At 48.0% G+C, this 57671-nt stretch carries 54 protein-coding genes, 2 tRNA genes and 1 other RNA gene (1 of these 57 running past the window's edge); 32 read left to right on the top strand and 25 right to left on the bottom strand.

Annotation, left to right across the window (positions count from 1 at the left end):
• From RIG61_09330 to rnpB, 3 genes are all read left to right on the top strand, one after another.
• Positions 1 to 317, top strand: the 3' end of a protein-coding gene (locus RIG61_09330; protein MEQ9619360.1) for a C4-type zinc ribbon domain-containing protein. The gene continues 412 nt to the left of window position 1, outside the view; 317 of the gene's 729 nt are visible here — the last part of the coding sequence; the start codon falls outside the window, past its left edge; the stop codon is at positions 315 to 317.
• Positions 298 to 741, top strand: a complete 444-nt coding sequence (locus tag RIG61_09325; GenBank protein MEQ9619359.1) for a ribonuclease HI family protein — start codon at positions 298 to 300, stop codon at positions 739 to 741. Before RIG61_09330 ends, RIG61_09325 begins: the two co-directional genes overlap by 20 nt.
• Positions 742 to 750: 9 nt before the next feature.
• Positions 751 to 1133, top strand: an RNA gene (gene rnpB, locus RIG61_09320) — RNase P RNA component class A.
• On the opposite strand, the gene tyrS is transcribed toward rnpB, so the two are convergent.
• Positions 1133 to 2347, bottom strand: coding sequence for a tyrosine--tRNA ligase (gene tyrS / locus RIG61_09315; GenBank protein ID MEQ9619358.1), 1215 nt, complete (start codon positions 2345 to 2347; stop codon positions 1133 to 1135). The two genes, rnpB and tyrS, sit on opposite strands and share 1 nt — an antisense overlap.
• A 225-nt stretch (positions 2348 to 2572) precedes the next feature.
• Between tyrS and hpt the strand changes: the two genes are divergently transcribed.
• From hpt to RIG61_09300, 3 genes are all read left to right on the top strand, one after another.
• Complete coding sequence (hpt, locus tag RIG61_09310; GenBank protein MEQ9619357.1) at positions 2573 to 3103, top strand: hypoxanthine phosphoribosyltransferase; 531 nt, start codon at positions 2573 to 2575, stop codon at positions 3101 to 3103.
• A gap of 63 nt (positions 3104 to 3166) precedes the next feature.
• Positions 3167 to 3625, top strand: coding sequence for a GatB/YqeY domain-containing protein (locus RIG61_09305; GenBank protein ID MEQ9619356.1), 459 nt, complete (start codon positions 3167 to 3169; stop codon positions 3623 to 3625).
• Positions 3626 to 3734: 109 nt separating this feature from the next.
• Positions 3735 to 5558, top strand: a complete 1824-nt coding sequence (locus RIG61_09300) for a M3 family oligoendopeptidase (protein ID MEQ9619355.1) — start codon at positions 3735 to 3737, stop codon at positions 5556 to 5558.
• 18 nt (positions 5559 to 5576) lie between these two features.
• Here RIG61_09300 and RIG61_09295 read toward each other — a convergent pair whose 3' ends face one another.
• Together RIG61_09295 and RIG61_09290 are read right to left on the bottom strand one after the other, a co-directional pair.
• A complete protein-coding gene (locus RIG61_09295) occupies positions 5577 to 7526 on the bottom strand; it encodes a response regulator (protein MEQ9619354.1) in 1950 nt (649 codons plus the stop codon).
• A gap of 287 nt (positions 7527 to 7813) precedes the next feature.
• The gene (locus RIG61_09290) at positions 7814 to 9112 is read right to left on the bottom strand and encodes a diguanylate cyclase (GenBank protein ID MEQ9619353.1); all 1299 of its coding nucleotides are present in this window, start codon (positions 9110 to 9112) and stop codon (positions 7814 to 7816) included.
• Between the two features lie 542 nt (positions 9113 to 9654).
• On the opposite strand from RIG61_09290, the gene RIG61_09285 reads away from it, so the two are divergent.
• The 3 genes from RIG61_09285 (at position 9655) to RIG61_09275 (ending at position 12132) form a co-directional block, all read left to right on the top strand.
• Positions 9655 to 10548 (top strand): mechanosensitive ion channel, encoded by an 894-nt coding sequence (locus tag RIG61_09285; GenBank protein ID MEQ9619352.1) that lies wholly within the window; start codon positions 9655 to 9657, stop codon positions 10546 to 10548.
• A 90-nt stretch (positions 10549 to 10638) separates the two neighbouring features.
• The gene (locus RIG61_09280; protein ID MEQ9619351.1) at positions 10639 to 11616 is read left to right on the top strand and encodes an acyl-CoA thioesterase; all 978 of its coding nucleotides are present in this window, start codon (positions 10639 to 10641) and stop codon (positions 11614 to 11616) included.
• Between the two features lie 87 nt (positions 11617 to 11703).
• On the top strand, positions 11704 to 12132 hold the full coding sequence (locus RIG61_09275) for a hypothetical protein (GenBank protein ID MEQ9619350.1): 429 nt from the start codon (positions 11704 to 11706) through the stop codon (positions 12130 to 12132).
• 19 nt (positions 12133 to 12151) lie between these two features.
• On the opposite strand, the gene RIG61_09270 is transcribed toward RIG61_09275, so the two are convergent.
• Complete coding sequence (locus RIG61_09270) at positions 12152 to 13060, bottom strand: DMT family transporter (protein ID MEQ9619349.1); 909 nt, start codon at positions 13058 to 13060, stop codon at positions 12152 to 12154.
• Positions 13061 to 13178: 118 nt separating this feature from the next.
• Positions 13179 to 14273, bottom strand: a complete 1095-nt coding sequence (locus RIG61_09265; protein MEQ9619348.1) for an LLM class flavin-dependent oxidoreductase — start codon at positions 14271 to 14273, stop codon at positions 13179 to 13181.
• 170 nt (positions 14274 to 14443) lie between these two features.
• Here RIG61_09265 and nhaA point away from each other — a divergent pair, with 170 nt between their 5' ends.
• Positions 14444 to 15646 (top strand): Na+/H+ antiporter NhaA, encoded by a 1203-nt coding sequence (gene nhaA, locus RIG61_09260; protein ID MEQ9619347.1) that lies wholly within the window; start codon positions 14444 to 14446, stop codon positions 15644 to 15646.
• Between the two features lie 80 nt (positions 15647 to 15726).
• The gene (locus RIG61_09255) at positions 15727 to 16317 is read left to right on the top strand and encodes a DUF1461 domain-containing protein (GenBank protein MEQ9619346.1); all 591 of its coding nucleotides are present in this window, start codon (positions 15727 to 15729) and stop codon (positions 16315 to 16317) included.
• Positions 16318 to 16351: 34 nt separating this feature from the next.
• Here the strand turns inward: RIG61_09255 and RIG61_09250 are convergent, their stop codons facing one another.
• On the bottom strand, positions 16352 to 16933 hold the full coding sequence (locus RIG61_09250) for a hypothetical protein (protein MEQ9619345.1): 582 nt from the start codon (positions 16931 to 16933) through the stop codon (positions 16352 to 16354).
• Positions 16934 to 17068: 135 nt separating this feature from the next.
• Between RIG61_09250 and RIG61_09245 the strand changes: the two genes are divergently transcribed.
• Positions 17069 to 17566, top strand: a complete 498-nt coding sequence (locus RIG61_09245) for a hypothetical protein (protein MEQ9619344.1) — start codon at positions 17069 to 17071, stop codon at positions 17564 to 17566.
• Between the two features lie 7 nt (positions 17567 to 17573).
• Here the strand turns inward: RIG61_09245 and RIG61_09240 are convergent, their stop codons facing one another.
• From RIG61_09240 to RIG61_09225, 4 genes are all read right to left on the bottom strand, one after another.
• Positions 17574 to 18887, bottom strand: a complete 1314-nt coding sequence (locus RIG61_09240; GenBank protein ID MEQ9619343.1) for a heterodisulfide reductase-related iron-sulfur binding cluster — start codon at positions 18885 to 18887, stop codon at positions 17574 to 17576.
• Positions 18888 to 18896: 9 nt separating this feature from the next.
• A complete protein-coding gene (locus RIG61_09235; protein MEQ9619342.1) occupies positions 18897 to 19667 on the bottom strand; it encodes a DUF3891 family protein in 771 nt (256 codons plus the stop codon).
• A gap of 96 nt (positions 19668 to 19763) precedes the next feature.
• On the bottom strand, positions 19764 to 21095 hold the full coding sequence (locus tag RIG61_09230) for an FAD-binding oxidoreductase (GenBank protein ID MEQ9619341.1): 1332 nt from the start codon (positions 21093 to 21095) through the stop codon (positions 19764 to 19766).
• 64 nt (positions 21096 to 21159) lie between these two features.
• Entirely contained in the window at positions 21160 to 22677 is a 1518-nt protein-coding gene (locus tag RIG61_09225; protein MEQ9619340.1) for an FAD-linked oxidase C-terminal domain-containing protein, read from the bottom strand.
• A 116-nt stretch (positions 22678 to 22793) separates the two neighbouring features.
• On the opposite strand from RIG61_09225, the gene rplM reads away from it, so the two are divergent.
• Genes rplM through RIG61_09210 form a run of 3 tightly spaced genes read left to right on the top strand, consistent with a single transcriptional unit; the run spans position 22794 to position 24985 of the window.
• Positions 22794 to 23222, top strand: a complete 429-nt coding sequence (gene rplM, locus RIG61_09220; GenBank protein ID MEQ9619339.1) for a 50S ribosomal protein L13 — start codon at positions 22794 to 22796, stop codon at positions 23220 to 23222.
• 9 nt (positions 23223 to 23231) lie between these two features.
• Complete coding sequence (rpsI, locus tag RIG61_09215) at positions 23232 to 23624, top strand: 30S ribosomal protein S9 (GenBank protein MEQ9619338.1); 393 nt, start codon at positions 23232 to 23234, stop codon at positions 23622 to 23624.
• Between the two features lie 56 nt (positions 23625 to 23680).
• A complete protein-coding gene (locus RIG61_09210) occupies positions 23681 to 24985 on the top strand; it encodes an inositol-3-phosphate synthase (GenBank protein ID MEQ9619337.1) in 1305 nt (434 codons plus the stop codon).
• Positions 24986 to 25061: 76 nt separating this feature from the next.
• Here RIG61_09210 and RIG61_09205 read toward each other — a convergent pair whose 3' ends face one another.
• The 4 genes from RIG61_09205 to RIG61_09190 all read right to left on the bottom strand — a co-directional run bounded on the left by RIG61_09205 (position 25062) and on the right by RIG61_09190 (position 29606).
• Positions 25062 to 25940: a class I SAM-dependent methyltransferase gene (locus RIG61_09205; protein ID MEQ9619336.1), complete on the bottom strand. Its 879-nt coding sequence runs from the start codon at positions 25938 to 25940 to the stop codon at positions 25062 to 25064.
• A 94-nt stretch (positions 25941 to 26034) separates the two neighbouring features.
• Positions 26035 to 26676 carry a radical SAM protein gene (locus tag RIG61_09200; GenBank protein ID MEQ9619335.1) on the bottom strand — a complete coding sequence of 214 codons (642 nt, stop codon included), beginning with the start codon at positions 26674 to 26676 and terminating at the stop codon, positions 26035 to 26037.
• Positions 26673 to 27347, bottom strand: coding sequence for a 7-cyano-7-deazaguanine synthase QueC (queC, locus tag RIG61_09195; protein ID MEQ9619334.1), 675 nt, complete (start codon positions 27345 to 27347; stop codon positions 26673 to 26675). Before queC ends, RIG61_09200 begins: the two co-directional genes overlap by 4 nt.
• A gap of 75 nt (positions 27348 to 27422) precedes the next feature.
• The gene (locus tag RIG61_09190; protein MEQ9619333.1) at positions 27423 to 29606 is read right to left on the bottom strand and encodes a cytochrome c/FTR1 family iron permease; all 2184 of its coding nucleotides are present in this window, start codon (positions 29604 to 29606) and stop codon (positions 27423 to 27425) included.
• Between the two features lie 248 nt (positions 29607 to 29854).
• Here RIG61_09190 and RIG61_09185 point away from each other — a divergent pair, with 248 nt between their 5' ends.
• Genes RIG61_09185 through rimI form a run of 4 tightly spaced genes read left to right on the top strand, consistent with a single transcriptional unit; the run spans position 29855 to position 35662 of the window.
• Entirely contained in the window at positions 29855 to 31891 is a 2037-nt protein-coding gene (locus RIG61_09185; GenBank protein MEQ9619332.1) for a methylmalonyl-CoA mutase family protein, read from the top strand.
• A 17-nt stretch (positions 31892 to 31908) separates the two neighbouring features.
• On the top strand, positions 31909 to 34032 hold the full coding sequence (gene scpA / locus RIG61_09180) for a methylmalonyl-CoA mutase (GenBank protein MEQ9619331.1): 2124 nt from the start codon (positions 31909 to 31911) through the stop codon (positions 34030 to 34032).
• 30 nt (positions 34033 to 34062) lie between these two features.
• Positions 34063 to 35151, top strand: a complete 1089-nt coding sequence (meaB, locus tag RIG61_09175) for a methylmalonyl Co-A mutase-associated GTPase MeaB (protein MEQ9619330.1) — start codon at positions 34063 to 34065, stop codon at positions 35149 to 35151.
• 49 nt (positions 35152 to 35200) lie between these two features.
• Positions 35201 to 35662 carry a ribosomal protein S18-alanine N-acetyltransferase gene (rimI, locus tag RIG61_09170; GenBank protein ID MEQ9619329.1) on the top strand — a complete coding sequence of 154 codons (462 nt, stop codon included), beginning with the start codon at positions 35201 to 35203 and terminating at the stop codon, positions 35660 to 35662.
• Positions 35663 to 35680: 18 nt separating this feature from the next.
• Here the strand turns inward: rimI and RIG61_09165 are convergent, their stop codons facing one another.
• The gene (locus RIG61_09165) at positions 35681 to 36664 is read right to left on the bottom strand and encodes a polyprenyl synthetase family protein (GenBank protein ID MEQ9619328.1); all 984 of its coding nucleotides are present in this window, start codon (positions 36662 to 36664) and stop codon (positions 35681 to 35683) included.
• A gap of 110 nt (positions 36665 to 36774) precedes the next feature.
• On the opposite strand from RIG61_09165, the gene RIG61_09160 reads away from it, so the two are divergent.
• The 5 genes from RIG61_09160 (at position 36775) to RIG61_09140 (ending at position 42615) form a co-directional block, all read left to right on the top strand.
• On the top strand, positions 36775 to 39807 hold the full coding sequence (locus RIG61_09160) for an SMC family ATPase (protein ID MEQ9619327.1): 3033 nt from the start codon (positions 36775 to 36777) through the stop codon (positions 39805 to 39807).
• A gap of 67 nt (positions 39808 to 39874) precedes the next feature.
• Positions 39875 to 40495 (top strand): CvpA family protein, encoded by a 621-nt coding sequence (locus RIG61_09155; protein ID MEQ9619326.1) that lies wholly within the window; start codon positions 39875 to 39877, stop codon positions 40493 to 40495.
• Between the two features lie 83 nt (positions 40496 to 40578).
• Complete coding sequence (gene fbp, locus RIG61_09150) at positions 40579 to 41589, top strand: class 1 fructose-bisphosphatase (protein MEQ9619325.1); 1011 nt, start codon at positions 40579 to 40581, stop codon at positions 41587 to 41589.
• A 212-nt stretch (positions 41590 to 41801) separates the two neighbouring features.
• Entirely contained in the window at positions 41802 to 41987 is a 186-nt protein-coding gene (locus tag RIG61_09145) for a hypothetical protein (GenBank protein ID MEQ9619324.1), read from the top strand.
• A 385-nt stretch (positions 41988 to 42372) separates the two neighbouring features.
• On the top strand, positions 42373 to 42615 hold the full coding sequence (locus tag RIG61_09140; GenBank protein ID MEQ9619323.1) for a hypothetical protein: 243 nt from the start codon (positions 42373 to 42375) through the stop codon (positions 42613 to 42615).
• Positions 42616 to 42812: 197 nt separating this feature from the next.
• Here RIG61_09140 and RIG61_09135 read toward each other — a convergent pair.
• The 4 genes from RIG61_09135 to RIG61_09120 form a co-directional block, all read right to left on the bottom strand.
• Positions 42813 to 42896, bottom strand: a tRNA-Leu gene (locus RIG61_09135).
• Between the two features lie 43 nt (positions 42897 to 42939).
• Positions 42940 to 43014 (bottom strand) — tRNA-Cys (locus RIG61_09130).
• Between the two features lie 460 nt (positions 43015 to 43474).
• Entirely contained in the window at positions 43475 to 43720 is a 246-nt protein-coding gene (locus RIG61_09125) for a GIY-YIG nuclease family protein (GenBank protein MEQ9619322.1), read from the bottom strand.
• 77 nt (positions 43721 to 43797) lie between these two features.
• Complete coding sequence (locus RIG61_09120) at positions 43798 to 44589, bottom strand: PhzF family phenazine biosynthesis protein (protein ID MEQ9619321.1); 792 nt, start codon at positions 44587 to 44589, stop codon at positions 43798 to 43800.
• 427 nt (positions 44590 to 45016) lie between these two features.
• Between RIG61_09120 and panB the strand changes: the two genes are divergently transcribed.
• The 6 genes from panB (at position 45017) to RIG61_09090 (ending at position 50328) form a co-directional block, all read left to right on the top strand.
• Positions 45017 to 45826: a 3-methyl-2-oxobutanoate hydroxymethyltransferase gene (gene panB / locus RIG61_09115; GenBank protein ID MEQ9619320.1), complete on the top strand. Its 810-nt coding sequence runs from the start codon at positions 45017 to 45019 to the stop codon at positions 45824 to 45826.
• A gap of 10 nt (positions 45827 to 45836) precedes the next feature.
• Complete coding sequence (gene panC / locus RIG61_09110) at positions 45837 to 46676, top strand: pantoate--beta-alanine ligase (GenBank protein ID MEQ9619319.1); 840 nt, start codon at positions 45837 to 45839, stop codon at positions 46674 to 46676.
• Between the two features lie 28 nt (positions 46677 to 46704).
• The gene (locus tag RIG61_09105; protein MEQ9619318.1) at positions 46705 to 47094 is read left to right on the top strand and encodes an aspartate 1-decarboxylase; all 390 of its coding nucleotides are present in this window, start codon (positions 46705 to 46707) and stop codon (positions 47092 to 47094) included.
• Positions 47095 to 47402: 308 nt separating this feature from the next.
• Positions 47403 to 48176: a phosphocholine cytidylyltransferase family protein gene (locus tag RIG61_09100; protein MEQ9619317.1), complete on the top strand. Its 774-nt coding sequence runs from the start codon at positions 47403 to 47405 to the stop codon at positions 48174 to 48176.
• A 4-nt stretch (positions 48177 to 48180) separates the two neighbouring features.
• Complete coding sequence (locus tag RIG61_09095) at positions 48181 to 49506, top strand: CDP-alcohol phosphatidyltransferase family protein (protein MEQ9619316.1); 1326 nt, start codon at positions 48181 to 48183, stop codon at positions 49504 to 49506.
• A 24-nt stretch (positions 49507 to 49530) separates the two neighbouring features.
• A complete protein-coding gene (locus RIG61_09090) occupies positions 49531 to 50328 on the top strand; it encodes an aspartyl/asparaginyl beta-hydroxylase domain-containing protein (GenBank protein MEQ9619315.1) in 798 nt (265 codons plus the stop codon).
• A gap of 125 nt (positions 50329 to 50453) precedes the next feature.
• On the opposite strand, the gene RIG61_09085 is transcribed toward RIG61_09090, so the two are convergent.
• Together RIG61_09085 and RIG61_09080 are read right to left on the bottom strand one after the other, a co-directional pair.
• Positions 50454 to 50633, bottom strand: coding sequence for a hypothetical protein (locus RIG61_09085; protein ID MEQ9619314.1), 180 nt, complete (start codon positions 50631 to 50633; stop codon positions 50454 to 50456).
• Complete coding sequence (locus tag RIG61_09080; GenBank protein MEQ9619313.1) at positions 50623 to 52176, bottom strand: sodium-dependent transporter; 1554 nt, start codon at positions 52174 to 52176, stop codon at positions 50623 to 50625. Before RIG61_09080 ends, RIG61_09085 begins: the two co-directional genes overlap by 11 nt.
• Before the next feature lie 327 nt (positions 52177 to 52503).
• Between RIG61_09080 and RIG61_09075 the strand changes: the two genes are divergently transcribed.
• Positions 52504 to 52899, top strand: a complete 396-nt coding sequence (locus tag RIG61_09075; protein ID MEQ9619312.1) for a TraR/DksA C4-type zinc finger protein — start codon at positions 52504 to 52506, stop codon at positions 52897 to 52899.
• Positions 52900 to 52902: 3 nt separating this feature from the next.
• Here RIG61_09075 and mtnA read toward each other — a convergent pair whose 3' ends face one another.
• Both mtnA and RIG61_09065 read right to left on the bottom strand, forming a co-directional pair.
• The gene (gene mtnA, locus RIG61_09070; protein MEQ9619311.1) at positions 52903 to 53940 is read right to left on the bottom strand and encodes an S-methyl-5-thioribose-1-phosphate isomerase; all 1038 of its coding nucleotides are present in this window, start codon (positions 53938 to 53940) and stop codon (positions 52903 to 52905) included.
• A gap of 61 nt (positions 53941 to 54001) precedes the next feature.
• Positions 54002 to 54874, bottom strand: coding sequence for a 50S ribosomal protein L11 methyltransferase (locus RIG61_09065; protein MEQ9619310.1), 873 nt, complete (start codon positions 54872 to 54874; stop codon positions 54002 to 54004).
• Between the two features lie 173 nt (positions 54875 to 55047).
• Here RIG61_09065 and dksA point away from each other — a divergent pair, with 173 nt between their 5' ends.
• The gene (gene dksA, locus RIG61_09060) at positions 55048 to 55410 is read left to right on the top strand and encodes an RNA polymerase-binding protein DksA (GenBank protein MEQ9619309.1); all 363 of its coding nucleotides are present in this window, start codon (positions 55048 to 55050) and stop codon (positions 55408 to 55410) included.
• A gap of 16 nt (positions 55411 to 55426) precedes the next feature.
• Here the strand turns inward: dksA and RIG61_09055 are convergent, their stop codons facing one another.
• Both RIG61_09055 and RIG61_09050 read right to left on the bottom strand, forming a co-directional pair.
• A complete protein-coding gene (locus RIG61_09055; GenBank protein ID MEQ9619308.1) occupies positions 55427 to 56290 on the bottom strand; it encodes a nuclear transport factor 2 family protein in 864 nt (287 codons plus the stop codon).
• Positions 56287 to 57123, bottom strand: a complete 837-nt coding sequence (locus tag RIG61_09050) for an outer membrane protein assembly factor BamD (GenBank protein ID MEQ9619307.1) — start codon at positions 57121 to 57123, stop codon at positions 56287 to 56289. Before RIG61_09050 ends, RIG61_09055 begins: the two co-directional genes overlap by 4 nt.
• Between the last annotated feature and the right edge of the window lie 548 nt (positions 57124 to 57671).

Genomic DNA, 57671 nt, shown 5'->3' with positions numbered 1-57671 from the left:
ACTACGAGGAAAAAATCAGCGGTTTTAAAGAAAAGCTTGAAGAAGTCGAAACTCTATACGGACCGAAGAAAGAAGAAAAGGAAAAAATCGTTTCAAAAATAAGCCCCGACATCCTGCCTATTTATGAAAAAATCAAGAAAAGAAACGGAGAGGTGCTCGCTCTTGCCAAGAACGAGGTATGCACCGGCTGCAACATGAATATCCCTCCCCAGCTTTTTAACGAAGTTTTAACCCTTTCGAGAATCATACAATGCCCCAACTGTACAAAAATCCTATACTGTGAAGAAGAATTGAATAGTGAAGCCAAAACAGGATAGTTTGCCGTTTAAAAAAGCTCAGAAGAAAGGTGTTGAAATATTCATCGACGGCGCGGCAAGGGGTAATCCCGGAGAATCTGGCATAGGTGTTTTTATAATCGATGAGAACGGCGGCACGAGGGAGATCAAAAAATATCTTGGAACCCGCACTAATAATCAGGCCGAATATACGGCTCTTATTACGGCCCTTCAATCGGCAAAAGAGCACAGTAAAAAATCAATTCAAATCTATACCGACTCGCTCCTGCTGGCTAACCAGATAAACGGCGTATGGAAGGTCAAAAACCCCGAGATCGCCGTCCTTAACAAAGAGGCGAAAAAACTTCTCAAGGCTTACAGGGAAACCTCAATAAGCCACATCCCGCGGGAAAGAAATAAAGAAGCGGATAGACTTGCGAATCTTGCAATTGATGAATATCTTTAAGTTTAGAAGCAAGTGAGCCGGGCAATCGCCGGCCCTCGCGGATTCGCGAGGTCTGGAGGAAAGTCCGAACTCCGGAGGGCAGAGCGCTGGGTAACACCCAGGTGCCGTGAGGCAACGGAAAGTGCCGCAGAAAATAAACCGCCCAAGCTTTTCAACATGAAAAGACGGTAAGGGTGAAAAGGCAGTGTAAGAGACTACCGCGCCGATTGGCGACAATCGGCGGCACGGTAAACCCCGCTCGGAGAAAGACAAAATAGAGAAGCGTTTTTCCTTGAGAAAAATAAGACGGCCCGTCTTATGCTTCCGGGTATGTCGCTTGAGAAATCCAGAAATGGATGTCCCAGATGAATGATTGTCCGAGACAGAATTCGGCTTACAGGCTCGCTTGCTTCTAATCTAATTTAACAATTACAAATTCCTTTTTACCAATCCTTAAATGAAGTGTCCCTTTGTCGGGAATCAAGGCGTTGAAATCGGAAAATTTCTCGCCGTCTATACTGACCCCGCCCTGAGCTATGAGCCTCTTGGCCTCTTTCCTGCTCTTTAACTTTTCAGACGATTCAACAACCAGATCGAGAACGGTCTTGCTATCGTCCTTTGTTACGGATACTTCCCGCGCATCCTCGGGGAATTCCCTCTGAGAAAACTTTGTAGCGAAGTCCTCTGCAGCCGTTTCCGCCTGATCGGAGCCTTGAAGCCAAGATGTAATTTCACGCGCAAGAGATTTCTTTGCCTCCATAGGATGGCCTTTTTTAAATTCCTCTACCTCATGCCCCGGTCTGGAGGTCAAAAGCTCGTAGTACCTCCACATCAAATCATCCGGGATCGACATTACTTTTCCGTAGATATCGACTGCGCTGTCCTCGACCGCAATATAGTTGTCAAGCGACTTCGACATTTTCCTCGCACCGTCGAGACCCTCCAGTATGGGAAGGAGAATCGCAACCTGCGGCGGCTGATTGAAGTGCCTCTGCACGCTCCTTCCAAGCAGTATGTTAAATTTCTGATCCGTCCCGCCGAACTCCACGTCGGACTTCATATTCACTGAATCATACGCCTGTATCAGTGGATACAGGAACTCGTTAATGGTTATCGATACGCCTTCCTTGTAACGGTTGCTGAAGTCATCCCTTTCGAGCATACGGGCTACTGTTTCGAGGTTCGCAAGCTTGAGCAAATCGGCTGCGCTCATATCCCCGAGCCATGACGAATTAAACATAACCTCCGTCTTATCTTTATCCAGTATCCTAAAAACCTGTCTCTCGTACGTGAGGGCGTTCTTCTTCACCTCCTCCGGTGTAAGGGGAGGCCTTGTCTCCGATCTCCCTGAGGGGTCGCCTATCATGGCCGTGAAATCCCCGATAAGGAACAGAACCGTATGCCCGAGGTCCTGAAACTCTCTTAATTTTTTGAGCAGTACACAGTGTCCGAGGTGAAGGTCAGGGGCAGTAGGATCGAATCCGGCCTTGATCCTGAGCGGCTTGTTTTTTTTCTTTGAGCCCTTTAGCTTGGATAAGAGCTCCTCTTCCGAGATTATCTCCTCTGTTCCCCTCTTGATAATCTCAAGCTGCTCCTCCGGCTCGTTAAAACCAACATCCTTTTTCATGTGTTGTCCTTACCGCCTGAATTGATAAAATGACTCCGATTATCGGACTTTTCAAAACTCAACCTTGTGATGCCTCCACCCTGAGGATAAATTATTCGGCAACCGAAAATCGTTCAAAAATATAGAATATCATGATAGTTAGTCAATGCCGGCATTTTTTACCCGGTATATAGACGCCTCTTCGCTTACTGTTCAGCGTAAAAATATTGGATAAAATAAAGGCTCATGATTACAGAAATACGGGGAAGAAAACTAAAGCTGCTCTTATCCTCATCGGAAATATCAAAACGTGTTTCGGAGCTCGGGGGGGAAATTACCGCTGATTACGAGAACAAAGACCCTTTGCTTATCTGCGTCCTCAAGGGCGGGTTTATATTTCTCGCCGACCTGGTCAGGAATCTCGACTTCAACGTACAAATAGACTTTATAAGAATATCAAGTTACAGGGAAGGTATGGAGCCGGGCGATATCGAGCTTGTAACGGACGCGACCATGCCAGTTGAAGGAAGGCACGTCCTCTTAGTCGAGGACCTGCTCGATACAGGCATTACAATGAATTTTATAAAAGAAACCCTGCTTGCCAGGAATCCCGCATCCCTCAAAATATGCGCCTTGATAAACAAAAAGGAGAGAAGGGAAGTTGAAGTGAAAGCCGACTACCTGGGATTCAGCATAGAAAACGGATTTATAATCGGGTACGGAACCGATTGGGGGGAAACCGGCAGGAACCTCCGGGACATCTATCTTGTGGAGTGACGGTATGATCCAACTTGCCAGCATTCCGGTTAAAATAATCGTCTGTGAGATAAGGAGATTAATATGAGTCTAAGAGAACGGATACCGGCTGACATAAAAAACGCGCTCAGAGAAAAAAACTCTCTCGAACTTGCGGTTCTCAGAATGCTTCAGTCCTCCATCAGAAATAAGGAGATCGAAAATAATAAAAAGGAACTTACGGACGAGGAAGTAATAGGTGTAATCTCGAGCGAAGTAAAAAAAAGAAGAGACGCTGCCGAGGAATTCGAAAAAGTTAACAGACAGGACGTGGCCGACAAAGAAAAAGCCGAAATAGAAATACTAATGAAATATATGCCCAGGCAGATGAGCGAGGATGAAATCAGGAATGAGGTAATAAAGGCTATATCGGAAGCAGACGCGGCCGGGACTAAAGACTTCGGCAATGTAATGAAGATAATAATGCCCGCCGTGAAGGGAAAGGCGGACGGGTCTATGGTCAGCAAAGTGGTAAGGCAGGAGCTGGAAAAGCTTGAAAACTAGCGACACAGCGTAATCTTGTGACCGATTGAATGGATATAAAATTTTGATAGACGCTTTTTACACCGTATAAAAAGGTTCCGAAGCAGATTCCGGAAGAAAGGAGAATACTATGGCAAGCACCGCAAAAAAGCTGAAAACAGGATCAGAGGGAGTAAGATGGGACCTGTCAGACCTCTATTCGGGCCTCAATGACCCCCGCATCGAGAAGGACATAAAACGCCTCCTTAAAAAATCCGAATCTTTCGAGCGAACCTACAGGGGGAAAATAAACTCGAAATCCGCAACCCCCGGAATTCTTCTTAAGGCCGTCCGGGAGCTTGAATCAATTAGCGAGCAAATAGGGAAACTGCTTTCTTTCGCCTATCTGTTATTCGCAGCCGATACGTCCAGGCCGGCTCACGGCGCCTTTTTACAGAAAGTTCAGGAGAAGGCCACGGAGGCGAGAAAGCATCTGATGTTTTTCGAGCTGGAATGGGTCAATCTGCATGACAGTAAAGCCAAAGCCCTTCTCGCGGACAAAAAGCTCTCCGCTTACCGTCATTTCCTCGAGCAGGAGAGACGTTACAAACCGCACAGGCTGAGCGAGCCCGAAGAGATGATTCTGGACGAGAAGGCCAACACGGGAGCGAGGGCGTTCAGACGCCTGTTTGACGAAGTCCTGAACAATATACGTTTTAGGGTAAGGGTGGACGGAAAAGTGAACTCACTGAGTGAAACCGAAACTCTGGCTCTGCTTTACGACCCCGACAGAAAAAAAAGGAAAGCTGCGGCCGGAGGGCTTACTGAAGGGCTTTTGGAAAATTCGCACGTACTCACATTTATATTCAATACGCTTGTTCAGGACCACGCCGTAAACGACCGGCTGCGCGCCTTCGAATACCCTATGGCGTCACGGCATCTGGATAATGAAATCGACAGGGAAACGGTCGAGGCGCTGATATCCTCCTGCGAAAAAAATTACGATCTGGTCGAGACTTACTACAATCTCAAGAAAAAGCTGCTTGGTATAAGAAAGTTCTACGATTATGACCGCTATGCCCCGATTTCTCCGCAAACTAAAACAATAAAGTACGGAGCCGGCAAAAAAATCATCCTTGGTTCTTTTGATGACTTTTCTCCGAGAATGGCGGGGATAGCGGAGAAATTTTTCGAAAGCGACTGGATTGACGCCGAGACCAGGGACGGAAAAAGAGGAGGCGCTTTCAGCCACGGAACGGTTCCGAGCGCCCATCCGTATGTCTTTGTAAACTACACCGGGAGGCTGAGGGATGTTATGACCCTGGCCCATGAGCTCGGCCACGGCGTGCATCAGTACCTTTCAAGAAAACAGGGCTATTTCCAGTCTAACACCCCGCTCACGACGGCGGAGACCGCAAGCGTGTTCGCGGAGATTCTGGTTTTTCACAAATTGATGGAATCAGAGAAAGACCCCGCAATCAAGCTTTCACTGATTTGCAGCAAGCTCGAGGATATTTTTGCAACGGTATTCCGTCAGGTTGTGCTTACGCGTTTTGAAGAAAGCCTGCACCTGAAGAGAAGGAAGAAAGGGGAACTGACGGCTGAGGAGATCAATGAACTCTGGATTGACGCGAACAAACCCATGTTCGGGAATTCGGTTGAGCTGACCGAAGATTACAGCAACTGGTGGATGTACATTCCTCATTTCATACATTCGCCTTTTTATTGCTACGCGTATTCTTTCGGCGAGCTCCTGGTTCTCGCGCTATACTATAAATATTTAAATGAAGGAAACAAATTCGTTCCCCGCTATATAGAGCTTCTTTCCTCGGGAGGAAGCAACTCGCCGGATATTTTATTACAGAGGGTAGGAGTGGACATAAAGAACCCGGGGTTTTGGCAGGGAGGGCTGAATCTATTAAAGGATATGGTCGAAGAGGCCGTTGTGCTGTCTAAAAAGGCAGGGATAATTTGACAGGGTTCTGTTTACGCCTTAATTTGTTTCCAGGAGAACACCGTGCAGAACGTCGCTTAACTTATCCATCTCGTAAGGCTTGGGTAAGGCGCCCTTGAATCCGTATTGCTTATATTGCGATATAACCGGATCGCTCGAATACCCGCTGGATACGATTGCTTTTACTTGCGGATCGATAATAAGGAGTTTCTCCATTGCTTCTTTTCCGCCCATGCTCCCCGGCACCGTCAAATCCATAATTACCGAATCAAAGGGGTTTCCTTCCAATAAAGCGTTTTTGTACATCCTCAATGCTTCATTTCCGTCTCTCGCGAACTCAACCTGATAACCTATGTGGGATAGCATTTCTCCCGCGGCTTCCCTTACCTCAATCTTGTCATCCATAATCAGGACCCTTCCCCTTCCCCGCTTGACCGCATTATTAAGCTTTCTTTCAGCACCTATAAAATCTCCCTTCGCAGGCAGGTAAATATAAAATTTGGAACCTACGTGGAGCTCGGATTCAACAGTCAAAAGACCGCCGTGATTTTTGATAATTGAATACGACGTTGCAAGACCAAGTCCGCTGCCGCTCTGCTTGGTGCTAAAATAAGGATCGAATATCTTCGACAAATATTCTTTCGGGATACCTATTCCTTCGTCCTGTATGATAGTCTTGACATATTTGTCACCCTCGAGCGGGACACCCTTCTCGTTCCGGGCATCAACATTCTCCATCTTTATGGTTATCCTGCCTTGGTTCGTCATAGCCTGCGCCGCATTGATTATAATGTTGCTTATAACCTGGCTTATTCGCCCCTCATCTATTTCTACAGACCATATTTTGTCTTCAATAATGAACTCAAAATCGATACTGGAACCGCTCATCGTAAAATTTGCCGTGTCTCTTATCACTCGCTCCAGAGATGTCGGGATTTTATTCTCGAGAGCGTTCCCCGTTGTGGAAAAGGCAAGAAGCTGTGTCGACAGGTCTCTGGCCCTTTGACAGGCTCTCAGCGCATCCTGAAGTCTCTTGTGAATCTTTTCGGCTGATATATCAGGCATGGAGCTCAAAGAAATATTTCCCATTATCGAGGTGAGAAGGTTGTTGAAATCGTGAGCCACGCCTCCCGCAAGTACCCCTATCGACTCCAGTTTCTGGACCTTCAGAAGCTCTTCTTCCATTTTCTTCAATTCGGTAATATCCCTGAAAACAAGAACAGCTCCTATAATGATGCCGTCTCTGTCACGTATGGGTGAACAGCTTGCGGATACATATCTGCAGCCCTCTCTTTTCCTCGTAATAAGTACGGTGCCGCTTTCAAGACCGACGGAGCTGTCCGCGTTAATGGCTTTACTTACAGGATTCTCTTTAGGCTCTCCGGTATCCACATTGACGATGAAAAAGACGTCGTTAATGAACTTACCGACAGCATCGGTACGAGACCACCCGGTCAACTGCTCGGCAACGCTGTTAATCAGTACTACTCTCCCTTCGGTATCCGTCGCAATAACACCATCCCCTATAGAGCTTAAAGTTACGGCAAGTCGCTCTTTTTCCTGAGCCAGGGCCTGCTCCGCTTGCCTTCGCTCGTTTGTTTCCCGCTGGCGTTCAAACGCGTATCTGATAGAGCGCGCAAGCTGATTGTTATCCAAATCCGCTTTGATAAGGTAATCCTGCGCGCCCAGCTGAAGCGCCCTTACCGCCTGTTCCTCATCGCTTACCGCAGTCAGCACAATTACCGGCATATGGGGGGAATGGTCGTGTATTTTTATGAATGTATTAAGGCCTTCGCTATCCGGAAGCATGAGATCAAGCAACACCACATCAGTATCGGCTTCTTCCAAGAATTCTATTCCCCCGGAAAGAGTATCCGCGCATTTAGTTTCAAATTTTATCTCATTCGACGCGGCGAGCTTTTTCTGAACAAGCTTGGAGTAGCTTTCGTTATCTTCTATTAATAGTATTCTCAAATTATTGCTGGCCAATAGCTTCTCCCTTTCCCTGGACAGCCATTATCGAACAGCTCGAACCAAGATAAACACAGGAATTAGTTGCAATAATCGTACCATCTGGCATTTTGCTTATAACTTGCTGGTATTATTTGTAAAGCAAATAAGTCGTACATTTATTGCGCACAACTTCATGAACAAAAATTGTTCAATTTTACAAATATAATTAAAAATTATGCCCTAAATTGTTATAAATAGTGGGGGTGCTGACTCTGCCCAGAGACCGAGAACTCATGCGCAGACGAGAGACAAGATTAATTAACCTATTTTGTAAACTTATCCATACTTATAAGCTTTCCTTCACAGCCTATGCCCTTGCTATGCTTTTCTTCGTACATTAATTCATCGGCCTGACTCATCAGCCTGTCTATTGAAGTCGGAGAATGAGGATCGTAAACAGCTACCCCGAAACTGGCGGCAAGACGAAATGGCCTTCTTTTGGCGGAGTTGGATTTTTCAAAATTTTCCTTTAAACGTTCCCTTATCGACTCCATACCCTTGCCGTCCGTATCGGTAGTGAGCACGACAAACTCGTCGCCGCTCACACGAGCAGTTACATCCGAGCTGCGGAATGTCTGTTTTATGACCCCCGCAGTATCAACCAGAGCCTGGTCGCCCGCTCCATGTCCGTGCGCATCGTTAATCTGTTTTAACCCGTCGACATCGATTAAAACAAGCAATATCTGCTCCGTCCTTCTCTCGGCCGCTTTAAGATGATGGTCAGCGAATGTCATAAACCCCCTTCTGTTATAAAGCCCCGTAAGATCGTCGGTTATTGAAAGATTGCGTAACCGTTCCTCTATCTTCTTGCGCTCCGTCACATCGCGGGAGTTAACTATAACCCCGATTTCTCCTGATTCGGGAGGGAAGAGTTTCCCCATAGAATCCAGAGTAATCCAATTACCCTCTTTATGTCTCACTCTGAATTCCACCGAATACAGAGTTCCGCCGCTTTGAAGCCCCTGCGTAAAAATATCCATCACGCGGGGCAAGTCCTCGGGATGTATAAAATCAAAAATCCTTTTCCCGAGAAGCTCTTTATCGTCGTAACCGATTAAATTTTTGTGCGACGGACTTACGTAGCTCATCGTACCGTCGATATTGAGTATCGTTATTAAGTCAAGCGCGTTCTCAATCATCATCCTGAATCTTTCTTCAGTTCTCTTAAGAGCATCATCGGCTTTTTTACGCTCAATTGCGTACGTTATCGAACGAACGAGAAGTCCCGCGTCGACCTGCCCCTTCATCAAATAATCATGAGCACCCATCTGAACCGCTTTTAGAGCCTGGGCTTCGTCATCGGTTCCCGTGAGAACTATTATCGGAACCTCAGTTACCTCACTTATGGCTAAGAGGGTATCGGTATTCCCGCTGTCAGGCAGGTTGAGATCAAGGAGGATCAAATCAAGTTCCCCTTTACCCGCCCGCTCGTACCCTTTAGTAAATGTATCGTGGTGTTCCACGTGCATGTAGGAAGACGTTTTCTTGGTGAGAATCCTTTTTATAAGCTGCGCATAATCCAGGTTATCCTCAATCAGCAATATCTTAATATTATCTTTCATGGTCTGTGCAATTCTCCGGCGGCAGTAAATATATTTATCTATTTTTGTGTATCAACTTTAACGGGAAACCAGTATTTCCCTACTCGGTTCGAAGTAACCGGCGTTATCTTATGCCGTATTCTCTTGTAATTTCTGGAGATAATTTTTTATCATATTATTATACTGATATCAAAGTTTCAATTAGCTTAATAACAAATATTACAATAAACATGCCATCAAAAAGTATTACGCATAAGACATTCATTTAACATAATTTTTTTAGCCATTAAATTTCCACAGGGAAATAATAAGAGAAAAATATGACAAAATTTGTCAATATATCCAAAATGCGTCAGTTTATGTTTTTAATAACATAAAGTGCAATAGGGTGCCGGCTTCATGAAAATTTTCCGTGCTCACGCCGGATCGGCGTCGGGAATTCGCTTAATCGATTCCCCATGCCATAGCGTACAAACCCCGCTTTTGACTTATTGAACCCGTGCAATTAATTTAATGTCCTGTAAACTGCAATTTACCAATTAATCGGAGGAGAGATAGATAAAATGTTTGAATCTATGAACATTCTTGAATCTATAAATATTAACGAGCTAATAACAACCTACCTCATACCCTGGGGTAAAAATATAATTCTTGCCGTAATAATATTTATCCTCGGCCGGTACATAGCCAATTTACTGAACGGACTAGTCAGAAAAGTATTAACGAACGCCAAAGTTGACACTATATTGATAAACTTTCTTTCTTCAATAGTCGCATGGATTCTTTTACTAATCGTCATCATTATGGCGCTGAACCAGCTGGGAATCAACACTACGTCGTTAATCGCTCTTATAGGTGCCGCGGGACTCGCTATCGGTTTGTCTCTCCAGGATTCTCTTAAAAACTTTGCAGCAGGCGTGATGCTGATCACGTTCAGGCCCTTCAGAGAAGGGGACTACGTCGACGCGGGCGGCACTTCAGGATCAGTCGAAAATATTGCTATATTCAGCACCACGTTTAAAACGCCCGACAACAGGCAGGTTGTCGTCCCTAACGGAGCAATTTACTCAGGGGTCATAACGAACTATTCGGCTATGGATACGAGGCGTATAGATATGGTCTTCGGAATCGGATACGACGACGACATAAAAAAGGCAAAGGAGATCATAGAGAACATTCTGAAATCGGAGGGGCGTATACACAGCCTGCCCGCGCCCGTAGTCGCGGTCGACGAGCTAGCGGACAGCAGCGTAAATTTCGTGGTCCGTCCCTGGGTCAACACTTCGGATTACTGGGCGGTAAAATGGGAGCTGACTGAAAAAATAAAAATCGCATTCGATGAGAACGGCATCTCGATTCCCTTTCCCCAGATGGACGTACATCTGGATAAAGAAGAGCCGCAACAGGAGCAACCTGGCGAAATTCGCGATACCGGTTCCGGAGGAGAGAATAGTTAAAAATACGATTAATTGCCTTTAATGGATTTAATTCGGATCAATGTTTATAATAATGACGATTTTACCAGCTGAAACAGAACGGAACTGCCAATGCCCTCTATAAAAGAGACAACACACCAGATGGTTCAGTTCGTATTCCCCGAGCATGCGAATATACTCGGAACCCTGTACGGCGGAAGACTGATGGACTGGATAATGCTTGCGGGAAGCGTAAACTCGTCACGCATTGCAAGGGGTATAACCGTTCTCGGAGCGACGGACAGCATAGACTTTGTAAACCCGGTAAAAGTAGGAGAAATAGTGACTTTGGAAAGCATTGTGGAGTATATAGGGTCAAGCTCCATGGAATTAGGTTTGACAGTACACTCGGAGAATACGGTTACGGGGGAGAAAAAGCTTGCGACAGTTTCTCACATGGCTTTTATCGCCGTCGATAGCGACGGAAAGCCAAGGAAGATAGAGGAGAAGATAACACCAGCTGACGAGAACGAAATGTCGACGTTTATGGAAGCGCAGAAGAGGAGAGAGGGCAGGCTTTCCCGGATAGCAAAGAGGGACGATCAGGCAAAGAACATAATAGACGAGACCGAGATAGTCAGGATGCGGCTCGAGACCACAAAGGTCGTGCTTCCGGAAGACAGCTTCTACGGAAATTTCATGTCGGTAGGGAAACTCATGCTGGAACTCGACGAGACGGCGGCCATTCTGGCTATGAGGTTTGTAAAGGGCGTGCTGGTGACAGGCTCGCTTGACGACCTGTATTTCTACTCGCCTATCAGGGTCGGCGATATCATAATCTTCAAGGCAGGTATCACCTACGTAGGGAACTCCTCGCTTGAAGTCGGAATCAAAGTCATTTCGGAAGACATTATGACCGGCGAGCAAAAACATACCTGTACCGCATTTTTGACATTCGTACATCTGGGTAAGGACGGCTCGCCGAAACAGGTCCCGGTGTTCGAGCCCGAGACACCGGAGGAAAGAAGGCTTTGGAAAAAGGCCGAGGAAAGAAAAGAGAGAAGGACGGCCAGGGTAAAAAGAATAAACGAGAGAGCCCCCGACTTATGATTTAATTTCAACTCACGCGCATCTGTGAGAGGATAACATTATATCGGTTTAGCCGTTTGACTCGCTATATGAAGACCGAAAGAGAACATGAATTACAGAATCATAAATTACCTCATTATATTTCTGCTCCTTGATATACTGGCACATCCTCCGCAAAGCTTTAACTCCCGGAAGGAGGTTCGGGGACAGACCGAAAACATCACCGAAACCACCGAACAGAAAAAATATGTATCCGAAGACGGCATAGTCCATCTCGAGAATGAAATGGACATAATCGACCTTATAAAGGCGGTAAGCGAAATTACCGGTGAAGCGTATGTAATTGACAGTTCGGTAAAGCCCGGGAAGGTTAGCATAATCACACCCGAGGGAGGTATGAGGAAGGAAGATGTGTTGATATTCTTTGATACCATACTCAGGTTAAACGGGCTTGCCGTTATAAATGCGGACGGAATAAACAAAGTTGTCAATTCCTCGGATATATCCGGACACGGCACGCCGGTTGAAAGCGATTAAAGACAAGAGCCGAACCCGGTCAGAATACGGGCGTTTCATTCCTCGATTCACGAATTACGATATAATTCGAAATTAGAATAAAAACCCCTCCGAGCAGTATATAAAATCCGATGCTTTGCGAGAAGAAAATCCATGCCAGTATAGTCGCGCTAACGGGCTCGAGAAGAAGTACAATCCCCGCCACTGAAGCCGTAATCTTCTCAAGCGCTCTGTAAAATAGCAAATGGGGAATGGCGCCTCCCAAAGAAGCGAAAATAATCAAATAGGTAAAGTTGGGCGCTGAGAGATCAAGAGAAAACCCGGTAAGCGTCTCATCGGTTACCATAATCCTCGTAACGGGAAGCAATATGAGAAGCCAAACAAACGCGAATCCGGACCAGCCGAATGTGGTTGTAATATAATGCTGATCGAGCATAGCGCTTCTTTTGCCTAAAATAACCCAGAAGGAGAGAAGGACGCCGCTTGCAAGCGAGCACAGAATACCGGCGTAAGACCCTCCGGACCCGGCCTCCCAGGATCCGAGCAGAAACACAAGACCGAATAGACCCAGAATTACAGAGGCTATTTTTACGAAAGTAATCTTCTCTCCGAGCATCACTCTCCCGATAAAGACAGTCCATATCGGCTGCGTATAAAGAAGCAGCACCACAATCGCGACAGGGACCCCCAAAGCAATCCCTGAGAACATCATAAGCTCGAGCAAGCCCCCTATGAGCCCGTAAAGAGCATAAAAGGCAACCTTGCTCCGTTCCATCACATACCGGCGCCGGAGAAGCACAACAGGTAGCAATATCAGGAAAACCAGGAGAGACCTGTAAAAGGAAACCTCGAACATCGACAGTCCCCTTTCCATTAAAAACTGTCCGCCCGGCGTGATTGTGCCGTAGAAGATCCCCGCTAAAATTAAAAACCAGTATTCTCTTTGCATATTACTGTTATTAATCGACTATAGAAATTTTGAGCGCTTATTTAAATTTTGGTTATGAGTAAAGACTTACCGAACAGGAAATAGAATATCAATAATTTGTTCTCACGGATTCAATATACTATGCAGAAAGGGTTAAATCTCGAAGACGGGGCATTACTTCTTCTTTTAAAAGCTTCATCGACCTCACCCATTTGTCCCTGGGCTTCCATTCATGACCCATTGCCAGAAGCACACCGAAGCCTCCGACATACTCAAATAATTCTCTTATCCTCTCCGCTACGTCATCCGGGCTTCCGACAACCCATAGATTGTCCATCATGTAATCGGGAGTGACCTGAGCATCCGACATAGACTTGTCCGTTTTAAAGATATCAAGATTGCCCCTGATCTTGGGAACCATTTTGAAAAAATAATCCGTGAAGTCTCTCGAAAGTGTCCCCTCCGTTACGTCCCTACGCGCTTCCTCCGTGGTCTCCGCCACATAAATGTCCCTCGCCACCCTCCATAGCGACCTCTCGGGCGTCTTTCCCGAGGCGAGAGCGCCCTCTTCTACCGACTTCCAATGGCTTCTGAGTATATCTCTCGTGACGAAGTTTATACTCATCGGAATCCATCCGTTTGCTCCCGCGATTCTGAGGGTTCCCGAGCCCTCCGTGATACCCGCAACCGCTATCGGCGGATGCGGTTTTTGGTAGGGTTTCGTGTGAACTCCGAGCCCCACATCCTCCTGAGGCAGAGGCACGGTGAATTTCCATCTGCTGTTCCGGTACACGCCGGGTTTCGGGTCGTTCCAGAGATTCAGGATAAATTTCAGGGACTCGTCCGTCAGCTCTCTGTGCTCTCCCGCTCTGGGATCGATGCCGAACGCCTCGAAGTCGCCTATGAAGCTCCCCGCTCCTACACCCCAGTAAAATCTTCCCTTGGCAAGGTGGTCCAGAACGGCAATCCTGTGCGCGAGCACGAACGGGTCATGATCAGGAAGACACGACACCCCCGTGCCGAGGATTATATTTTTCGTGAGAGGAATGGCCTTGGCTATGAGGAGGTCGGGCGCCGGGATGTTCTCCCAGCCCGCAGTAAAATGCTCACCTATCCAGGCTTCCCTGTATCCGAGCTCATCGAGAACAACAAGCTGCTCCAGATCATGATCGAGGGTTTCAGTCAGATTCGAACCCGCAGGATGAAGCGGCATTGTAAAATAGCCAATTTCCATTAGAGGCTCCGCTGTTTCATAGGCTTTACAAGATTCAGGATATTAACACATACGCTGTTTTTCTTCAAAACCCGCGTCCATGCCCGGCAAACCCAACCGCATAAAGGACATTTTGATATTGAATATCCCGTAGCGTATAATCTTTGATCTCGATTGAGGATTAATCAACTATGGTAGTAAGATCAGGCCGCGCTGTTAACGCAATCAGGGAGTTTTTGAAACTGGAGTCCGCAAGCGGGATAATACTCGTGGGGGCTGCAGTGCTCGCCCTTATTCTCAATAACTCTCCCCTCTCAAACCTGTATGACCTCCTGCTCGATACGCCTGTCGAGGTGAAGATAGGAGCCCTTCAACTCGCAAAACCCCTGCTCCTCTGGATAAACGACGGACTCATGGCCATCTTTTTCCTTCTTATCGGCCTTGAGGTGAAGCGAGAAATACTGGACGGCCAGCTTTCAAGCCTCTCGCAGGTGGCCCTCCCGGGAATAGCAGCGGTAGGCGGGATGGTCGTGCCCGCCCTCATATACCTTTTATTCAATGCCAATAATCCGGAAGCGCTTAACGGCTGGGCTATACCCGCCGCGACAGATATAGCTTTCGCGCTCGGGATTCTGGCCCTACTGGGCTCGCGGGTCCCGATCTCTCTAAAGCTTTTTCTGCTGACACTGGCAATTATCGACGACCTGGGCGCAATAGTAATCATAGCCATATTCTATTCGGGAAAACTCTCTCTCCTCTCTCTCTTGCTGGCGGGAATCGCGGTCGCGGTACTCATAGTTATGAATTTGACAGGTGTCAAAAGAATAGCCGCTTACGTTATAGTTGGAGTGATTCTATGGATCTGCGTATTAAAATCCGGCGTGCACGCGACTTTAGCAGGCGTTGTGCTCGCTTTTTGTATCCCTATGAGAACCGAAGAAAACGAACCCTGCCCGCTTCGTGATATGGAGCACTCGCTTCATCCATGGATAGCCTTCGGCATTATGCCGATTTTTGCTTTCGCCAACGCGGGCGTATCGGTTGAGGGAATGTCTTTCAGGACTCTATTCGAGCCGATCCCGATAGGGGTCGCGCTTGGCCTTTTTATCGGGAAGCAAATTGGCGTTTTCGGGTTTTCAAAACTCGCTGTCAAATTCGGGCTGGCGAAACTCCCCGACGATATTAGCTGGCTTTCCCTGTACGGAACCTCAATTCTATGCGGAATCGGCTTCACGATGAGCCTGTTCATAAGCACCCTTGCTTTTGATTCAGGCGTTGCGGACGCGGGAATTTCGGCGCGTCTGGGTATCCTTGTCGGTTCGTTTCTGGCGGCAATTGCAGGATACTTTGTTTTAAGTTATTCATTAAAACCCGAGTCCGAAGAACTTGATTAACGGCAAAGAAAAGATCCGATTGTTATGTTCTTCCCAGTTTACAATGATAAAACATAGCTCCGACCGTCATACTTTATGTCATGAGAATTCTTAATAAACTTAAGGGAATAGCACTTTTCATCTCTCTGCTCTATCTAACATTCTATATACCTATGTCGCTGACTTTTTACATGCCCCAATGGATGAAGATTAACTGCGGATGGCATGACCGCTGCGACAAAATCGGATATGACGACGCCTACAGGGGAATTGAAGAGCTTACAGCCTATTTCCGGCACCAGGGGGAGGGACTTCTACACTTTTGGACCTGGAAGGAAAAGACGCATCTCGAGGAAGTGCGCGGAATATTCGACAAGCTGCTGATCGGAGGGCTTGCCGCTGCCGTTCTGATTTTCCTCACATTTGATCGCAGACGCGCGTCCCGCTACGCGCTGGCGAACGCAATAATAATTCTCTTCCTTTTGGTCGTGCTCCCGTTCTTCGGTACTTTCTGGAAGGACATTTTCCACCCGCTCATCTTTAAAAACGACCTGTGGATGAATAACAAGTACGATCTTTCGTTCTACATTATGCCCCGCAGGTTTTTCATGTATACGGTAGCGCTTCTTATCGCGCTCTGTTTCGGCATAAACATGGCTATATGGGCGCTGTTGCGCAGAGGATCAAAATGATAGTACCAGCCCCGAGAATCGCAGTAATCAAAGTCTAGTCGAACAAATCGCCGGCGTTACAATTCTGGGCATTTATGCAGGGCTCGAAATCGGACTGGTTGCTGTGATCGGCGTCCATTCCGTATCTGTGTCCAAGCTCGTGCTTCCAGACCGCGAATTCTCCGCAGCCCAAAAAGCCTCCTTCGGCAATCACTATCGCGTCGATCGAGAAAAAATATATGCCGGAGCACACGTCACGATCCACCGCATCGCATTCAAACCTTCTCGGGACCACGTAAACCCTGAGGTCCGATAGCGGTGGAACCATTGTGCCGTTTTCCAGCATTACAGTCTCAAACCCAAGCTCGGCCCCCTCCATAAACTGACAATTCAGAAACTGCGTAGCCCTGTTATCCAGAAGGTCGAGCACGCTTTGAGTGCCGCTGTTGACACGGCTGTCTATCGCCACCTGCATCCCGTAAACGGGGGTCCTAAGGTCATAGGTCTGGGCTTCCGCTACTTCCCCGTCAATAAGTGGATCTACGTTGGAGGACCCAAATATATCGTCGGTTTCGTCGCACGAGTTAAACATAAGGGCAAAAAAAAGTATAAATACAGACAGGTGGAGATATTTCATTCCGCCGCTCCTCCATCGGACTAATTTGCGTAATATCATAACTGAAGGGTCCGGGCTATGCTAAATGCAATCTATTATTTAAAAAAAAAGGCTTTCGAGTAAACTTTGAATCAAAGTATCGATACGGAGGAAGTTATGACTAAACCAAAAGCAATCCCGACAATCTTGGTAGCAATTTTAACACTGGTTTCATTTACGAACTGTAGCGCGGAGGACTCGAAATACGCTTTCCCCGAAGGCTGCGTCCGGTCGGGCTTCGAGTTCCGTGAGAACGATTTGATATTAAATACCGGGTCCGGGCAGGCCCTCTACCTGTTTCATAATATTTCGGAAAAGGATATATGGTTAAACCACCCGGTCGGCAAGGACCCGGGAGCAAGCGCGGGTTGGGCTTCTAATATAAATCCAGGGAGCTGGTCCGCCTTTGCTGTCAATAAGAACGGTTTCGCCCTCAACTGCTCGAAGATGAACGAGGACTCGGTCGAAGGGCTTTCCTGCGAAAAAGTTCTCAGTGTATGCGAAATTTCAAACCCTGTGTTCAAGAACGACAATCAGGGAAGCTACTGGGTCGCGGAAAATAAGCCGCTTAAGGCTATGTTGGGGGAAGTGAAAAACCGCGGTATTAGCTGGTGAGTTTAATCTAAGGTAAGCCCGATTCGCCTTTATAAGACCAGTCCAGTAGCTCGACGGGGTGCGCGGTTCTGATATTAAGCCCGTGTTGCTTTATCCCCTTCTGTATCTGTAGCAGGCAGCCGGGATTACCGGCAACGAGAATATCCGCGCCCGTATTTTTCAGGTGTCCCGTCTTTCGCTCTAAAAGCCTCCGGGACATTTCGGGCTCGACGAGATTATATATACCGGCGCTTCCGCAGCAGAGGTCCGATTCCGAAAGCTCCACTAACTCTAGTCCGGGAATCTGTTTCAATATATCTCTGGGCTGATCTTTTATCTTCTGCGCGTGCCCGAGATGACACGCGTCCTGATATGTAACTTTTAAATTAAGCTCTTTAAGCCCACCTGCAAGGCCGATTTCAGACAGAAATTCCATGATGTCTCTCGTCCTGCCGCTCATTTCCCCGGCGCGCCCGGCAAATTCGGCGTCCTCCCTGAGAATCTCCCCGTACTCTTTCATAGTAGAGCCGCAGCCGGCGGAATTAACGATTATCGCATCGACCTCAAGGCCTTCAAACTCCTCAATCAGAAGTTTAGCGAACTCTCTCCCTTCAGATAATCTTCCCGAGTGAACCGATAGCGCACCGCAGCAGCCCTGGTTTTGAGGCACCACGACCTCGCATCCGTTCTCGGTTAAAACACTAACAGTCGCCTCGTTCGTCTTAGCGAAAAATACGCTCTGCACGCATCCGGTAAGTAGAGCCACACGGTGGCGGCGCTCCCCTCTGGCAGGTATGACCCGAGGTAGCGCCGACCGTACGACTGGGGACGTCACTTCGGGAAGCATCTCTTCCATTTGCGCGAGCTTCAAGGGTAATTTAGCCCTAACCCCTGAGCTACCCAGGAGCGACCTTATGCCGAGCTTCTGGTAGATATAAAAGAAAGGAAGCAGCACTCTAAGTCTTTCGGGATATGGGAATATGGAGAAAATTAACGAACGGTACAGCTTTTCGAAAAAAGGCCTTTCATACCGCCTTTCAATCTGAGACCTCCCCGCCTCTATGAGTCTCCCGTAACGCACCCCCGAGGGGCACGCGGGCTCGCAGGCGAGGCAGCCGAGACACATGTCGAGATGCTTGACAAGGGACCCGTGAAGGGGGATTTCCCCCTCCGACGCCGACTTCATAAGGTAAATTCTTCCCCTCGGGGAGTCGAGCTCATTACCCGTTTGGAGATATGTCGGGCAGGCCGAGAGACAGAACCCGCAGTGAACACAGTCTTCTATAATTTCCCGGCTCGGTTTATCCGTGTCGTCAAAAGCGCTGAATGCCGTTTCCCGCATACTTAATTCTTAGCCTTTTCTTATGGTGAAATCAAGGGATTCGGTCCGGGCGCTTTCCAGATAACGTCTTAATTCCCTATCGCTCGCGAAGGATTTCCGGTCGAGCCTCTTTCCCATAATCCGGCAGCTGATAAGAGGCTTTGAAAACGGGTAAGGAGAGATAACATAGTTAAACCCGTCCTTGGATTCCAGTTTCAGGTCTACGGTTTCACCTTTATAGTTTATAGGGGCAGCGGCTATTTTCATAGAGTCCCAGCCGTGACACAGACTGAGGGAAATAATATCGCCTATCTGAACTATTCTGAGGTTTATTTTCACTTGCTCGGGTATCCCGTTTGGCTTCAGGCCTGACGCAGCAGTGTCGAGGTTATCAGCGACAAACTCATTTATCTCGCGCTTAAGATTATTGGCTGCATCGTTTGACGGTTCCCTGCTCAAAATTTTCTGGTTAAATCTGGCAAAATGGAGCGCAATCAATGAAGAGGCATACGGGTGGCTCTTGGAGTGGGACTCGTAAGAGCTGCTCCATATCCCGGACTGATCTTCGGGCTCCATTTCCATGAAGTTAGCGGGATAACCGTTTTCGGGATTGATTTTCGGACTGGAGTCCCAGCTCTTCCATCCGCAGTCGTGCTCGCGGACGGCAAAGAGCACTTCATCAAGAGGCTCGGGGCGGGAAAACCGCTCGTTTCCCCAATTCGACATAATGCTACCGGCGAGGACCGCGTGATCGTACTGCGTAATCAGAATCCACCCGTTATTATATTCTCTTCGAATCATCGTGCTATTAAGACCAGCATGAAACCCCGGAAAAAGTGCAAATAGCCTAACCAAGCCGAAAGAGCACTGCAAGTAGTATTTGAAGTCTTGATCTTTCTAGACAAGTCTCCCCGGATTGAGAATATTTTCCGGATCGAAATTACGTTTAATTCTTTTCATGATGCCCAGGGACGTGCCGATATTACCCCACACGCCTACCCTTTTTTTCACATTGGAATCAGCCGCCCAAATCACGAGACTTCCGCCCCTTTCTTCCGAAAAAATTCGGAGTTCTTTTAACGAGCTGACCAGGGCTTCCCTCTCCCCGTCCATTGACACCGCAACAACCCCGTTTCCCGCCCTCGCCGATGAGTAAACCTCTATTCCCGAGCGTTCCGGGAAACCTTCAAGCAGTCGAAAGACTCCGGGCACATCAGTTATGAGAACATTCGCCCTGGCGACTGTTCCCCCCGGACCCGAGAGCCTTGAGGTAAATTCCCTTATCTCTTCCCAGAGTTTTTCTTCCTTTTCACCTTCAACCATGACACCCGAGCCCCCGGCCTTACTACAGAGATCGAGTATTGTCTTCATCTGGTCCCGGACCGCCTTTTCCACATTCATGACCCTCACGGCAAGCGTATAACTATTCCCCTTAACATCGATCCCGGCCCTTTCGCCGAGCGCGCTTGCGAGGGCGGGGCTTAAATGCTCGAGCGAGGAAATAACCAGGTCGGATTTAAGAAGAGACATAACGGACTCATGGCTGTTATCGAGGTTATCAAAACTTACGAGGCACGTTCTGGATGACTCCGGGATCGGATAGAGCCTGAATGTCGCCTCCGCAATTATCCCCAGAGTCCCTAAAGAGCCTACGAACAGCTTGGGCAGATCGTAGCCGGCAACGTTTTTTACCACCTTGGAGCCGCCTTTGAAAACCGTTCCGTCTGCCCGGACGACTTTCAGGCCTATAAGAAGCTCTCTCATGGTCCCGTATCCGAGTCTGAGCGGGCCGCTGTCATTAGAGGCTATGATGCCGCCAAGAGTTGCGCCCGACAGCAGATGAGGGGGATCAACCGGGAGGAACTGGTTTTGTTCTCTCAGGCGGGACTGAAACTCGGAAAGGAGAGTCCCGCACTCAGCCGTCGCAACGAGGTCTGACGCCCCGTGCTCTATGATACGGTTAAGATTCTTCGTGGAGAGCACAATATCGGCGCCCTCGGTGATATTTCCCAAATTCAGTTTCGTGCCCGAGCCCGCCGGTATTACAGATAGGGATTCACTTGCGGCAAATCTCAGCACCTCCGAGACCTGCTCAATATTAGCGGGGAACAGAACTGCTTTCGGCCTGGCGCCCTCGGGTTGATAAGCTCCAATCTCGTCCTGACGTGTAAGGGTATTTCTCTGGCCTACTATTTCCGTCAATCGTGTCACTATTTTTGAATCAGGCATGTCAATATGTCCGGGCAGCCGATTTGTTAATGTTTAATTTCAGGAGTCACTCAAACAGCGTTTATCAGTACATCTCGCCCAGACCCGATTTTTGAATCGGGTTTTCTCTGTAAGGCTTCATCCCCGGCTCAACGCATGTCCTCGGCGTCGGAAAAACCTTCCCGGGATTGCACAGGCCCTTTGAATCAAAGGAGCATCTGACCAGATTCATGGTATCGAGATCGTTTTCATCGAACATAAGCGACAAAAATCTCTTTTTATCATGACCCACACCGTGCTCCCCCGTTATGCTCCCCCCCGAATCCACACAGACTTCGAGAATTTTTCCCGCAAGCTCATGGGCCTTTTCAGGCTCGCCCTCCTTTGCGGAATCATATAAGACCAGAGGGTGAAGGTTACCGTCGCCTGCATGGAACACGTTCGCCACTCTAAGGCCGTATTTCTCGCTGAGCTTTCCTATATTGCCAAGCACCTCGGCGAGCTTGCTTCTCGGTATAACGCCGTCCTGAACATAATAATCGGAGCTTATCCGTCCCATTGCGGGAAAGGCGTTCTTTCTGCCCTTCCAGAAGAGCTCTCTCTCTTTTGCGTCCCTGGCTACTTTTATCTGAATAGCGTTATTTTTCCTGAGTACTTCCTCGACTATAGGCATATGGGCTTCCACCTCCGCAACAGGGCCGTCAAGCTCGACGAGCAGTATCGAGCCCGCATCCGTCGGATAACCCGCGCCTACGGCCTCCTCTACGGAACGGATGCAGAGATTGTCCATAATTTCCATACCGGCGGGAATAACTCCTCTTGCGGTTATCCCCGAGACGGAAGCGCCCGCGTCCTCGACCCGGTCAAATGAGGCGAACAGGGTTTTAACCGATTCGGGCTTTCTTATAATCCTGAGTGTAATCTTCGTCACTATCCCAAGGAGACCTTCCGAGCCCACGAGAAGACCCGTTATATCATACCCCGGACGGTCAAGGGCTTTACCGCCTGTCTCTATGACCTCGCCGTCGGGAAGAACCATCTCGACGCCGAGCACATGATTCGTAGTGACCCCGTATTTGAGGCAGTGAACACCGCCCGAGTTCTCGGCTACATTGCCGCCTATGGTGCATACGATCTGGCTTGAGGGGTCGGGTGCGTAGTAATATCCATAGGAACTTACGGCGTTCGTGACCCACAGGTTAACAACACCGGGTTCAACAACGACCCTTTCGTTAGGAATGTCCACCTCGAGAATTTTGTTCATTCGCGAGAGCGAGATAACTACGCCTTTCTCGGCGGGAAGGGCGCCGCCGGAAAGCCCCGTTCCGGCCCCGCGAGGGACGTACGGAACATTCTCCTCATAGCAAAGTCTCATAATACGCGAGACCTGCCCTGTATTTTCAGGCAATACCACAAACTCGGGCTTGATCCTGTATCCGGTCAATGCGTCGCTATCGTAGGCTATCAGCTCATCCGCAGACGAAATGACGCCTCCCGGGCCCAGTATGTCCAGCAGTTTGGCCCCGAATCTCTTTTTCCCGTCCGGAGATTTTAATTTGGATTCAGGCGGTGAAACATGCATTATTTTAAGTACCGGAATCATTATATCATTATAAAATCTAGAGACCAATTAATCGGAGGAAAAAAGCGGAGCTTGACAATCGGCACGGAATCGGTAAATTGATTTGCTTAACTCGTAAGGTCAGAGGCAGAAAAACAATGAAGACTTACATGGCCAGAAGTGAAGATATTGAGAAAAAATGGTACCTTATCGACGGAGAAGGTAAAACAGTCGGACGGGTCGCCACAAAAATCGCCGCTTTATTGAGAGGCAAAGAGAAGCCTCAGTTCACCCCACATGCCGATACCGGGGATTTCGTCATAATTGTAAACGCCGATAAATTAAATTTCACCGGCAAAAAATGGGAGCAGAAAAAATATTACTGGCACACGGGCTATCCGGGGGGGATAAAATCCATAACCGCCGAGGACCTGGCCAAGAAACATCCTGAAGATATTATTAAAAAAGCTGTCTGGGGCATGCTTCCCAAGAATAAATGGCAGAAAAAATTGATTGCCAGATTAAAGATTTACACCGGGAACGAGCATCCGCACTCACCTCAAAAGCCTGAAGCACTGGAGGTCTAATTTATAAAAATGGCTGAAATCAACTATTACGGAACCGGAAGAAGGAAAACTTCAATTGCGCGCGTTTGGCTGCGCTCTGGGGATGGCAAAGTCCTGATCAACAACCGTGAAGCGGGTGAGTATTTCCCCCGTGAATCCTGGATGATTCATGCCCTGGAGCCGCTTGAGACAACACAGACAAAGGGCAAGTATAACGTCGTAGTGGACGTCAAGGGCGGAGGTCTCACCGGTCAGGCGGGAGCCGTAAGACACGGTCTGGCGAGAGCGCTTCTTCAGGCGGACGAATCCTTCAAAAAATCGCTTAAGTCAGCGGGTCAGCTGAGAAGAGACCCGAGAATGGTGGAAAGAAAGAAGTACGGGCTCAAGAAGGCAAGAAAGGGACAGCAGTTCTCAAAGAGGTAATATCCGCTTTGCCCACCAAAAGAAAAAAAACATCTACTCCAAAAAAAGAGAAGAAAATTGTATCGCCCGAGGGTAAATTAGGGGTTTTGCTTCCGGGTATGGGCGGGGCCGTAGCCACAACATTCATTGCGGGCGTGGAGGCTATCAAAAGAGGCCTCGGGAAGCCCATAGGCTCACTGACTCAACTTGGAAGGATCAGGCTCGGAAAAAGGACTGAGAAGAAGTCCCCTCTGATCAAGGAATTCATACCCCTTGCCGATCTGAACGACATAGTATTCGGGGGATGGGACATTTTCCCCGAGAGCTGCTACGACGCCGCGATTAAAGCGGGTGTTCTTGATAAATCCCTGGTCGACGAATTGAAAGAGCCTCTTCAGGCTTTAAAGCCTATGCCCGCCGTTTTCAGCAGAAAATATGTCAAGAACCTGAACGGAAAACATTTAAAAAGGGGCAAGACAAAGAAGGACCTCGCCGAGCAGTTAATCGAAGACATAAAAAGGTTTAAAAAGGAAAGCGGGGCCAGGCGCCTTGTGATGGTATGGTGCGGAAGCACCGAGGTATTTATTAAACCTTCCGCAGTTCATCAATCTATAAGCTCGTTTGAAAAAGGTTTAAAAGATAACCACAAAGATATTCCTCCGAGCATGATTTACGCATACGCCGCAATACAGTGCGGGGTTCCCTACGCTAACGGCGCGCCGAACCTGTCGGCCGACGTGCCTGCGCTCACGGAGCTGGCAAAGAAAAAGAAGGTGCCGATCTCGGGAAAGGATTTTAAGACCGGGCAGACACTGATGAAGACCATACTCGCCCCCGGACTCAAGAGCAGGATGATAGGGCTTAGAGGATGGTTTTCAACCAACATACTGGGAAACCGGGACGGAGAGGTCCTGGACGACCCCTATTCATTCAAAACCAAGGAAGAAAGCAAGCTTGGGGTGCTTGAATATTTATTCCAGCCGGACCTGCACCCCGACCTATACTCCGATTACTACCATAAGGTAAGAATCAATTACTACCCTCCCAGGGGGGACGCCAAGGAAGCATGGGATAATATCGACATATTCGGATGGCTGAATTACCCGATGCAGATAAAGGTCAATTTCCTCTGCCGCGACAGCATACTCGCGGCCCCGATCGTTCTGGATCTGGTGCTTTTTCTGGACCTGGCAAAGAGGACGGGGTTTGACGGTATTCAGGAGTGGCTGTCATTTTACTTTAAAAGCCCCATGCACGGAAAAGGGCTCTACCCGGAACATGACGTCTTTATCCAATTGATGAAATTGAAGAATACACTCAGGCACATTAAGGGTGAGGAGCTAATCACACACCTGGGCCTGGATTACTACAATTTAATGTAACAACCCTTTCCGGCGTACACTTCTTAAAATTCGAATCGAAAAATCAGAAGTAAATTATAAGAGAGGATTCTTTATTTTATGCCTCTGTGCTTATGGCAAGCCATTTACGGGTAATGTAGAGCTCCCCGTTCCGGTTAGTATCGCCGTGCTGTTCGAGCGCGGGCTGGACCGCTTCTTTCATAGCCGTTACCGCCTCGTCGACCGGATAGCCCCTCAGGGCGCCGGCAGCGTACTGTTGAAAAGAGCTTATGTATTCCCACGCCTCTCTACGCATATCGACAGCGAACTCTTTGGCTTCTACCAGCTTGAAGCCCGCCTCCTCAACCAATTGCTCATAGTAGGCCCGGGGGAGGAATTTGGAAGCCTCCGTTCTGGAGTCGTCTCTCTCTCTGTTTATGCCGCGGTCACGCAAATATTTAACGGCATTCTTGACCTGAGTGCGATAAAAGGGCAGTGTATCCGCAGGTCTCGCCTCCTCATAAAAGGCCGTATTGAAGAAGAACAACCCTCCCGGTTTAAGCGCTCTTTTGATTCTCTTTATGCTGTCGAGCTGCGCTTTTGCAGATAAATAGTGTATGCCGTTTCCCCAGACTGCGACGTCTATGCTTTCATCGGGGATATTCATATCCTCTACCGAGGAATGCACGAACTTCAATTTCGCGACAGTATTCTCTAACTTGGATTGAGCGAGCTTCAAAGCCTCGCTTGACTGATCGAGGCAAAGCACGGCGGCGTCTTTCCAGTTCTTGGGCAGCTGGTCGAAAACAAGCTGCACCATAGTGCCCGCGCCCGTAGCTATATCCAGTATAGCGTCGATACTATCCACTCCTTTCCGGCGCATAATGTCAACCCAGCTTTTTATAATATCTCCGTTAACCTCCCTGTAATCCTCGGTATCGGCAAACGGCTCATAGTCGTATTTTTCTTTAATATCTTCCATCATTAACCTCTGCATTAATCACCACCCCATATATATTTAATAAAATCTAAAATCGGATTATAACATGATTGCCCGCAAAAACAATATACGCCATAATCCCGCTATATAATTATACACCCCTCTTGTTTCCCCATATTATTTTGTGAAGCTGCGGGAGCACTCTTACACGCTCCACCCTTTCATCTATCACTCTTTGGCTTATCCAGCCGAGTCCTTCTCCGCCTACGGGCTGAAAAATAATATTCGCTTTTATAGAATAGCCGGATATGACTCCCTTTGCGTATTCATAATCTGTTTCATCGGCGATAACGAATTTGAGCTGGTCGCATCCCCTCAATTTTTCAAAAAGGCTCGGATCCATCCTGTCCTGCATGCCCGAGCCGGGGCATTTACAATCCATGCTGATGACGCATTTATCCGTCCAGAATACAGGCGGCGGCATCTTGTGGCCGCTTGTCTCGAGCACAATATTATAACCGCTGTCTATGAGGCCCCAGGCAAGTGCTTCCACTTCCTTCTTCTGAATTAGCGGCTCGCCTCCCGTTATACACACCCTTTTACATTCGAATTTCTCTATCTCCTGCCCGACTTCGGCGATGGTAAAGTTTTTAAAATCCCTGCCTTCGACCGCATACATCGTATCGCACCAGCTGCATCTCAAATCGCAGGCGAAGAGACGTACGAACACGGTCGGAAGCCCGATCTCCACACCCTCTCCCTGAAGTGAGAAAAATATCTCGCTTATTTTCATGTCTCATACTCGGTAGGGTCCTTGACCGCGGATTCCCTGAAAGCCCTCTTTCTCTCCCTGCAGGAGCTGCACGCGCCGCAGTGAATCTCGCCTCCCTGATAGCATGTCCAGGTTTTCTCAAACGGGACGCCGAGCTCGGCCCCCAGCTTAACTATTTCCGATTTTTCCACATCGACGAAAGGAGCGTCTATCTCAAGATCAGCGTTGTCAGTGGCTAGTCTTTCGGCAACCCGGAATGCCTCGACAAATTCCTTCCTGCAGTCGGGATACACTCCTCTATCCGAGTAATGCGCCCCGAAATATACATGCTCACATCCCAAGCTTACTGCAAATCCGACAGCGATAGACAGGAATATGGCGTTACGGTTAGGAACAATTGTCGTCTTTAAGGTGTCGTAATGCTCCGCAGTCTCGGGGACGTCGGGTATCTGAACGAGCGGATCCGTAAGGGCGGAGCCCGAGAGAATATCCCTCATTGAGGAGAGATCAACTACCTTATGCGGGACATCAAGCGCGTCGCAGAAGTATTTAGCCGATTCAATTTCCTTTACGTGTTTCTGACCGTAATCAAAGGTGAGAGCGCTCGCGCCGTACCCTTTTTTAACTGTTTTATATAACAGTGTAGTGCTGTCGATACCGCCTGACACTATTACCACAGCTTTTCCACTCATACATATTTATATTAAATGTTTATATTGATACGAACAAGGAAAGGGGAAAATCAGACGGCATGTAATTATCGTTTTTTACTGTTTTATCTGTTCGGAATTCCTCGATACGGCGCTGTAGAAATCGCCCAGTTTATCTTCAAGCTCATCCACGTAGCTTATCACATCCTGAATCCTCTTATCCAAATCCTCCGCCTCGAGGTCTATATCCTCACACCTTCTCCACTCCACTATATGACCCTTGATGTGATCGAACGCCGCGTGCATCGACTTCATGTCTTCCGAGATTCTTGATATGCTTACGGCAATTTCCCTCTTCTCTCTTTCTCTTTTTACATATTCGAGCCAGATTAGGGCAAATACGAACGCCGCGAGTAATATTGCCTGAGGCAGGACGGTCTCCAGAGTCGGATAGAAACCCAGCACGTCTATTCGCGGCAGGAACTCAAGAGGCGTAACGCCGATCATTCCCGCTTCCTGAAGCTCCTTGATACCCTTTCCGAGCAGAATAAACGACAGCAGGTACAGAAATACGCTCGTCAACGAGAAGAAATATTTAAGAGGAATTCTAAGGGCCAGCTTAAAGATCACAAAAAATAAAACTATAAGTAACGCCGCTCCCGCAACCATACCCCATATGACCTGAGTTTGAGAGTTTTCCGCCTGAAACCAGAGCGCCTGATAGAAAAGCACTGTTTCAAACGCTTCTCTGTACACTGCAAAGAACGATACGCTGGCAAGCGCGAAAACGCTCCCCCGCGAAAGGGCTTTCTCGACCCTTCCCCGTATATATTCCTTCCATACCCTTACGTCTATCTTGGAGACAAGCCAGTAACTGACATAAAAAAGGACGGCGGCAGCAATAAGGGAGGTAACACCCTCGATGACCTCCCTCTGGGCGCCGCTTATTGAAATAACGGTTCTGGCAAGGAGCCAAGTAAAAAAACCCGCGACCAAAGCCAGAATCCAGCCGTAATGAATATACTTGATCTGGCTCCTGGCGCCCGTAGCGCCCATAAAAGCGATTATTGCGGCAATAATTAAAATAGCCTCAAGACCCTCTCTTACAATAATAGCAAAAGAGTTTATGAAGGATAAATATTTACTCGCGGGTTTACCGTTTTCCAAAGTCAGACCGGCTGTTGAAAGCCCCGTTTGAATCTGCTCACCGAGCTCTTCTATCCTGGCTGCCGGCTTGCCCGACTTGATTGCGTTCCTGAATTCGGAGAACGAATTTTCTATCCCGGCTGCAAGCTCTTTATCCCTAACCACAAGATCGGGCTCTACCCTCTCGAAACCCTCGAGATAAGCATCAAGCGACTTTGTATAAGCCTGATCAATCATTCCATCCTTATAGAGGTTTACGGACTCCCCGATCAGGGCGCTTGCGAGCAGGAGAGGAGATTCACGCGACTCCTCATTGCCGAGAATATCCCTTCGTAAATACCCGGCGGCATGGTCTATATCATCTTCACTAACTACGAAGGAGGCCAGCTTTTCGCGCAGCTCCCCATTCGAGAGTGTCGCGAGTGTTTTATAATCCTTCAATCGATCCGGTACTTTCGCGGAAATCTCTCGCCCCTGACTTACGGCCCTGTCCCCATACCTCATAGCAAGAACGTAAAAGGCTACATCCCATTTCTGATCATCCGAGAGCCTGGGAAATGAGGGCATCGCAGTGCCCTCGATGCCGAAGCTCATGGTGTTATGCAGTTTAAACGGCGAGAGCGCCGAAGCCACGCCAGGGTCGGTGAAATCCGCTGGCGCCGGGGTAAGCCCGTATGAAAGCGGCCCGTCTCCGGCTCCTTCCGTGCCGTGACATTGAGCGCAGTTGGCGCCGTAAAGCCTTTTACCCGAGGCAAAAGAGGGTCGTTTCTGGGGGTAGGGAACGATATTAAACGAGGTGATTATTTTTTCTTTAATTCTTCCGGATATTGATTCGACTTCCGTCGCGGGTGATTTATTTGCTATGAGGGCCTGAAGCTCAATCACGTCCGATTCTACGTTAGCCCTGTCCCCTCCGGATGATTTCATGCCCCTGAAGAGCTCCCCAACCTGTGTCGAGAACTCAAGCATTTCCTCATATTCCTCATTATTTATTATCTCCCCGTTACTTACGGCGTTCTTATAGTCGCCGCCTATGTAATCCACGAGGGAAAGTATCCTTTTAGCTGGGGTCGAGGAATAGGAGGGCAGAGCCAGGAAAAGAAACAATGGAAAAATAAGGGGGAATATAAATAATATCCTTTTAATAGAACTCATATCGGAAAATTCGCAAGCCTCCGCTTGTTTTCAAAAGTGATTATCGAATAAGTATAAAGCAAGAACCCGGGTTATTGAAATTGATTTTCAATTTAACAAGTCCCTCAGAATAACATAAGCTGAAACCGTGTCAAGGAATCCGGTTGCAACGAATTCAGATTTATTTATTATTATGAGGTTGCCATGTTTGACAACATATATAAACAAAGCGTTCAGCGCATCAATAGGAGACGAAAGAAACGGACAATATGAGCAAAAAACTGTTTGAAGAGTTCCCGCCCGTTACGCCCGAGGAATGGAAGAGTCAGATTGAAAAGGATTTAAAGGGTATTGACCTTCAAAAACTTAACTGGAGACCCTACGAAGGTTTCACTGTGGAGCCCTTCTATACAGAGCGCGATTTGACAGGGCTTGAGTACCTTACGGATTCGGCGCCGAATGAGTTCCCTTATGCGAGGGGGATCAGGGCACGAGATAACAGATGGAGGATAGACGATCATATCTCGGCGGAAAACATAGAAGACGCTAACAGGCTGGCTGTGGAAAGCATTAAACAGGGAGCGGATTCCATTACCTTCATTTGCGAGGCCGGGGAAGGCCTGATGAGAGGAATCCCTATCCAGAGCGAAGACGACGTGTCCGGCCTGCTCAAAAACATACCGATCGGGGAAATCCCCTTGCATTTTAAATGCGGAACCGCTCATGCGGCGATACTTTCGCTATTCGTAAATGAAGCGGAGAAAACAGGGGTCGAGCCTGAAAAGCTGACGGGCTCCGTAGACGCCGATCCCCTCGGTTATCTGGCACTGAAAGGCACATTCGCGAGAAGCGAAAAGGACTCTTTTGAAGAACTCGCGGCTGTAATTTCCTATGTCGGCGGTCATATGCCTTTATTCAAGGTGCTCAAGGTGAACGGCCACCATTTCCACAACTCGGGCGCATCCATCACGCAGGAAGTGGCGTTTACGCTCTCTTCGGGAGTAGAGTACCTCGACCGCCTCACATCGATGGACGTAAGACCGGACATGATACTGAATCACATGAGCTTCTCCTTTTCCGTGGGCTCAAATTATTTCATGGAGATAGCCAAGCTCCGGGCCGCAAGGCTCCTCTGGGCTAAAATCGCGGAACAATACAAACCCGGCGGCGAATCCTCGAAAAAAATGATATTGGAGACGAGAACGTCCTCATGGAACAAGACGGTTTTCGATCCTTACGTAAATATGCTCAGGACAACGGTGGAGGCGATGGCAGCGTCAATCGGAGGAAGCGAGACCCTGAATGTGCAGCCTATGGATTCGACCTTCAGGACCCCGGATGAATTCTCAAGAAGGATGGCGCGAAATACGCAGCTGATATTAAAGAACGAATCCTATCTCGACCGGGTGACAGACCCGGGGGCCGGTGCTTATTACATCGAAAATCTTACGGATTCGATAGCGGAAGCGTCCTGGGAGACATTCCTTAAAATAGAGGAGCTGGGGGGAGTGGTCGAGGCGCTTAAATCAGGCTTCATACAGGATGAGATAGAAAAGACCAGAAATAAAAGGGATATGGACATTGCGGCGAGAAAGAAGATTTTTCTGGGGGTAAACCAGTATCCTGACATCAATGAAAAGATGCCTGAAAATACCGGGGATAGGAGAAAAGAGGTGAAACTCAAAAAATCGGGCCTCGAAATCAAACCCGAAGAGCTGAATTCAATCGAAGCGCTCAGGGATTATTTCTCGGATAAAAACGCTTTATTGGGAGATACAGTCCCCGAAGCGCCTGTAAAACACGACGTCAGGATACTCCCGCTCAAGCCCTACAGGGGGGCAGAGCCCTTCGAAAAAATAAGATTACGCACATTGAGATACATATCGGACACGGGTAACTCGCCCGAGGTTTTCCTCTTTCCCGCGGGGAACCCGTCAATGAGGAGCGCACGGGCCGCTTTTTCAGGCAACTTTTTCGGATGCGCGGGTTTCAAAATAATCGAAAACACCGGCTTCAAGGACATAGAAACAGGTGTCAAAGCCGCTTTAAAAAGTGAGGCAAGGATAATCGTTATATGCAGCTCAGATAAGGAATATCCGGACCTGGCACCGGAAATCTGCAAAGAACTTAAGGCAGAGAGTCCGGATGTGAAAGTGCTTATCGCCGGAAATCCCAAAGAGCACGTGAGCGAGCTCAGGTCTTGCGGGATCGATGATTTCATTCACGCGCGTTCAAACGCGCTTGAGCTTATTGAGAAATATCAGGAAATACTAGGTATTTATACAGGTGGAGGTGAAAATAATTGAGGCCTGATTTTTCACGGATTGATTACCGGAGAGGCAGAGACGGAAAAACGAATGGCTCCCGCTTAAAGAGAGAGTCGGAGTGGATGACTCCGGAAGATATTCCCGTCTACCCTTTCTACACAAAAGAAGATCTACTCGACATGGAGCATTTGAACTACGCGGCCGGCATTGCCCCTTATCTGAGGGGACCCTATTCCACAATGTACGTAACCAGGCCCTGGACCATACGACAGTACGCGGGATTTTCCACAGCCGAGGAATCAAACGCCTTTTACAGGAGAAACCTCGCCGCGGGTCAAAAGGGTTTGTCCGTAGCTTTCGATCTCCCCACACACAGGGGCTACGATTCAGATCACGGAAGGGTCGTTGGGGACGTCGGAAAGGCCGGAGTAGCGATAGATTCAATACTCGACATGAAAATACTGTTCGACCGGATACCCCTTGACGAGATATCGGTCTCGATGACGATGAACGGCGCCGTGCTGCCCGTGATGGCGTTCTTCATAGTGGCGGGAGAGGAGCAGGGAATAAGCCCCGAGAAGCTGAGCGGAACCATACAGAATGACATTCTGAAAGAATTCATGGTAAGAAACACCTACATTTATCCTCCCGAACCGTCCATGAAGATAATCGCCGACATATTCAAATACACCTCGACTAATATGCCGAAATTCAATTCTATCAGCGTAAGCGGCTACCATATGGAAGAGGCGGGCGCTTCCTCCGATATAGAGCTCGCCTATACGCTCGCAGACGGTCTGGAGTACGTACGCACCGGAATCAACGCCGGCATGAACATCGATGACTTCGCTCCCCGTATCTCCTTTTTCTGGGGAATCGGGATGAATCATTTCATGGAAATCGCCAAAATGAGGGCCGCGCGCATGATCTGGGCAAAGCTGATAAAGAGGTTCAACCCGGAGAACCCCAAATCGATGGCACTCAGAACCCATTGCCAGACATCAGGGTGGAGCCTTACGGAGCAGGACCCTTTCAATAACGCGATAAGAACCTGCGTCGAGGCCCTTGCGGCCGCGCTCGGAGGCACTCAGTCCCTCCACACAAATGCGCTCGATGAAGCTATCGCGCTTCCTACGGATTTCTCAGCCAGAATAGCCAGGAATACCCAGATATATCTTCAGGAGGAGACAAATATATGCAGGTCCGTTGATCCCTGGGCGGGTTCTTATTACGTCGAGTACCTGACGGACCGCATCGCCCGGAGAGCTTGGGCGCTCATTGAGGAGATAGAAGAGCTTGGGGGGATGGCGAAAGCCATAGAGACAGGTATACCCAAAATGAGAATCGAGGAGGCGGCCGCCCGCAAACAGGCGCGTATTGATTCCGGTCAGGATATAATAGTCGGAGTGAATAAATATCAGGCCCCGGAGGACGCGGAGATTGAAATACTGGAAGTGGATAACACGGCCGTAAGGCAGGCGCAGATAGAGCGCTTGAAGAAGTTAAAAGCCGGAAGGGACAGCGAGGCTGTAAGCACGGCCCTCGACCGGATAACCAAATGCGCGGAAACGGGAGAGGGGAATCTCCTCGAGCTCGCCGTGGACGCCGCCCGAAAACGCGCCACTCTCGGAGAGATTTCATACGCCTGCGAGAAGGTGTTCGGGAGATACAAGGCTGTTATACGCTCGATTTCAGGTGTATATTCAGGAGAGATGACGGAGAACGAGGATTTCAACAGAACGAGAGAGATGGCCGACGAGTTTGCGGCTCTGGAAGGAAGAAGGCCAAGGTTGATGATAGCGAAGATGGGACAGGACGGCCACGACAGAGGCGCAAAAGTAATAGCCACAAGCTTCGCCGATCTCGGTTTCGACGTCGATATCGGCCCCCTGTTCCAAACCCCCGAAGAGGCGGCGCGCCAGGCGGTTGAAAACGACGTGCACATAATCGGCATCTCGAGCCTCGCCGCCGGCCATAAAACCCTTGTCCCGGAGCTTGTAAAAGAGCTTAAGGGAATGGGGAGGGAAGATATCATGATAGTCGCAGGGGGAGTCATACCCAAAAAAGATTACGAATTTCTCTACAACGCGGGTGTAACCTCGATATTCGGGCCCGGCACGGTCATCTCAAAGGCGGCCCGGGATATACTCAAAATATTGATTCACGGGAAAAAAGAGTGAGTGAGCAAACGGCAGGCAGGTTTCTAGACATTGTCCGATAAGAAAAAATCAAACGAAGGGAAAAAATCCGGAACATCCCTATCCCTTTCCCCTGACGGGGAGGGGAAGGTCCTGAACTTCAAACGCAAGCGCAGACTAACCGCCAAAGACTATACAGACGGCATACTCTCGGGCGACCGCTCCGTGCTGAGCCGCGCCATAACACTCATCGAAAGCACCCTGCCCGAGGATAGCAGGCTGTCGCAGGAAATTATAAGCCGCTGCCTGCCGCATACGGGAGAATCCGTAAGAATCGGGGTAACGGGCGTACCCGGCGTCGGCAAGAGCACATTCATCGAATCATTCGGGCTTTACCTGACCCGGGAAGTTAAAAGAACCGTTGCCGTGCTAGCCGTAGACCCCACGAGCGAGCGCTCAAAGGGCAGCATACTGGGCGATAAGGTAAGGATGGAGAAGCTCTCGCTTCACCCCCGGGCGTTTATCCGCCCCTCGCCGTCAGCGGGCTCTCACGGGGGAGTGGCAAAAAACACGCGGGCTGCCATAATGCTCTGCGAAGCCGCCGGGTTTAACACCATAATTGTCGAGACCGTAGGCGTAGGGCAGTCGGAAACTACCGTCCATTCGATGGTCGATTTTTTTCTCCTCCTCCTGCTCACGGGAGCCGGAGACGAGCTTCAGGGAATGAAAAGGGGGATAATGGAAATGGCCGACGCGGTTGCAATCACGAAGGCAGACGGGGCTAACGAAAAAAACGCGGAGCTCTCGAAGAAGGAATTTCAAAACGTCCTTCACCTGTATCCCCCCAAGGAGAGCGGATGGAATCCCGCCGTTTTGACATGCTCGTCCCTCGAGAATAAGGGGATAGCGGAAATATGGGAAACGGTAGCGGAGCACCGGAAACTCACGCGGAAAACCGGGGAATTCGAGAAAAAAAGAAGAGATCAGTCGGTAAAGTGGATGCACGAAGCGGTCTTGTACGGCTTGAAGGATAAGTTCTACAACAATGAGATGATCACGGCGCACCTGGGGAAACTGGAGAAGGAAGTGGCCGAAGGGAAAACAAGCCCGTTCGCGGCCGCTCAAAAACTTCTCGAAGCCTACTTCAAGAATTTTTCATAATATATTAAAATGAGTGGACATATAGGCTCGAACCTGAAAAAATTATAATATGGAAAATGCCCCGAAATTCGAAACAGACAGAATCACGCCCGAGGACCTGGACGGCATTGTGTCCATAGAGAATGTAAGTTTTCCCACCCCCTGGCCCAGGCGCGTATTCGAAAGAGAGATAAGATCGCAGAAATCCTACAACAGGGTTGTAAGATTCGGCGGAATGGTTGTGGGCTACATAGTTACGTGGACCATATACGACGAGGTGCACATACTGAATATCGCAGTTCATCCCGACTTCCGCAAAATGGGCATAGGTGAGAGCATGCTGAGGGATTGCGTCAATCACTCATCCGGCTGCGGACTGAAATACGCGCTTCTGGAAGTCCGCGTATCCAACGCCGGGGCCATAAATCTCTACGAGAAATTCGGATTCAAGACGATTCATACGAGACGAAAATACTACTCCGACACCGGGGAAGACGCGTATATAATGATGTTTGAAATGAACCGGAAGTAATGGTTTTAGAAGACCCGGTCAGTTTTTCCTGTCCACAACGTAATCGGCAAGCATATTGAGGGAGTCCTTGTACGGGCTGTTCGGCAGCGAAGAAACGGCGCTCCTCGCCTTGTGAACGAAATTCTTCGCAACGTCCTTTGTTTTATCCACCCCTTTGTATCTGTCCACAAGCTCCCTTACAAAATCCAGCTCATCCTCACTGAAACCGGCACCCTTCATGAGTATGTCATTTATCCTCGATTTCTCGCCTTCGGAAGCCTCTTTGAGCGAATAAAAAAGAGGAAGCGTCATTTTACCTTCCACCAGATCCTGCCCCACACCTTTGCCGAACTCTTTTTCGGTGGATGAATAATCGAGCGCGTCGTCCACAAGCTGAAACGCGATGCCCAGATTAAAGCCGTATTGCCCGACCGCCCGCTTTACCTCGTCTCCGGCCCCGGCGAGAATCGCCCCTACCCTGCCGCAGCTTTCGATCAGCGACGCGGTCTTGTTTTCAATTATTCCGAAACATATCTCTTCGGAGACTTCGAGCATGTTTTTCGCGCTCATCACCTCGAGCACCTGCCCCTCGGCCAGCCTCGCGGCAGCGTCCGTTACCGCCTTTATAAGCTCAAGGTTCCCGCAGGACTGAATCAAGCCCAGCGCGCGCGCGAGCATAAAATCCCCGACAAGCACGGTTGCCTTGTTGCCCCACACTACGTTAGAGGCGGTTTTTCCGCGCCTCAGCTTCGCGTCGTCCACGACATCGTCGTGTAGAAGCGTCGCAGTATGAATCAGCTCGAGCGCGGCTCCGGAATATATCCTTTCACGCCCGTCCAGAAGCCCGCAGGCGCCGGCCGAGAGAAGAACCACCGAAGGACGGAGCCTTTTCCCCCCGCTTCCAAGCAGATATTTAGAGATTTCATAGACAAGGGGCACGGGGGATTTAATATTGGCCTCGAGCTCCCTCTCGATCTCTTCAAGATCAGGATTTATAACGGAAAGAATATCGGAAAAACCCATCGCTGTTTAAGTTATCTGAACAGTTTAGATAAGTCAAAGACCCTGAAATATATGATATTTTAGAGAAATGTTATATTATCTAAACCGACATAATTATTGATTCGCGGTCTATGGTTCCTATAACGCTAAGTGTGAGAAATTTTTTAAGTTACGGCGACTACAATACAACCCTCGATTTCAGGGATTTTGACATCGCCTGCCTTTGCGGCAAGAACGGGCACGGGAAGTCCGCGCTTATCGACGCGCTCACATGGGCTCTCTGGGGTAAATGCAGGGTCAAGAATAAAGAGGAAGTCATTAAACGCGGGGCTCCCGACGCGTGGGTAGAGCTCGAATTCGAATCCGACGGCATCAGGTACAGGATAATAAGGTCGATTGTCAGGAAAAAAAGCGGCTCTTCCTCTTCGATAGATCTTCAGATTTATGACGACGCCTCGGGGTCATACAAACCCCTCGATCAGGGCTCGAGAGCGCAGAGCGCCATAGAGAAAATAATGAAGATGGACCACAACTCATTCATATGCTCATCCTTTATACTTCAGGGCATGGCTGACGAATTCACCAAAAGGACGCCCGCGGAAAGAAAGGAGGTGCTGTCCAAAATTCTGGAGCTTGATGAATACGAGAAGCTCACCAGAAGGGCGAGGGAGCACGCGCAGGAATCCGGCATCGCCGCAAGCACTCTGGAGAACGAACAAAATCAGCTCGAAACCGAGATTTCAAGGAAAGAGAGCCTTGAAACAAAACTGAGAGAATCGAGGAAAGAAGAGGAAAAGATTTCAGGCGGCATCTCGGAGTTCGAGTCTTTGTACGGGAAACTGATTGCGGAGCATGAATCGGTAAAGGCAAAACTGGAAAACCTCGACAAACTGAAGACCGAGAAAAAAGAGACAGAAAAAAATTGTGAGAATCTGGAAAAGGAACTCACTCATGTTACGGAATTAGTAAGAAAATACAGTGATATTGTTTCAAGAGAGGAGCAAATAATCAGGGGATTCGGCGAATATGAAAAGGTAAGGGGCCGCGAGAAGACACTCAGCGAGAAACAGTTAGCCAAATCGAACCTCGAAAGAGAACTCGAGAGTGTAAACATTCTTATAGCGGAGAAAAAAGCCGGAATCGTACAGAAAATCAGCACACTCAGGACCAGAATCGAGGAGTATCAAAAAATAATCGTGAGCACCGGAGAGACCCTCAAAAGAGAAAGCGAGATCGAAACAGGGTTCCGAAAACTCGGCGAACTAAGCACGGTAGAAAGGGGCTTAAGCGAAAGAAAAGAGGAAGTCGATAGGCTCGTGTCCAGAGAGACCGAGATCAGGAACAAAGTCGGACAAAAAAGAATAGGGCTTGAGACAAAGGCGCAGGAGCTTGACTCAAGAATAAAAGAACTGGTTATTAAAGTCGGGCTGTCCGACAAGCTACGGAAAGAGATTCAGGATCTGAAATCACTTCTAGAGGAGTGCGCGGGCGCCGAGAGAAAAGTCGAACAACTATATCGGGAGCTTAAAAATACAGGCGAGGAAATCAAGGTTTTAAGTACAAAAAGGGTTGAGATCGAAAAGAGAAAAGCGGAAGAGGAAAAGAAGCTGAACGTGCTTTGTTCCGATACAGTTGAAGCCCATTGTCCGCTCTGTGAATCACCACTTCAGCAGGAAGCTAAGTCCGCTCTTATCGAAAAACTCCGGAAGGCAGTCGTAAATTTTGACGCCCGGCTAGAGCAGATCGGGGAAGATGTAAAGAAGCTTCAGGCAAGGGATAAGGAAATTAGAGGGAATATAGACAAAGCCCAAACAAAAACCGGGGTTCTCCCCGGGCTCAATAAAGAGCTTGGAGAAAAGGAACAAAGTCTCAAGGATTCACTGGCTTCATCCCACGAACTGGACGAAACAAGAACGAGACTCGAGTTGGTTAAAAACGAGATCGAAAGCGGCGAATACGGAAAAGAGTACGAGAAGGAATTAGAAGAACTTAACCGGAGGAAATCCGAATTAGATTACGACCCGGATAAACATAAGGAAATACTAAACGAAGTTGATTCTCTCAGGAAATTCGAGACTGAATTCGAGATTCTCAAAAAAGACCGGATAAGGAGAGCGGAAGCGGAAAGAGATATAAAAAAGGCGCAAAAAGAGCTCGAGCCCCTCAATACGACCTTAAAAGACGGGTGTTTCGCGCTAAAAAGCAGGGAGCGCGCCGAGGAAATCCGCGCTGAGTTAATGAAACTCGGCTACGATGAAAAAGAGCACGGGGAACTCAGGGTTACTCTCCGCAAGCTGGAAAAATTTTCCGAAGAAAAGCAAACGCTTGAGAAAACGAAGCTCAGCCTGACTCACAGTGAAAATGAACTGAATAAGCTAAAAGCAAGCCTCAACGGGGACAGAATAAAACTTGAAAAAATTAATAAAGAAATAAGTGCTATGAAAATCATAGAATCCCGGAGTAAAGAAATCAGGGGGGAAATGTCAAACGTCGAGACCAGAATTAACCTTCTTAAAGAACAGAAGAACGGGATACTTATGGAGATAAGCAGAAGCGAGAGCGGACTTGAAAGGATAGAGGAACTGTCGGCCAGAAAGAAACAGGTCAGATATGAAATAAAAAATGCCAGGCATGAATTCGCGGTTTATCAGGAACTCGCAAAAGCGTTTGGCAAAAAAGGCGTCCAGGCCCTGATAATAGAGCACGCGGTGCCCGAAATAGAAATTGAAGCGAACAAATTACTTAACAGGCTGACCGAGGGAAGCATGGCGCTTAGTCTGGAGATGGTTAAACCTACACAGAAAGGCGGAGAGAAAGAAACGCTTGAAATTTATATCGGCGACTCCTCCGGCACAAGGAGCTACGAAACATTCTCCGGAGGCGAGGCTTTCCGTATTGACTTTGCACTCAGGGTGGCTATCTCGAAATTTATAGCGAACCGCTCCGGCGCTCAATTAAGAACACTGGTAATAGACGAAGGATTCGGCACTCAGGATAAAGACGGGTTAAGTCACTTTGTTAATGTTATCAATTCCGTTAAAGACGACTTCGACAAGATACTGGCAATAACCCATGTGGATGAATTGAAGGAAAGATTCCCTGTGAGGATAGAAGTAACGAAGGAGCCCGGCTCAGGCTCCAGGCTGGAGGTTATATATGCCTGAGACCCCGCAATTTTGGGGTCAGCTGCAGGGCGCTCGATCCTAGGAGGTATATACACACTTCAATACTATGAATTGGCTCGATATTACTATCCTGATCATAATTTTCCTTTTTACGCTCCTCGGAATCTCGAGGGGGCTTGTCAGTCAGGTCTTCTCTTTAGTGGCCCTTGCGGGCGGAATCATAATGGGCTTCATATTCTACGATGTGCTCGGGGCCTTCTTCATCGAGGAAAGTCTGGTTGAAAACAAGTCGATAGCGAATGTAGGCGGATTTATCATTCTGGCTTTTATCACCTATGTAATAATTCAGCTTTTGGGATGGCTGACCACGAAAATAATAGGGACACTGAAGCTAGGCTGGCTTAACAGATTATGCGGGGGGGTACTGGGGGCGCTATTCGGAGTGGCTGCGGCATTTTTACTCTTATCCTCCCTTACGCTCTTTTATTCGAAAAATGACGCTGTTTTCAGAAAATCGGTAATGGTTCCATATCTGAACGAGGCTTCCCTCGTAGCGAGGCACGCGCTGCCCGAAGATTTCAAGGAGAGTTTTGAAAGCGCAAAAGAGCTCATCCGCAAAGAGGGGTTGAAGGCCGCAATGAAAATCAAGGATTCGGATAAAGTAAAAGATATCTTCGACAGAAAAGAAGACGCCGCACGTAAAACGGATCAATATAAAAAGCCCTGAAACGGTAAATTATCTATTTGAAGGCTGGGCCTCACCGGGCCTATATCTTCCTAAATCCCAGAATTTTGGTAATATAAAGGGTCATGATAGAAGTTCAAACTTTAGATGAATTCATCATAAGAAGGCAAAAAGATTTCCCCTACGCTACAGGGGAGTTATCCAGACTCCTGCGCAACATAGCCGTGGCTGCCAAGATCGTAAACAGGGATGTTAATAAAGCCGGGCTTATGGACATACTGGGAACTACAGGGGTGACAAACGTGCAGGGAGAGGAGGTACAGAAACTAGACATACTGGCAAACAGAAGGTTCATATCGTCACTCAGGCTCGGCGGCCAGTGCTGCGGCGTGGCATCGGAGGAAAATGAAGAATTTACGGTATTCGACGACGAAGCGTCAATGAACGGGAAATACGTAGTGGCTATTGACCCGCTTGACGGATCGTCCAACATAGATGTGAACGTTTCCGTAGGGACTATTTTTTCGATCTACAGGCGGGTCTCTCCCGCGCCGGGGCCCTGCACCTATGAGGATTTTCTCCAAAAAGGCGCAGAACAGGCTGGGGCTGGCTACGTCATATACGGTTCCTCGGCAATGCTCGTTTATACCACCGGACACGGTGTCAACGGTTTTACACTCGACCCCTCGATCGGCGAATTCTGTTTGTCTCACAGTGAGATGAAGATTCCTCAAGACGCTAAAACGTACTCTGTAAACACGGGATATTTTTACAGCTTCCCCGAAGGCGTGAAAAAATACATAAAATACTGCAAAGAAATGGGAAAAAATGCAAAATCACCCTATGCGGCCCGGTATATAGGCTCAATGGTCGCCGATATTCACAGAAACATCATAAGAGGGGGCATATTTCTCTACCCTGCGACTAGAGAAGCGCCGCAGGGGAAATTAAGGCTACTTTATGAATGTAATCCCATGTCGTTCATAGTCGAGCAGGCAGGCGGCAGGGCAACAGACGGATTCACCCGTATTTTGGAGATTGAGCCCCGAGAACTTCACCAGAGAACCCCTATATTGATCGGCTCCGAAAGTATGGTGTTAAAAGCCGAGGAATTCATTCGAGAATGCAGCAGCTGACAATCCTATAAAATATTTCGATATCCGGCGGCCAAAGGCTCGGAAATCTTACATTCGCACCTATGCAGTTCGCTCTTAACCTGCCGTAATACTTGCAATATTTTTATACAAAGGGCGGTTATTAATGCCGCCATTCAGGACCTGAATTTTACTTGACTTTTCGATGTCAGGATGTATGGTTTCAGGTAAATCATCATTACAGGAGAACCAAGATGGACATCGAGCTCGAACTGCTTTCGAAAGACGAAGATTGGGAAGACGACGATGACGAGTGGGATGAAGACGAAGAGGAATGGGAAGAGGATGATGACGACGACATTTTTGACGACGATGACGAGTGGGAAGAGGATGAAGATGACGAAGATTGGGAAGAGGATGAAGAGAAGATGCTCAATTGACACTGTTCTCCAGGCAGCCTGTTTTATTGAACTGATTTAAACCACACCAAAACACTTCCAAAAAACTAAGTAATAAACGATTTCACTATGATTTTAATTCCCGCGGACGCTCCTGGGGAGTTCAGCAACAAGCTCATTTCCAGGATACAAAGGGAAAGTAGCGGCTTTGAATGTGTATGTAGATAATAAAATGGGTGAGGAATGCCCCCACCCTCTATAGAACAATATAAATAGCACTATTCGAAAGAATTCTTTATTAAGTTATCATATTCTTTGGCAGTCAGTAATTACGAGAAACCCGGCACCAACCTAATATTGGTGAAGTAGGGCCCGGTGATCTCCCTTATTACGGAGCGGAGTCCGCCGGATTGGGAGGAGCAAAATTATGGCAAAAATTGTTTTTATCGGTGCTATCGATACTTTAGAGACTGCGGGGAGTCCGCCTAGTGAAGTTCGCAGATATATAAACCTTGATAATATAGTCCTGGCAACTTTAAAAAAAGTCGGAGAAGTTTGGATGTGGAGTTTTAAGATGTCAGACGGCACTTCTCTGGATTCAATGACTTTCGACGACTACGATCATGCGATTACCTGGGCTAATGAAAATAAAATAGTTGAAACGAATTAAAAAACATTCAATAAGCAAATGCAAACCCGCCCGGCCATGTGTTTGAGGTGCATATCAAGATATGGCCACGATAGAAGAAGCATCACAATATTTCTACGAGGTCGTAAAGTTCGCGATCTCTGAGCTCATAGAGGAGTATAAAATGAACGGGTTCGATGCGGGGTTCTATGGGGACACAGGTACTGTATTTATTTATATGCCCAGGGCCGGACTCGAACCGGCACGGGTTTGCACCCGAGGGATTTTAAGTCCCTTGCGTCTACCTATTCCGCCACCCGGGCTAGTGTAATTTTTATAATTATACGATATTTCAAACCATGAAAATGGAGGCGGCGCCCGGATTCGAACCGGGGCATTGCGGTTTTGCAGACCGCTGCCTTACCACTTGGCTACGCCGCCCGACAAATGTATTAGAGATTCTTAATTATGAACAACGTTTTAAGATTTTCAAGCCTGGAGTGATTTCATATTCCCCCGCCTAACCCCACATTGTCATTGCGAGGGAGCGATTTATGCGACCGCGGCAATCTCGTCTTTTCCACGTCATTGCGGGCCCTCCGATAAACTCAGGATAAACAGAGCGCGGCAATCCTTCCGTCATGTCATTGCGAGCAACGGTTCTGAACATGTGCAAGAACCGGACGCCTTTGCTTAATGTACAAAACGCAACTTTACTTTGGCAGCTAGGTATGATCAAGTTCTAATAGTGAAACGAAGCGCGGCAATCTCGAGATAAAAAAGAGATCGCCACGGCCGCTTGCGCGGCCTCGCGATGACACGCTGACTCGTCATTGCGAGGGAGCGATTTATGCGACCGCGGCAATCTCAAATCTCTTCGTATAAATCTTTCCAACTATCATTAATGCTTTCTATCAACTCTATCTTTTTCCCTGCTGATTGCACTAGAGATATTTTCAAAAACCTCGTAATAAACTAACTTGGAAACATTGTATTTTTTTGTAAAACCCTCGACTATTTTTTCTTTATGCTCATAAACCTTTCTTTTCAAGTCATTCGTAATTCCTGTGTAAAGCACTGTATTGTTTTTATTCATCATTATATAAACGAAGTAATATTTTTGATTCATCGATACAATTATAGACAATACGAGATTGCTTCACCTTCGGTTCGCAATGACACCCTCGCTCGTCATTGCGAGGCTCCGAAGGAGCCGCGGCAATCTCACGCAAGCACAACACCCTTGAACACAATAACCGCCTTCCCTCCGAGGACAACCCTCCCGCCGTTTACCCGGACGTGAACCACCCCGCCGCGAGGAGACGCCTGAAAAGCGGTAAATTCTTTTTTCCCGAGCTTCTTCATCCAGTACGGCCCGAGACAGCAGTGTGCGGAGCCCGTAACGGGGTCCTCGTCGATGCCGGACGCGGGAGCGAAAAAACGCGAGACGATATCGTATTCAGGTGAACCCGAGACGCTGGTTACGATCACGCCTCTCGCCGGAATCTCCCTTAGTAGATTAAAGTCGGGATCGAGCTTCCTCACAATCTCCTCCGACCCGGCCTCCATAAGGTAATCGAACCGGTTCTTCCCCACATATCTCGCATCGATACCGAGAGCTTCTTCAAGAAGCGGGAGTGTCCTGATTTCAGTTTCAGGCTCGGAGGGGAAATCAAGCTCTATAAGCTTTCCCGTTTTAGAAGCCGTCAAAACGCCGCTCTCAGTGTAAAATTCCGCTCTCTTATCAGGTTCGAGGCAGCCCGATTCCCACAGCACATGAGCCGCAGCCAGCGTAGCGTGACCGCATAATTCCACCTCCGTTGTCGGAGTAAACCATCTGAGATTAAAGCCGCCGCCCCGGGGACTCAGAAACGCGGTCTCGGACAGGTTCATCTCGGCGGCTAATTTCTGCATCCAGACAGGATCCGCTGGCCGCTCCAATATGCATACCGCTGCCGGGTTTCCCGTGAAAGGCTTTTCCGCAAACGCATCTACCTGAAATATTTCTATTGACACGACTCCCCCGTAACAGTTTCTTAAGCTTAATCTTAAAATGGAATTATATATGATTTTTTGACCTGGTAATCGGCCGATTTTATTTCCGCTTGATTTGGAATTTCTCGCCATATACACTCTAAATTGACTCCATAAGCTAAAACAGTGCCATCCTGAACGGGAGCATAATATTACATAGGGTGACGAGAACGGAAATAGTATTTACTTGACATTTTAAGCTTTTTCTTTATCGTAATTAGGCTTTTTGAAGCTTTTTTGCTGAAGCTTCTATTAGTTACATCGCTTGGATCTTCCTTTGAAGACCGGGACGCAGAAATGTTTGAAATGATAAATTCGGGACGGAATTCAAGCCGTACCCCACATAAATTAAAATAATTCTAAGCCGGAAGAGGTATGTTTCGTCCTCTGTCCGGTTTTTTTATTTCAAATGGCTGAGACGACAAAAAAAACGGCACCGATAATCCGCTCCATGAAAGAAGAGGGGCGGAAGATCGCCATGATCACCGCCTACGACGCGGCCACAGCGAAAATACTCGATGAAGCGGAGGCAGACATAATTCTCGTAGGGGATTCTCTCGGAAACGTGATTCAGGGCCTTCCAACAACACTTCCGGTCACAATGGAAGAAATGATATACCATACGAGGCTCGTATCGAGAGGAACGGTAAATTCACACCTTACAGCCGATATGCCCTTCATGTCTTTTCAGATATCGAAGGAGGAGGCATTGAGGAACGCGGGAAGATTGGTGAAAGAAGGCGGAGCCGAATCAGTCAAACTGGAGACATCTGAAGATAGTATAGAAACGGTTTATACAATACAACAAGCGGGAATACCCGTCATGGGACATATAGGCCTTTGCCCTCAGAATTTCCTCCGGATGGGTGGATACAAACTCCAGGGCAGAGGAGAAAGCGAAGCCAGGAGACTCGTAGAGCTCGCAAAATCGGTAGAGAGCGCGGGCGCTTTTTCGCTGGTGCTTGAAAGTATCCCGCAATCTCTGGCAAAAGAAATTACGGGTTCAATAGGCATACCCACGATCGGCATCGGCGCGGGTCCCGGCTGTGACGGTCAGGTGCTTGTAATAAACGATTTACTCGGGCTTTCCCCTGAACCGGTTCCGAAATTCGTAAAGCGTTATTCAAATCTGAGGGAAGTAGTTCTGAGCTCGACACGGGAATTCATCGATGAAGTGAGAAGCGGCGCGTTCCCGTCCGAGGAAAATTCCTATGACTGAGATGAAAACCATGAAGCTAATAAAGAGCGTAAAGGAGATGCAGGCCTTTTCAACCTGCATCAGGAGGGAGGGGAAGGTCATTTCGTTCGTCCCGACGATGGGGGCGCTCCATGAAGGGCACCTGAACTTGATGAGGGAGGGCAGGAAGAGGGGAAACATATTAATTGCAAGCGTATTTGTTAACCCGACACAGTTCGGTCCGGACGAGGATTACAAAAGCTACAGAAGAGATATTGACGGGGACAAGAAAAAAATGAACGAGGCCGGGGTCGACGCCGCTTTCTTCCCCGAAGTCGAGGATATTTATCCGCCCGGATTCGACACCTGCGTTGAGGTGACCGGGCTGGGGAGCCCTCTTTGCGGAAGATTCAGACCCGGTCATTTCAGAGGCGTGGCAACGGTGGTATTGAAGCTTTTCAATATCGTAAAACCGCATATAGCCATATTCGGACAAAAGGACTATCAGCAGCTCCAGATCATAAAAAAAATGGTAAGAGACCTGAGCCTTGAAGTTGAAATAATAGGAATGCCCATCGTGAGGGAGCCGTCAGGGCTTGCGATGAGCTCGAGGAATTCATATCTCAGCGCCGAAGAAAGAGAAAAGGCGTTGTATTTATCACGAGCGCTTTTTGAGATCAAAGAAAGGTTTGAAAAAGGTGAGAGAAATACGACGGACCTGATTGAATCGGGTTACAGGGTGCTTCACAGGGCCTCCGTTGACGAAATTGATTATTTCGAGATCAGGGACGGCAAAACACTCGAAGATAAAAAGTCAGCCTCGCCCGGCGATGTGGCGGCTTTGGCCGTACGCATAGGCGGCGCCAGACTCATTGATAATATAGTGCTTTAAAGTATATAATCTGAAAAGGAGCTTAGTCATGCGCAGAACATTGCTTAAGTCAAAGATACACAGGGCGACGGTTACCGAGGCCGACCTCGAGTATGAGGGCAGTATAACGATAGACAGGAATTTAATGGACGCCGCCGATTTCTTCCATTACGAGCAGGTGCACATATTCAACATCACCAACGGCCACAGGTTCGTAACCTATGTTATCGAAGGCAAACGCGGCGCGAACGAAATATGTGTCAACGGAGCGGCTGCGCACCTCGCGAAAGAAGGGGACTGTCTGATTATCGCGAGCTTCGCGTCTTATAATGAAAACGAATGCAAGGCACACGTACCGAAACTGGTATATGTCGACGCCGCCAACAATATTACCGAAATAAAGCCCGAACCGAAAAAATTGCAGGTTGCAAAAAACTGAGCCTCCTCCCGGGCAAAGACTTCGGGCGGGGGCTGCGGAATTTATTTTTCGTACTCACCCCTGCCCTTTAAGACTATGTCAGGCTGAGCGGAGCCGGCTGTGTAAATATTATTTTAGGAAATTTGTTAAATTCAGAAGCTTAAGGTCAGAAATTACATCAAAAATATTGACATAAGCTATTATGGAGGTTATAACTGTTAGCTATATTAAAGGAGGAGGGGATACGCTTTTCGTATTCCACGCTTTGTTCTAAATTGCATCTTGCAAGTAAAACATCAAACATAACCTTCTGAAGTGGAGAACATATTATGAAAGCTGTAATACTTGCAGCCGGAAGAGGTAAGAGGCTTTATCCCTACACCAAGTATATTCCCAAATGTTTACTGGATATAGGCGGAGAAACCATACTTGAGCATCAGATAAACCATATCCGTGATTGCGGGATAGACGAAGTTGTAATAGTAGTCGGTTTCGGTTTTGAAAAGGTCGAAAATTTTCTCAGAAATTACGACGGCCTCGGAATGAGAATTAAAACGCTCTACAATCCGTTTTATCAGACCACAAACAGCTTAATTTCACTCTGGATAGCGAGAGGCGAGATGGATGACGATATGGTGGTTATGAACGGAGATGACGTATTCGAAATAGAAGTGCTTGAGCAGGCACTCATGATGAGGGATGAGAAAATCTGCCTCCCCATCAAGAAAAAATCGAGCTATGAAGATGAAGATATGAAGGTTGTAATCAAGGAAACAAAGATTGTAGATATCAGCAAAACTTTAAACAACAGGGCATCCGCCGAGTCCGTAGGCGTCAGGGTGTTCAGGGACACCGGGGTTGAACTTATGAAAAGAGCTATCGAGGAAGAGATGCGTACGGTAGGGGCTGAGAATAAATGGTATATTTCCGCGATTCACAGACTTATTAAGAAAGGTTATAAAGTGAAATCACTCGATATAGATGATTTATTCTGGATGGACGTGGATTATCCGAGCGATCTTTTCAGGGCAAGATTCAATTCGAATAAATTCATAAAGAAATCCTATCAGGAACGGGTCCTAAGAGTTGTAGAAACTAGTTGACAAAATGGACCATGCAATACTTGTAGCCGCCGGTACGGGTATAGAAGAAGAAAAATTAAGCAACCACGGAGAGACCGTATTCGGGTCTCTGCCCCAGATTAAACGTCTCGTTATAACCGCTCAGAGGGCGGGCATCAAAAATTTCACGATAATAACCGAAAAAAAGGATTCCCCTTTAAAAGAACTCCTCTCAGGCGACAAGCGTATAGAGAGCGACATAAGCTGGCGCTCTCTTGGAACGGAAACAGAGCTCGGCTCTTCCCCTTGCCTGATAATTCAATCGAACCTGGTAACAACCCCCGGGGCGTTGTCGAATTTCATGGATTCCGCGACAAAACCGGGCGAGATCCTTGTGCTCGTTGATACGTCACGGGACGCCTGGGTAAAAACCGGTGGCGGCGACGATGTTGCAGACCTATTCTCAACAGGCGGCAGGGCGGTAGGAGCGTTCATAGCCTCCGGGAAGCTCCTCGAAAAATCCATTATGGATTCGATGTCCATTAAAACCTTCGTTCAGGAGCTTATCGGAAGAGATAAAGTAAAATACAAGGAGTTCTCCGACACCTACTGGATGAGGCTCTCGTCTGAAAAAGAATCCGTCAAAAAAGCGGAAAACATGATATTTGCCCATGTGGGCAAGACCGCCACAGGCTGGATTTCAAGAAGCGTAAACAGCAAAATCTCATTGCCCACCAGCAGGCTCCTGGTAAAAACTCCCCTTACGCCCAATATGATAAGCATTTTAATAAATGTTATAGGCGTGCTCTGCGGCGTCTTTTATGCAATCGGCTATCCGGTTGTAGGCGCTCTCTGCATGCAGGCCGCAACTATACTCGACCGCTGCGACGGGGAGGTAGCGCGAGTCAAGCTCATGGAGACAAAAAAAGGCCAGTGGGTTGATACTATTTCCGATCAGGTTACCGTGCTTTCCTTTTTACTCGGTGTCCCGATAGGGTATTACCTTATCTCAAAGAATCCTGTTGCCATAATACTGGGCGCTTTCAATATCTCCGTTTTCATTTTCTTCGTAATCTGGTCATTTTACTTCCTCGCGAGGTATACGGATTCGGGCAGTCTGGTAGCTTATTTCGAGGTCGATAAATTGGTTGAAGAGAAAAACAGCTCGACTATTCGGAGGCTCATCAAATTTGTGCGCCCCATGGCCAGAAGGAACTTTTATTCACTCGGATTTCTCGTGGTCGCGATTGTGGGAGGATATCCCTGGGTGCTCGGGTTTACCAGCGCGGCCCTATTACTGTTTTTAATTCACCAATTAGAAGATATAATAAAGATCAGAAAGGCTAGTCCGCAAGAAAACAACTTAAAATAAAATCTTCAACGGAAGGACCGTCAAATGGAAGAGAAAAGACAGGATTCTGCAAACATTCAGGGTGGAAACGGCAACGGCAAGATGCCCAAGCCCGATTATGAAACCAAAGAGTATATGCCGGGCTTGATGTCGCTGTTCATAAAGCTGGTTGAAGCCACAAATGTCCGCTTCGCGAAAAACGGCAACATTTCTCTATACGAGAAATCGACATTCCCATGGGTGGCTGGACTTGAAAGCGAGTGGAAGAAAATACGCGAGGAACTCGATCAGGTAATGGTGCGTAAAGACGAACTCCCCAATTTTCACGACATCATGGAAGATGTAAAGACAATCACCACTGATAATCTCTGGAAAACCTATTTTCTCGCCGGTTACGGGCTTGAGAGTGAGGAAAACTCCAAGAGATGCCCGGAAACTACACGTTTATTGAAAAAAATCCCCGGAATGAAGACGGCTTTCTTTTCGATCCTCGCCCCCAAGAAACACATCCCGGCGCACAAGGGCCCTTATAACGGAGTTCTGCGCTATCATCTGGGGTTGATAGTTCCCGAACCGAAGGAAAAATGCCGGATCCGGATTGAGGATACGATAACTCACTGGGATGAGGGGGACAGCATAATATTCGACGACACTTTCGAGCACGAGGTATGGAACGACACGGACGGATTCAGGGCCGTGCTCTTCGTGGATTTCGTGCGCCCCGTAATGTTCCCGTTCAGTCTTTTGAACAACTTCCTTATCAACGCGGCATCCTTTGCCCCTCTGATAAGGGAAGCGGAAGTAAGACACAAGAAATGGGAGAAGGAGTTTTACAAGCAGTAGTCTTTATTAAATCAGGGGGCAAGTACACGCGCCAAGACGGGGACAAGCGCGCTTACGAAGGGCGGGGCAGAAGTGTTCGCGATAATAAGAGTGCGGTGAACGTCCCCGCTTTAGAAGCCGCAAATTTATTCGGTCTTCTTCTCTTCTTTTGCCCCGGGCTCACCGACCGCTTCTTTATTATTTGCGTTATTTGTGAGAACAGAAACGATCTGCGGGTTCCTAATCAGCATTACTACACAGAAAGCCAGAAGACCCAGCGTGAACCCCCATGCTGTTAACATAAAAACAAGCGCGTCAGCTTCCATTATTCTTTAACTTCCTCCTCCTGTCCGCGATGTAAACCAGTACCGTTAAAACAATAAAAAGCACAATCAGGTAGATTCTGGCAAGCCAGATAGTCCAGCTCGACTTTTCCAGCTCACCCGGGAGGAGCTCGGTGGCCCACCACCCGATCAGCACCATCATAAAAAGAGGCGTTATGTACCTGAGCACGTAATAAAATATTCTCGGCGCTCTTATTATTCCTTTACGGTTTATTTCAGCCCATGCGTTCTCTCCGCCAAACGCCCACATAAATATCAGAATCTCCAGCAGACCGAATATGACGATCCCGATTGTGCCCGCCCAGAAATCCCACTCATCAAGGGTTTCATTGACGAAAATTACCATCAGAACGCTTATGATGATAATACCCATGGTAATGAGCACCGATTTTACCCTGTTCAATCCGAATTCGTCCTCGAAAAAAGCGATTACGGGCTGGGTTATGGCAACCGAGGACGTAAGACCCGCGAAGAAAAGAAGCAAAAACCAGAGGAATCCGAGGTATTGACCTGCGGGCATACTGGTGAAAATCGCCGGAAGACTCACGAAGCCGAGGCTGAAAGCACCGGACTGCGCAATCGATACGGCTCCCGCGACCCCGAAAAACGCCACAGCCGCCGGAATTGCGATCGAGCCGCCCAAAACGACTTCCGCGGTCTCGTTAAGGGCAGCGGACGTCAGTCCGGAGAGAGCAATATCCTGATCGGGTCTTATATAAGACGCATAGGTAATGATTGCTCCGAACCCCAGACTGAGCGTAAAGAATATCTGTCCCGCGGCAGCAACCCATACTCCGGGACTCCTTAGTGCGCTGAAGTCGGGATTCCATAGAAAATTCAAGCCCTGAAGGGCGTTGCCGCTCGGCGTTTTAATTGTCAAGACCCTTACAAGAAGGATTAACGCCATTATGAATAACGCCGGAAGCGCAATCTTCGCAAAGCGTTCTATTCCGCGCGATACGCCCTTGAGGAGTATGAGGAAATTGATCAGCAAAGTTGCCGCGAAGGCTATATAGGCCATTACAGAAGGGCTTAAAATATCCGTACCTCCGGCTCCTATATACGAGCCCAGAAAGCTTCCGAAAAGCTCCATATACTCAACGGCGGTATCGGTCCCGGGAGCCAGCTTCGGGCTTGTGCCCAGAAGAAAATGAAGCGAGTATCCCAGTGTCCACGATTCAATGTAAATGTAGTAGATTGCGACTACAAGGGGGATCCACAGCCCGAAGACGCCTATGATTTTCGCAAAAGGGCTTTTCCAGAACAGATTGAATATAGCGGGAGCAGTGCCGTGTCCCCTCGCGCCGCCATACCTGCCCATTGCCCATTCTGTCCACATTAGAGGTATCCCTATTATAAAAAATGCAATGATATAGGGAATCATGAACGCTCCGCCGCCATTTTCAGCGGCCTGGACGGGGAAACGGAGAAAATTCCCCAGCCCGATAGCGTTTCCCGCCATCGCAAGAATGAGCCCCGCTCTGGTACTCCATAAATCTCTAGCTCTCAAGAAAGGTCTTTCCATTTTGGCGAAATCAACTCAAAGTACCTTATTTTAAGTTATATATTCCATTAAGCAAGGCGACCATCCTTGAAAACACAGTATTTAGAATCTGTCATATTTTAATAAATTGAAAATTGCCTTGTGGAAAAATTACCCTTGACAAACGTATTTATAGCCTTATCTTAATACACCTTCGGTTCGATATTTTTATAAGGCTTATAATGCCTTTATTTAATATCTGAGGTAATTAACAGCGTGTTTGAAAGATAACCGGGGACTCGCATAGATAGTACCGATAACCGGCATGGCTGTTGACAATTAAAACGGTAAGGAGACTCCCTTATTATTATGGCAAAAAGCAAAAAGGCAACCCCAAAAAAAAGAGCAACCAAGAAGCCGAGAAAAGACTGGCGTGAAGAAATCAGGCAGATGCTGCTGCTGATGCGGAAAGAGCTGCTTAAAGAGGTATCTCAGTCAATGAGAGCCGAATCCGACCATCTGAAACATGATATAGGTGATTTCTACGACCATGCCTCAAGCGACAGGGACAGGGAGCTGGCCCTGATGCTGGCGGATAGGGAAAGAGAGAAGCTGACCCTTGTGGACGATGCGCTCAAGAGAATAGAGAACGGAACCTACGGGATATGCGAATCCTGCGAAGAGGAAATCGATAAGGAAAGGCTTGCCGCCATGCCCTTCACCAAACTATGTCTTTCATGCCAGGAAGATTTGGAAAGGCAGTAAAAGCTATTTTTCAAACAACTCCTGCAAACTTCCCGAGAAAGGTCTTTCCGCTATGCCCTTCTCCGTTATGATGGAGCTTATGTTCTCATTCGGAGTTATATCGAAAGCCGGATTGAAAACGCTTACGTCGGGGGCGATTTTTTTGCCCGATATGTGAGTAACCTCGTTAATATTTCTTTCCTCTATAGGTATCAGCCCCCCGTCGGGGCACTCATAATCGACAGTGGAAAGGGGCGCGGCCACATAGAACGGCACATTATGGGCCTTCGCCAACACCGAGATTGTATAAGTCCCTATTTTGTTGGCCACATCGCCGTTTCTGGCGATTCTGTCGGCTCCCAGAACAACCGCGTCAACCATTCCCTTTCTCATCATGTAACCCACCATATTATCAGTGATTAATGAAACGGGTATGCCGTCCCTGTCAAGTTCCCAGGCAGTGAGTCTCGCACCCTGAAGAAAGGGTCTCGTTTCGGTCGCTATTACGCTTATATTCTTCCCCGCCTCCCTGGAGGCCCTTATAACACCCAGCGCCGTACCGTAGCCTCCGGTAGCAAGCGCGCCCGCGTTGCAGTGGGTCAGCACGACCGCGTTATCCTTTATCAGCCGGGCCCCTACTTTCCCCAAGTTACGGCAGGTCATGATATCTTCATCCAGTATGTCCTTCGCTTCCTCAACCAACTTTGCCTTCATAAGCTCCACGGGCCCCTCAGCCTCGTCAAGCGTTCTCAGCATTCGCTTCACAGCCCAGGAAAGATTTACGGCAGTCGGCCTTGTCGCCAATATAACATCGGAGACCCTTTTCACCTCTGACACGAACTCCTCCCTGCCGTTCGTTCTGGTTTTAAGGGCACCGAGGGCTATACCCATGCCGGCCGCGACGCCTATCGCGGGGGCGCCCCTTATAACCATGCTCCTTATTGCCTCCGCTACATCTTCATAGGTGTCGCATTCGATATATATTTCCTCGCCGGGAAGCCTCGTCTGGTCTATCATTACAACCTTGTCGTCTTTCCACTCTATTGTTTTAAATGAGGACATTAGTACCACCTTATGAAAAATACTTGGTTTCGCTAACAGTTTACTTCAGCGCGCCCTTTTATCAACGGAGCCTGAACCGAAGGGCCACCCAATCCCCGTCCCTTGATTCCTTATCCAGGATGAATCCCGCTTTAACGAGGCCTCTTACAGCTTCGTCCCCTCTTATATGGGGAATGCCGGATAAAACCAGTTTTCCGTCTTCAGAGAGCCTCGATTTAAACTCTTCTCTCATCATGAATATAGGCTCCATATAGACATTAGCGACAATTAAGTCATACACACCTGCCGCGCTCTGTATATGGCCGCAAAAGAATCTGATTCTATCTGCTACCGAGTTTTTCAATGCGTTTTTTCTGGACTCGGAGATTGCCACAGGATCCGTATCGAATCCCGCAATATTTTCAATGCCGAGCTTGGAGGCCGCAATCGACAGTATACCGCTCCCGCACCCTACATCGAGCATACTCCCCGCTTCCCCGCTTGCGGCAATCTCCTCAATGGCCACTATGCATAGTCTCGTTGTTTCGTGGTGTCCGGTCCCAAAGGCAAGCGACGGATTTATCTCTATCACAATTTCATTTCTCAAAGGGGTGTGTTCCTCCCAGGGCGGAATGATAACTATTCTTTTTCCGGCCCTTACTTTGCCCAATACCGTCCTCCAGACCTCCCAGCTTGATCTGTCGATGTGCTCCGCCTTGATAGCTCCGACGTGCGTCCCCGGCATGGAGTCATTGATAAAAGCGATGTGCTCCCTGAGATTCTTCATAATGGAATCCAGATCGGCATCCATCGGGAAGTAGGCGGATAACTCGTACATGCCGTTTTTCCTTATGTCTTCGGCCACCCCCTGGGACCCCAATCCGAGCAGGAAATCCGAGAGCAACGAGACGGCATTTTCGGATACTTCGAACGTAAGTTGAGAAAGTTTAAACAATTATAGTACCTCCGGGTTACTACACTGGAATTATGCCGTAAATATTAACCAAATATTTCACAACTTCTAACCGTAGAGACATGAAATATCGCAATTAACCTCTGACAGCCCGCAGCTACTTAGGGCGGCTTTTAATGTTTTACAGTGTTTACCATAGGTGATATAATTTTTCCATGAATAACCGGAGACTCAGGCACTTCAAGGAAGTTCTAATAAAGAAAATGGCGGGATTGCTCGGCATCGCCGAAGAGACGGTCACGAGAATGAGCGAAGGAGACGGAACGTTCCCCGATCCCCTGGACCGAGCGCTCTCGGAATCAAACAGATCCATTGAATTGAGGAAACGCGACAGGGAAAGAAAATTAATACAAAAAATCCGCAAGGCAATTCAAAAAACCGAGGACGGGAGCTACGGCATTTGCGAGCTTTGCGGAGAAGAAATCACGGAAGACAGGCTCGAAGTAAGACCGGAAACCACGCTATGTATTGGCTGTAAAGAAGAGCAGGAACAGGTGGAAAAACAGTTCGGTCTATAAGACGAGATTACTTTTATCAGTTACCGCCGCCGAAAACAAAACCTTCCAGAAAATCGGCGTCGGATTCTTTTACTATTACCCATTTGCCTCCTTTTTTGGCCAGCACGATTTTCTCATTTAATTTAAACCTGCTTTTGCTTACGGTATTTGGCGGTATTGAGATATCATAAAGAGTAGCGGTTCCCGTGGTATCGGCAATTGCAGACCCCCCGCCCAGGGCCTGTGCATTGTTGAGACCAAGAACCTGCCCGTCGCAGATACCGCCGGATAACCTTGTGCCGCCACTGCGTTCAGAATATCTGAAGTGAACTGTAGAACCGGGTTTTGCGCCGGTGAGGGTTATTGAGCTAATGCCGCCTGCCGCTCCGGGATCAAGGCGCGTCAAAACCATATTACTTTCCGGGGATGGCGCGGGTTCCGGAGCGGGGGTTTCCCCGGGGGTCGGCGTCCGTTGCGGCTCCGGAGACTCGATTTTCTGAGAAACCATATTGCTTATCCCGCAGGATGAGCCCGCTTCGGAAAAAGCCTGTATATAAAAAGTCCTGCTATCCACGAGAGTCACAGAAACATCGGTAATCTGTACAACCTCAGCCTTGTCACCCTGCGTATAAACAGTTCTATCCCTGTTTGTAACATCCAGCGTGTCGAAAAGTGTAACGTTACTTTCAAAATTCCTCTTGATACCGTCCACCCCTACCACTTTCCCTTTCTTTTCCTGCCTGTAATCGGGTGATATGAGTGACATATAAAGGTCGGCGTTCTTTGTTTCAAAGGCCCGGGTTCTTGTGTCGAGCGCTTCTTCAATCTCCCGGTTTTCACCGCTTCCGCAGGAGATAAGAAGTGTAAAAATTATGACAGAGCAGCAGACGGCTAATCTCATCCTTGCTGCGGCTGTCCCTGTTCCCCGGTATTTTCGGGAGGCGGGGCTGTTTTACCCTGAATGTCGTTTAATAATGAGCTCGCTTTACCGTGGTATTTATTGTCGCTCGGCAATTCCAGAACAAGCTTGTTTAAAGCCTGTCGGGCAAGCTCGTACTGGTCTGATTTCGCGTACGCTCTTCCCATAAGATATAAAGCCTCGCCATACCTGTTCGTATCGCTATAATCATTAACTACTATCTTATACCTGTCTGCGGCGGCTTTATAATTATCTCTCTTTGAATAGAAGTTGCCTATGTATATTTCACGTTTCGCGAGTCTATTCCTGCATTTAATTATTTTTTCACGGGCATCCGCGATAAGGGGGGAATCCGGATATTTTTCAACGAAGGTGTTAAACCACTCGAGAGCCTGCCTCGTGGAGGTAGGGTCTCTGTCCGGGCTCCTGATTTCTTTATAATAAGACAGGGCCAGACGATAGGTTGCATACGGGGCTTCTTTATGGCCGGGATGACGTTTCAGGAATTCCTCGTATTCGATTGCCGCCTGCTCGTAATCACCTCTTTGAAAAAACACATCTCCCGTCCTGAGCTCCGCAAGCGCCGCATAAGGGCTGTATGTATACCTTATCTGTACTTCCTTCAAATACGCGAAGATCGAATCATAGTCCCTTCCCCTGAATATCCAGGGGAAACCGCCCTTGTCCGCGGTCATCTCCTCGACTGCCGACTCATAGAGCTGTTCGTCCGTCATCTCTTTCGGCACTTTTTTTGAACCGCAATTAATTACGAACAACAGCGATGCTGACAGGATTAGAAGGGAAATTAACTTCATCATGCAGTCTATAGTATTTTGATAAAAATATCCGTGTCAAGTAATTGATTGAAGCGCCGTGCCTGATTCAAACCCCACAGTGGCATTCATGACACTAACCATTCGATATAAAATGTTTTTTAATCAATGGGGATACAAAAAATATGCCGATAAAAAATTTTAAACCTGTTGTTATTCAAAGTACCTGTTGATTCGGAAAGGGATAATTTATATTGCGAATTTTAATAGAGGGATTTTTGCTCGCAACGGTTTTAGAAAACTCTATTTCACAATAAGCATACGAATCCAATTATATCTCTAAACGAAATGCCTCTTGGAAGGTGCTAAGCACGGTATTCTTATAGATAAGTACAGGGGATCAATACGCCTTTAAACCAGCGAAAGATCGCACTCCGCCGGAAATCTACTATCTCCCCCGGCGCGGTCTTTTCCGTGAGCGTCTGGGGTCGTCGTCAGGGTCGTCCCCGTCTCCCCCCGAGCTTCCGATTATCTGTCTGACCCTGTTGGTTAGGGTACACGAAGAGCCTGTCTCAACAGAGGCCTGGAGA

This window comes from Deltaproteobacteria bacterium, assembly GCA_040223695.1.
In the GTDB taxonomy this organism is placed as follows: Bacteria; Desulfobacterota_D; UBA1144; order Nemesobacterales; family UBA2774; genus JAVKFU01.
Note: the sequence above shows the minus strand (reverse complement) of the source record. Positions and strands in the feature narration are given on the sequence as shown.

Coding starts and splice junctions, on each gene's coding strand:
- RIG61_09235 (MEQ9619342.1), bottom strand. CDS start 19,667: ATGATTCGAAGAGAATATAATAACGGGTGGATTCTGATTACGCAGTAC.
- hpt (MEQ9619357.1), top strand. CDS start 2,573: ATGATTACAGAAATACGGGGAAGAAAACTAAAGCTGCTCTTATCCTCA.
- RIG61_09285 (MEQ9619352.1), top strand. CDS start 9,655: ATGTTTGAATCTATGAACATTCTTGAATCTATAAATATTAACGAGCTA.
- RIG61_09160 (MEQ9619327.1), top strand. CDS start 36,775: ATGGTTCCTATAACGCTAAGTGTGAGAAATTTTTTAAGTTACGGCGAC.
- RIG61_09095 (MEQ9619316.1), top strand. CDS start 48,181: ATGGACCATGCAATACTTGTAGCCGCCGGTACGGGTATAGAAGAAGAA.
- RIG61_09225 (MEQ9619340.1), bottom strand. CDS start 22,677: ATGATTCCGGTACTTAAAATAATGCATGTTTCACCGCCTGAATCCAAA.
- rpsI (MEQ9619338.1), top strand. CDS start 23,232: ATGGCTGAAATCAACTATTACGGAACCGGAAGAAGGAAAACTTCAATT.
- RIG61_09270 (MEQ9619349.1), bottom strand. CDS start 13,060: ATGCAAAGAGAATACTGGTTTTTAATTTTAGCGGGGATCTTCTACGGC.
- RIG61_09100 (MEQ9619317.1), top strand. CDS start 47,403: ATGAAAGCTGTAATACTTGCAGCCGGAAGAGGTAAGAGGCTTTATCCC.
- RIG61_09075 (MEQ9619312.1), top strand. CDS start 52,504: ATGGCAAAAAGCAAAAAGGCAACCCCAAAAAAAAGAGCAACCAAGAAG.
- RIG61_09145 (MEQ9619324.1), top strand. CDS start 41,802: ATGGACATCGAGCTCGAACTGCTTTCGAAAGACGAAGATTGGGAAGAC.
- RIG61_09190 (MEQ9619333.1), bottom strand. CDS start 29,606: ATGAGTTCTATTAAAAGGATATTATTTATATTCCCCCTTATTTTTCCA.
- RIG61_09240 (MEQ9619343.1), bottom strand. CDS start 18,887: ATGCGGGAAACGGCATTCAGCGCTTTTGACGACACGGATAAACCGAGC.
- RIG61_09105 (MEQ9619318.1), top strand. CDS start 46,705: ATGCGCAGAACATTGCTTAAGTCAAAGATACACAGGGCGACGGTTACC.
- RIG61_09230 (MEQ9619341.1), bottom strand. CDS start 21,095: ATGCCTGATTCAAAAATAGTGACACGATTGACGGAAATAGTAGGCCAG.
- RIG61_09255 (MEQ9619346.1), top strand. CDS start 15,727: ATGAGAATTCTTAATAAACTTAAGGGAATAGCACTTTTCATCTCTCTG.
- RIG61_09055 (MEQ9619308.1), bottom strand. CDS start 56,290: ATGAGATTAGCCGTCTGCTGCTCTGTCATAATTTTTACACTTCTTATC.
- mtnA (MEQ9619311.1), bottom strand. CDS start 53,940: ATGTCCTCATTTAAAACAATAGAGTGGAAAGACGACAAGGTTGTAATG.
- RIG61_09165 (MEQ9619328.1), bottom strand. CDS start 36,664: ATGGGTTTTTCCGATATTCTTTCCGTTATAAATCCTGATCTTGAAGAG.
- panC (MEQ9619319.1), top strand. CDS start 45,837: ATGAAGCTAATAAAGAGCGTAAAGGAGATGCAGGCCTTTTCAACCTGC.
- RIG61_09050 (MEQ9619307.1), bottom strand. CDS start 57,123: ATGAAGTTAATTTCCCTTCTAATCCTGTCAGCATCGCTGTTGTTCGTA.
- tyrS (MEQ9619358.1), bottom strand. CDS start 2,347: ATGAAAAAGGATGTTGGTTTTAACGAGCCGGAGGAGCAGCTTGAGATT.
- RIG61_09155 (MEQ9619326.1), top strand. CDS start 39,875: ATGAATTGGCTCGATATTACTATCCTGATCATAATTTTCCTTTTTACG.
- panB (MEQ9619320.1), top strand. CDS start 45,017: ATGGCTGAGACGACAAAAAAAACGGCACCGATAATCCGCTCCATGAAA.
- RIG61_09250 (MEQ9619345.1), bottom strand. CDS start 16,933: ATGAAATATCTCCACCTGTCTGTATTTATACTTTTTTTTGCCCTTATG.
- RIG61_09140 (MEQ9619323.1), top strand. CDS start 42,373: ATGGCAAAAATTGTTTTTATCGGTGCTATCGATACTTTAGAGACTGCG.
- nhaA (MEQ9619347.1), top strand. CDS start 14,444: ATGGTAGTAAGATCAGGCCGCGCTGTTAACGCAATCAGGGAGTTTTTG.
- RIG61_09280 (MEQ9619351.1), top strand. CDS start 10,639: ATGCCCTCTATAAAAGAGACAACACACCAGATGGTTCAGTTCGTATTC.
- queC (MEQ9619334.1), bottom strand. CDS start 27,347: ATGAGTGGAAAAGCTGTGGTAATAGTGTCAGGCGGTATCGACAGCACT.
- RIG61_09305 (MEQ9619356.1), top strand. CDS start 3,167: ATGAGTCTAAGAGAACGGATACCGGCTGACATAAAAAACGCGCTCAGA.
- RIG61_09200 (MEQ9619335.1), bottom strand. CDS start 26,676: ATGAAAATAAGCGAGATATTTTTCTCACTTCAGGGAGAGGGTGTGGAG.
- RIG61_09290 (MEQ9619353.1), bottom strand. CDS start 9,112: ATGAAAGATAATATTAAGATATTGCTGATTGAGGATAACCTGGATTAT.
- rimI (MEQ9619329.1), top strand. CDS start 35,201: ATGGAAAATGCCCCGAAATTCGAAACAGACAGAATCACGCCCGAGGAC.
- dksA (MEQ9619309.1), top strand. CDS start 55,048: ATGAATAACCGGAGACTCAGGCACTTCAAGGAAGTTCTAATAAAGAAA.
- fbp (MEQ9619325.1), top strand. CDS start 40,579: ATGATAGAAGTTCAAACTTTAGATGAATTCATCATAAGAAGGCAAAAA.
- RIG61_09265 (MEQ9619348.1), bottom strand. CDS start 14,273: ATGGAAATTGGCTATTTTACAATGCCGCTTCATCCTGCGGGTTCGAAT.
- RIG61_09090 (MEQ9619315.1), top strand. CDS start 49,531: ATGGAAGAGAAAAGACAGGATTCTGCAAACATTCAGGGTGGAAACGGC.
- RIG61_09185 (MEQ9619332.1), top strand. CDS start 29,855: ATGAGCAAAAAACTGTTTGAAGAGTTCCCGCCCGTTACGCCCGAGGAA.
- RIG61_09205 (MEQ9619336.1), bottom strand. CDS start 25,940: ATGCAGAGGTTAATGATGGAAGATATTAAAGAAAAATACGACTATGAG.
- RIG61_09300 (MEQ9619355.1), top strand. CDS start 3,735: ATGGCAAGCACCGCAAAAAAGCTGAAAACAGGATCAGAGGGAGTAAGA.
- RIG61_09275 (MEQ9619350.1), top strand. CDS start 11,704: ATGAATTACAGAATCATAAATTACCTCATTATATTTCTGCTCCTTGAT.
- RIG61_09080 (MEQ9619313.1), bottom strand. CDS start 52,176: ATGGAAAGACCTTTCTTGAGAGCTAGAGATTTATGGAGTACCAGAGCG.
- rplM (MEQ9619339.1), top strand. CDS start 22,794: ATGAAGACTTACATGGCCAGAAGTGAAGATATTGAGAAAAAATGGTAC.
- RIG61_09245 (MEQ9619344.1), top strand. CDS start 17,069: ATGACTAAACCAAAAGCAATCCCGACAATCTTGGTAGCAATTTTAACA.
- RIG61_09085 (MEQ9619314.1), bottom strand. CDS start 50,633: ATGGAAGCTGACGCGCTTGTTTTTATGTTAACAGCATGGGGGTTCACG.